Here is a 57,671-nt window from a genome sequence, read left to right on the forward strand (position 1 = left end):
CCTGCGCCAACGCGCTGAAGCCGACGCGGTGGCCGTGTTCGCCCGAAACCTCAAAGACCTGCTACTGGCCGCGCCGGCCGGCGCCCGCACCACCCTGGGTCTGGACCCCGGCTTCCGCACCGGTGTGAAAGTGGCCGTGGTGGACGGCACCGGCAAAGTCCTCGACACCTGCGCCGTCTATCCGCATCAGCCTCAGCGGCAATGGGATTCGGCCAAGGCGACGCTGGCCGCACTGGTGCTGCGGCACGGCGTCGAATTGATCGCCGTCGGCAACGGAACCGCTTCACGCGAGACCGACGCGCTGGCGAACGAGCTGATCGCCGATATCCGCGCCGCCGGCAGCGCGCCCAGGGTCCCGGTGAAGGCGATGGTCAGCGAGGCGGGAGCGTCGGTCTACTCGGCATCGGCCTACGCCGCGCACGAGCTACCGGAACTGGACGTGACACTGCGCGGCGCGGTGTCCATCGCGCGGCGCCTGCAGGACCCGCTGGCCGAACTGGTGAAGATCGAGCCCAAGTCGATCGGGGTCGGGCAGTACCAACACGACGTCACCCCCGGCATCCTGGCCCGAAGCCTGGACGCGGTGGTCGAGGACGCGGTGAACGGCGTGGGCGTCGACCTGAACACCGCATCCGTGCCGCTGCTGGCGCGCGTGTCCGGTATCTCCGAATCCCTGGCCGAGGCCATCGTGGCCCACCGCGACCAAACCGGTCCGTTCCCCAACCGCCGGGCACTGCTGGCCGTTCCGCGATTGGGCCCCAAGGCTTTCGAGCAATGTGCGGGCTTCCTGCGCATCCGCGGCGGCGACGACCCACTGGACGCCTCCGGCGTCCACCCCGAGGCGTACCCGGTTGTCCGGCGCATCCTGGACCGCTCCGGGATGGCCCTGGCCGAGATCATCGGCGACGAGCGGGCGTTGCGCAAACTTCGCCCGGCCGATTTCGCCGACGACCGCTTCGGCATCCCGACCGTGACCGACATCATCGCCGAACTGGAGAAACCCGGCCGTGATCCTCGTCCGGCGTTCAGCTCTGCGAAATTTGCGGCCGGCGTCGAGAAGATCGCCGACCTCAAGCCTGGAATGGTCCTGGAAGGCGTGGTGACCAACGTGGCCGCATTCGGTGCTTTCGTCGACGTCGGAGTCCACCAGGATGGCCTCGTCCACGTATCGGCGATGGCCGAACGCTACGTCTCCGACCCGCACGAGGTCGTCCGCTCCGGCCAGGTGGTCCGGGTGAAGGTGATGGAGGTCGACGTCGAACGCCAGCGGATCGGATTGAGCCTGCGCCTCAACGACGATCCGCAGCGGGACCGGCGCGCCGATCGCCCACCCGCTCGCGGCGACCGTGACCCCGCGCGTCAGCGCCGCGGTTCGCAGCAGACGGGCAGCCCGCGGCGCCGCGATGCGCAGCCGGGAGGCGGGTCGAATTCGATGGCCCGGGCGTTGCGCGACGCCGGCTTCGGGTAGGACTACTCAATTGGCGCCGCCCGATTTTGGGCATGCTGGTCCAATGCCTCTCGCCGCTTTCATGCCCACCGGGCTGTCCGACGCCGCCACCCGCCAACGCGACCGAGCCGTCGACGTCGCGCGACTGACCGCTCTGATCGTCGTCATGTTCGGGCACTGCGCGCTGCTGCTGGCCACGATCGACTCCGACGGGGTGCACATCGGGAACCTGCTCGGCGCGCTGCCGGCGATCGCCCCGGTCACCTGGGTGGTCCAGGTCATGCCGCTGTTCTTCCTGGCCGGCGGAGCTGCCGGCGCCTACGGTTGGCACGCCGGCACCGCGTGGGGCTCGTGGCTGTTCACCCGTGCGCAGCGACTGTGTCGACCGGTGTTCTGGTATCTCGCGGCGTGGACGGCCGCACTGGTGGTGGCCCGCCTGGCGCTCGGCGCGGAATCGGCAGACGACCTGGGCCGCGAGTCCGTGGCGCTGCTGTGGTTTCTCGGCGTCTACCTGGTAACCCTGGCTTTCGTGCCGGCGCTGACCCGGCTGCGCTCGGGACGCGCGCTCGGCCTGGTCGTGCTCGGTCTGCTGGCCGCGGCGACCGTGGTCGACGGGATCCGATTCGCGGTCGGCACCGCGGAATCCGGTGTCGCGAACTTCCTGATCGTCTGGCTCATCCCGGTGGCGATCGGCGTCGGGTATGCGCGCGGGCTGATCGGGGTGGGCGCCGCGGTGGGCACGGCGGTCTGCGCGCTGAGCGCGCAGACCGCGCTCGCCGTCGCCGGCAGCTACGAGGTGTCCTTGGTGGTGACCGGCGCCGAGCGGATGTCCAACGTGTCCCCGCCGACGTTGCTGCTCGCGTTGCACTGCACCTGGGTGTCGTGCGCGTTCGTGACAGCCGCGGGGGCGGTACGGCGCTGGGCCGCTCGGCCCCGGGTCTGGCGTGCGGTCGCGGTGGGCAACGGGGGAGCGATGACGCTCTACCTGTGGCACATCCCGGCCATCGCCGTCGCCGCGTTCACTCTGAACGCCTTCGGCCTGGACGCCTACGATGTGCACGCGCCGGGGTTCTGGGCGCTGTTGGCGCTGCGTGCGGTGGTGTTCGCCGCAATCATGGCCGTGACGTTCCGGTTGCTCTCGCCGCTCGAACACCGCCGGCTGCCCTGGTGGGACGCGCCGGTTCACGCCACCGGCGCGCGTTCGGCGCTGGCCGGGGCGCTGATCTGCATCGCCGGTGTGGCGCTGGTGCTGCTCGCCAAGAACGGTCTGGCCGGCACCGACGGGTGGACGGCATTCGGATTTTTCGCAGCGGCGGTGCTGGCTGCCCGGCTAAGTGCCGGAGCCCGGACGGGCGGTTAGCCGCGGGCCATCACCGAGTCCGGCGCGGCCCAATCGGTCGACACCGTGCGATGCTCAATCAACCAGGCGTCGCCGTCGGGCACCAGGATGTCGCGGTAGCGCCCGACGTGGTCGAGGCCGACGTGGGTGACCACGGTGAAGTACGACGACACCCGGGCGCGGTGAGCAGCCAACTCCGTGAACATCACGTTGGTCAGGATGTGCCGGACGATCGGCTTGACGTTCGCCGTGCCGGCATCGGCCACGCTGCCGGCGACGTTGCCCAGAAACGCCTCGATCGCGTCCCGTCCGTGCAGGGCTTCCATGCCGCGGATCTCGAGGACGCCGTCGGCGCGGAAGGTCTGCGCGAGCGCCGCGACGCGGCCCGCGTCACCCGACCAGTTGTACCGCGCCAGCGTGTCCCGAATCTGTTCGCGCGCAACGAGTTCCCACATCTCCATGGCAGACCCTCCTCAGCCGAAGGGGTGGTTTTCGCGTACCCCTCGGTACATCCCCCAGCGGACCACCCACGGCATCACCACGCGGTGGACCGCCCAGGGCGGGAAGCGTAACGCGTGGCCGGTGGGGAAGAAGACCTCCAGCCCGTCGGGCTGGACACCGACCAACGAACCCCAGCGGCGGGTCGGAGCGCGAAAGGCGCGCAGCCGGCGACCGGCGAATGTAGCGCGAATGTTGCTCGCCACCAAAGCATCTCCGCGATTACGAGCGGAGCTGCGCAACGGGTCGGTGGCGGCGACGTCGCCCACGGCGAACACGTCGCGATGGCCGGGCACCCGCAATTCAGGCGTGACGCGGACGTACCCGTGTTCGTCGAGGAGTTCGGGCGGCAGCCAGTCGGTGTTGGGTCGCACCCGCCCGATCGCCCAGAGCACGGCTTCGGCGACGGCCGGGCTCTGCCCGGTGCTCCACCGAACCGGGTCGCTGGTGATCTCCTCGCCGGTGAAGCTGTCGGCGACCACGGCCCGATGCCCGGGGTGCAGGCCGATCCCCAGCTGATCCATTCGGGCACGGACACGCCGCCAGATGCGCGGGTGATATTCGCCCAGCGGGCGCTCACCGGGGAAGTACAGGTCGATCTGTTTGCCCGGCCAGGCGGTGGCCAGGTTGACGGCGCTGCTCACCGCCGCCGCTCCACCGCCGACGACGATCACCGATTTCGCGGCACCGAGTCGTTCGTGGTCGGCGTAGAGCCGGGCGCCGATCTCGCCGGGCGACTGCAGCGCGGTGTGGCGCCAGAACCCGTTGCTGACTCCGGTCGAAATCACCAGGGCGTCATAGGGTTCGGTGATCGTGGCGCCCTCGCGCTCCCGGGCCAGCACGACGCGGCCGGCCAGATCGAGGCCAGTCAGCTCGGCCTGCACCGTTCGCACCCCGTCCAGGCGACGGAACCGGTCGAACGGAATCCAGTAGTCGCGGGCCCAGTCGTCGGGTCGGGCGAGGCGGACGCCGAGTTCCTGACCGCTGACCAACCCGGGTTTCACCGAGATGCCGACGACATCCGCGTGCGGGGCCAGCCGAATCGCGGTCAACAGACCCACGTCACCGAGTCCCGCGACGACGACGCGCTTGCGGCTCACGGTCACGAGGGCAGCCGCCGTGGCGGGCACGGCACGAAGCGAGGTACCCGGTCGATGATCTGCTGGTAGTCGGGGCGGCGTTGCAGGCTGCGCGTCTCCATCATCGGGATGCTGGCGCCGAGGAACATGGCCAGAATGGCCAGCGCCCCGGCGAACAGCCACCAGGCGTCGGCCGGCGAGGCCGCCACCCCGAACAGCGCGAGGGCGAACCAGAACCCGAACTCCCCGAAGTAATTCGGATGCCGCGACCAACTCCACAGGCCGGAGTCCATCGCCTCACCCGGGCGGCGGTTGGCGACGAAGCGGTGCATCTGGACGTCGGCGACCAACTCGATGGTCACCGCCGCCAGCCCTACCACGAAGGCGGCGACGGCAAGCCAGGTGATGCCCGCGCCCGGATGGGTCACACAGACGTAGACCGGCAGCGTCGCGACGAAGACCTGCACGGTCGGGATGAGGTGGATCGCGACCAGATCGACGACGAACTCCCACCTGCCGGCGCGTTCCCGAAACATCGGGTAACGCCAGTCCTCGTGGTGCAGCCCGGGAAACGCGTAGACCCAGTTGCCGGTCAAGCGCACCGCCCACACCGTGACCAGAACCGCGACCAGCCAGCAGCGCAACTGGTCCACGCCGGGACCAGCCTGGCTCCACCAGTAGAAAGTCAGCAATGGCGGTATGACGCTCCAGTAGGCGTCGTAGAAGCTGGAATTGCGGTAGGCCCTGCTGAAGGTGAATACGACCAGCGTGGCCAGCACGTCGGCGACGAAGGTGTCCAGCCACAGCCGGCCGGTGCTCGGTCCCCAGATCAGCCACGCCGCCGCCACCGCCAGGGCAATCAGGTAGGCGACGGTGACGATCGCAAGTGATCGCGCCTTGCTCTCGGTCATTGCGCCTGATTCAACTGCGCCACTGCGCTTTTCGTAGAGCGGAGTTCATCCGGGCCTCCTTGCACACGCGGTCTCCGGTTGCTCCGGTTGGCAGAACTGTAACACGTTCTATTAGTCTGCCGGCGGGTGTCAGGGCACCGGTGATTCGTGCGTGACGGCCTGGTAGCCACGCGCACCGGCCCGGTCCACCGCGGCCTTGACCACGCCGAAGATCAACCCCTGCAGGCCGGCGCCGATCAGCGCGGCACGGGTGGAGTTGCTGAGGTCCTTGGGGTCCGGCGGGGCCTGGTCGTCGTCGCTGAACCGCTTCCACACCTGGCCGAAAACCGCGCCGGCCAACAGACCGCCCGCGACGCTGGTCGCAATCGACAGCGGCATGTACAGAGCTTTGGACTTGGCGCTCATTGCGAGGTCCTCCGATATCGTGGTTTGGCCGACTACGTTTGCTGATACCCCGCTACCCCGGGGTCGAATCCGCCCGGGTCACCCGGTGCGAACGGGCGCGGGTCGCGATTCGGCGATCAACCGTTCGCCGAGGTCATAGTCGTCGTCGCGGTTGTAGGTGAGCACGCCCACGGTCGCGCCGTCGGTTTCGTACCAGACGGTGAACCCATCCGGATGGTCGATCAGCCGGCTACTCTCGAACCCGTCGCCCCACGCGTGATACTTCAGGGTGGCGTCGCCGATGGTGGTCCAAAACCCCGGAATCCCATCCCATTTCGGCTGCCGCCCGGCGGCCGCTGCTCCCGCGATGGCGCCCTGGTCGGTCGCGTCCTGCCAGTGCTCGACGGCCAGGTGCCGGCCGGCGACGGCGTGCCGCGCCAGCGCGACGTCACCCGCGGCGTAGATGCCGCGCACTGAGGTGGCCATGTCGGAGCCCACCACGATGCGCGAGTCGTCGACGCGCAGGCCGGCGTCGGCGGCCAGCGCACTCTGCGGTGTGACGCCGGTAGCGGCCAGGACCAGATCGCAGTCGATGGTAACCCCGTTGTCCAGTCGCACACCGGCCGCGGTGATCTCGGTGACGCCGACCCCGCCGGCGTGGCGGACACCCATCTCGGTGACCAGATCCCGCAATCGGGCGGCGGCCTCGGCGCCCAGCCGCTGTTCCTGCGGAAGTGGTTCTGGCGCAACCAAAGTCACCGCGACGTCGCGCTGTGCCAGCGATGCCGCAGCCTCACAGCCGATGAAACCCGAACCGATCACCACCGCGGAGGCAGCGGAACGTGCAGCGCTGCGCAACGTGGTCGCATCGGCCAGGGAACGCAACAGCAGAGCCCGATGGCCGCCGGGGATCGGCGGCGGTTGCGGCGCAGCGCCGCATGCCAACACCAGGGTGTCGAAAGGGTGCCGGCGATCCCCGACATACACTGCCCGCTCGGCCAGGTCGAGTCGTTCGACAGGGGAGTCGAGGTTCAACTCGATCGTGCGATCGTCGAACCACTGCGCGGGATGCAGCGCCACATCGTCGGTCTCGCCGCGCAGGTATTCCTTGCTCAGCGGCGGCCGCTGGTAGGGCACGTCCCCGTCGGCGGTAAAAATCTGCACCCGCGAATCAGGGTCGTGTTCGCGGAAGGAAGCGGCCGCGGCGACCGCCGCTGGGCCACTGCCGACGACGACGAGTCCGGGTTCGGTCACCTTCGAGTGGTACCCGGCCTGACCGGACTCAACCACGGCCTCAGTCGGCGTGGGTCTGCTGCAGCAGCACCACCGCGCGGCCTTCGACCAGGATCTTGCCCTGCGGCGACAGCGTCTCCGGGTCGGCGGGCCGGCCGGTTGCTGCCGTGGTGTCGAGCACGGGCAGCCAGCCCGGCCCGAATTCGTCACTGGGAAGGATGAACTCGATCGGCTCGTGATGGGCATTGAAGCACAGCAGGAATGAGTCGTCGGTGATGCGCTGCCCGCGCGAATCGGTGCCTGGGATGCCCAGGCCGTTCAGGTATACCGCTACCGACTTGCCGAAGCCCGAGTCCCAGTCTTCGTCGCTCATCTCCGAACCGTCCGGGCGGAACCACGAAATATCCGGTATGCCTTCGGAGCCGCGGTGGCGGACCGGTGCGCCGGTGAAGAAGCGGCGCCTGCGGAAAACCGGATGATCGGCCCGGATCGCCGCCACGGTGCGGGAGAACTCGACGAGGTCGGTATCGGCGTTGTCCCAGTCGATCCAGGTCAGCTCGGAATCCTGACAGAAGCCGTTGTTGTTGCCGTGCTGGGTGCGGCCCAGTTCGTCGCCGTGGCAGATCATCGGAACACCTTGCGACAGAATGGTTGTCGCCAGGAAATTGCGCTGTTGCCGAGCGCGCAGCGCGTTGATTTCCGGGTCGTCGGTGGGGCCTTCGACACCACAGTTCCAGGACCGGTTGTGCGACTCGCCGTCGTTGTTGTCTTCCTTGTTCGCTTCGTTGTGTTTCTCGTTGTAGGACACCAGGTCCCGCAACGTGAAGCCGTCGTGCGCGGTGACGAAGTTGATCGAGGCCACCGGGCGGCGCGCGGTGTGCTCGTAGAGGTCGGCGGAACCGGTGATGCGCGAGGCGAACTCGGACAAGATGGCGTCCTCGCCGCGCCAGAAGTCGCGGATGGTGTCGCGGTACTTGCCGTTCCACTCCGTCCACTGCGGGGGGAAGTTGCCCACCTGGTATCCACCCGGCCCGACGTCCCACGGCTCGGCGATCAGCTTGACCTGGCTGACAATCGGATCCTGCTGCACCAGTTCGAAAAACGCCGACAGCCGGTCCACGTCGTAGAACTCGCGCGCCAGGGTGGAAGCCAGGTCGAAGCGGAAGCCGTCGACGTGCATCTCGGTCACCCAGTACCGCAGCGAGTCCATGATCAATTGCAGGGTGTGCGGATGGCCGACGTTGAGGCTGTTACCGGTTCCGGTGTAGTCCATGTAGTAGCGCTTGTCGTCGTCGACCAGGCGGTAGTAGGCGGCGTTGTCGATGCCGCGCATCGACAACGTGGGACCCATGTGATTGCCTTCGGCGGTGTGGTTGTAGACCACGTCCAGGATCACCTCGATGCCGGCCTCGTGCAGCGTGCGCACCATGGCCTTGAATTCCTGGACCTGGCTGCCGGGCGTCTCGGCCAGGGCGTACTTGGAGTCGGGGGCGAAGAACCCGATTGTGTTGTAGCCCCAGTAGTTCGAGAGTCCCTTGTCGATGAGCGTGGAGTCGTTGGCGAAGTGGTGCACCGGCATCAACTCGATGGCGGTGATGCCGAGGTTGGTCAGGTGCTCGACGATCGCCGGGTGGGCGATCGCGGAATAGGTGCCGCGGCTGCGTTCCGGGATGGCGGGGTGGGTTTGGGTCAGACCTTTGACATGGGCTTCGTAGATGATGCTGTCGGCGTATTCGTGGCCCGGCGGGCGGTCCACGCCCCAGTCGAAGTACGGATTGATCACCACCGACTTGGGCATGTCGGCGGCCGAATCCTCGTCGTTGCGGCTGTCGGGGTCGCCGAAGTTGTAGCTGAACAGCGGCTGACCCCACTGGAAAGCGCCGTCGATGGCCTTCGAATACGGGTCCAGCAGCAGCTTATTCGGGTTGCAGCGCTGGCCGGCGGCGGGATCGTAGGGGCCGTGCACCCGATAGCCGTAGCGCTGGCCGGGTTGGATGCTGGGCAGGAAGCCGTGCCAGACGAAACCGTCGACCTCCGGCAGGACGATCCGGGTCTCGGCTCCGCTGTCGTCGAACAGGCACAACTCGACCCGCTCGGCGACTTCGCTGAACACCGCGAAGTTGGTCCCGGAGCCGTCGTAGCTGGCGCCCAGCGGATAAGCCTTGCCCGGCCAGACCTCGGGGCGTTCCCCGTCGCCGGTGGTGCCCTGCGAACTGCCGTTGGTGACCACCGTGCCTCCTCGTCGTCCGTGCCCGAACCGAACCGTGCCCAAGCGTATATATCCAGCGCGGGGGCAGGCTAAGCATGAGATGGCTCTCAGCGCCGCGGGAACGGGTCGTGAAGTATCGCGACCGGCCGGTCCGTATCGCGCCGAATGGTGGATTGCGACACGGTCACAGACGCGTACCTTTTGACTGCTCAACGGTCACAAGCGTCTCATTGCTCACTATCGTCACATCAACCCAATGCGGACGTCAATCGGCGTCCGGTCCCCGGAGAGGTGTGACATGTCGGCGATTCCTCGCTTCGTCTCGGTATCGCTGGCGGCGGCGGCCGCTGTTGGGCTCATCCTGCCCATCGGCCTTGCGCCGGCCGCGAACGCATTGCCGTGCAGTGCGCCCGAAGCCAACGTTCCGCCTCCGGCCAATGCGGTGGTCACCAACCCCGGTGGCAAGGTACTCGGCCCGCTGAACAAGCGGCCCCGCGGCGCGAACGATCGTGCGCCGCTGCCCAGGGTCGGGCCGTTGCAGCGGATGCTGCAGCCGGGTCAGCGGTACTCCGCGCCGATCCAACAGCAGGCACGCGTGCCCGGTGCCAACCCCGGGCCACCGGCCCCCACGCCGCCGGCCGCGGGCCAGCAGCCCCAGGCCGCGCAAATGGCGCCGGAGGCCGCCGTACCCCCGCCGAACCCGGCCCCGGAACCGGCCGCCGCCCCACCGGGGGCGCCGGATGCGATGGGGGCGCTCGGCGGTTCCAACACCTCGCTGGTCGAATGGGTGACCGGCCCCGACGGCCCGAACAAGACCCTGCAGCGCTTCGGCATCTCCGGGACTGACCTTGGGATCCTTTGGGACAACGGCGATCCCGCCAACCATCAAGTCCTGATGGCCTTCGGCGACACGTTCGGCTACTGCGCTGTCCATGGTGACCAGTGGCGGTACAACGTGCTGTTCCGCAGCAACGACCACGACCTGTCCCATGGGATGCATGTGGCCGAAGGCGACCCGTCCAACCGGTATGCAGGATCGCCGACCCAGCAGCCGGGCTTCTCCCGGCAGGTCATCAACAGCATCAAGTACGCGAAGGAAGAGACCGGAATCATCCCGACCGCCGCCATCTCCGTCGGGAAAACCCAGTACATCAACTTCATGTCGATCAAGGACTGGGGCCGCGACGGGGAATGGTGGACGAACTACTCCGGGGTCGCGATGTCCACCGACAACGGCCAGACCTGGTCGGTGTATCCGGGCACCATTCGCGCCAACGGGCCTGACGCCGCGCGGGTCCCGTACGTGGAGGGCAATGAGAACTTCCAGATGGGCGCGTACGTCAAGGGCAACGACGGCTACCTCTACTCGTTCGGGACCCCGAACGGTCGCGGTGGCGCGGCACACCTGTCGCGGGTACAGCCGCGCTTCATCCCGGACCTGACCAAATACGAGTACTGGAACGGAGATTCGAACTCCTGGGTGCCGAACAAGCCGTCGGCGGCCACCCCGGTCATCCCGGGTCCGGTGGCCGAGATGTCGGCTCAGTACAACACCTATCTCAAGCAGTACCTGGTGATGTACACCAACGGCGCCAACGACGTGGTGGCCCGGACCGCACCGACGCCGCAAGGGCCCTACAGCCCGGAGCATCTGCTGGTCTCGAGCTTCCAGATGCCCGGCGGCATCTACGCGCCGATGATGCATCCCTGGACCACGGGCAAGGACGTGTATTTCAACCTGTCGCTGTGGTCGGCATACGACGTCATGTTGATGCACACCACGCTGGGCTGAGTAGCGCAAAACGGCGCCGTCAGGCGTCGAAGGGCCGGTTCGTCCAGTCCCGGCCCGCCCGGCGCGACGAGCGGAACCAGCCGCCCGCGGCGCCGGTGCCGCCGTCGGTCGGAATCGTGTGGCCGGTGACGAACGCCGACAGGTCCGACGCCAGAAACAGGATGACTCGCGCCTGATCCTCCGGCACGCCCATCCGCCCCAGCGGCACCCACTTCGGCCACTGCGTCTGCTCCTCGGCGGACAGCCACTGCGAGTAGGGCACCTGCAGCGACTCGGTGACATCGGGACCGATTGCGTTGACCCGCACGCCGTCCCGGCCTACCTGGACCGCCAGGCTGCGGGTGAAATGGACGACGGCGGCCTTGAAGGCGGCGTAGACCGGATCCTCGGGGTAGCCGCGCAACCCTTCCACCGACGAGACGTTGACGATCGCGCCTGATTGCTGCTCGATCATCGCCGGCAGGAAGGCGCGGGTGACCAGGAAGACGTGCTGCAGGTTCACCCGGTACAACTCATCCCAACACCGCGGGTCGGTGCCGGCGAACGGGCCGGGATGACGCACCCAGTGACCCACGTTGTTCACCAGCACGTCCACCCGGCCGAAGCGGTCCAGTACGGCGGCCGCCAGCGCGGCGACCTGTGCGTCCTCCCGGACATCGGTGACGACGGGCAGTGCCGTTCCGCCTCCCGATTCGATCTCCTCGGCCGTCCGCTGGGCGCGCTCGGCGTCGATGTCGGCGATCACCACTCGAGCACCGTGCTGCGCGAACAGCCGCGACGTTGCCGCACCGATACCGTCGCCTCCGCCGGTGACCACGCACACCAAATCGGGGAGCAGCATGCCGAGGGAATCCATCAGGGGGCGTAACCGGAGTCGTCGGCCTGGCGCAGTGCGCTGACGTAGTCCCAGCGCTCGCGGGTGGTCTCGTCCGCACCGTTGGGGGCAGGCGTGGCGGCGAGCATCCCGCGCAGTTCCTCGACTGTGTTGAATTCCTTGCGCCGCATCCAGTCTCGTAGGCCCTCGAGGAGCACGGCGGCGTACTCGGGGCCGTGGCGCAGCAGCGCCGACGCGCTCATCACCACATCCGCGCCGGCCAGCAGGTACTTGATCAGTTCCGTGGCACTCTCAACGCCGGTCGTCGCGGCCAGCGAAGCCCGGATTCGGCCGCGCAGCAACGTGATCCACGTCAACGGCAATCGCATTTCCGCGGCCGTGGACAGTGACACGCCACGCTGCACGGTGAGGGTCTCGGGGTCGATGTCGGCCTGTAGGAACCGATTGAACAGGACGAGCCCGTCCGCGCCGGCTTCGTCGAGACGCCGCGCCATCTCACCGGTCGCGCTGAAGTAGGGACTGAGTTTCACCGCGACGGGTACGGTCACCGCGTCTTTGACCCGCGCCAGGATGTCGAGGTGACGCTGTTCGACGTCACGGCCGCTGATCAGCGGATCCCCGGGCAGGTAGTAGACGTTCAATTCGATTGCGGCAGCACCGCATTCCTGCATGGACCGTGCGTAGTAGGTCCATCCGCCGGGCGTGCTGCCGTTGAGGCTACCGATCACGGGCACCGAGACGGCACCGGCCGCCCGTTCGAGCATGCTCAAGTAGCGGCGCGGGCCGTGGTCCTCATCGGCGACCTGCGGGAAATACGACAAGGACTCGGCGAAGCTCTCGGTGCCCGCCTCGGCCAGACGTGCATTGCGTTCGGCCTCGCGGCGCAGTTGCTCTTCGAACAGCGAATAGAGCACGACCGCACCGACCCCGGCATCCGCAAGTCGCCGGACGCCTTCGACGGTCCGGGACAACGGGGACGCGGCCGCGACCAGGGGGTTGGGCAGTGCGAGCCCCAGATAGCGAGTCGACAGGTCCATCAGTGTTCCTTGCGGGCGTCGGCACGGAAGTGTTCGGGACCGCGAGAAGCCATCTCCTGGTAGACATTCCAGCGTTGGGCGTTGGCTTGTTCGGCCAGTCCGAGGAGCCGGTCGTACTCGGCCGGGTTGGCGTTGGCCAGCGCACGGAAACGCAGTTCCCCGTTGCGGTAGTCGGCCAGGGGAATACGCGGCTGATGCGAGTCGAGCAGGAACGGGTTCTCTCCGGCCGCCCGCAGCATCGGGTCGTAGCGGATCAGCGGCCAGTGCCCGCTCGCCACGGCACGGTACTGCTGATCCATCCCGTGCCGCATCTCGATGCCGTGGGCGATGCACTGGCTGTAGGCGATGATCAGGGAGGGGCCGTCGTAGGCCTCCGCCTCGCGGAACGCCTGTAGCGTCTGTTGCGGGTCGGCGCCCATGGCGACCTTGGCGACGTAGACGTTGCCGTAGGCGATCGCCTGCAGCGCAAGGTCTTTCAACGGGACGGTCTTGCCCCCGGCGGCGAACTTGGCCACCGCACCCAGCGGGGTCGCTTTCGACATCTGGCCGCCGGTGTTGGAGTAGACCTCGGTGTCGAGCACCAGCACGTTGACGTTGCGCCCGCTGGCCAGCACGTGGTCGAGCCCGCCGAACCCGATGTCGTAGGCCCAGCCGTCGCCGCCGACGATCCACACGCTGCGCCGCACCAGGTGGTCCAGCACGCTGCGCAGATCACCCACGTCGTCGCCGGCGGGTTCGAGATCGTCGAGGCGGCGCCGCAGTTCGGCCACCCGCGCGCGCTGTGCGCGCAGTTCGGACTCCCGCAGCTGCGGCGCCGTCAGGATGGCGTCGACCAGTTCGGCACCCAGGACGTCGCGCAGCCCGCTCAACCGCCGCCGGGCCAGCTGCACGTGGGCGTCGTCGGCCAACCGGAAGCCGAGGCCGAACTCGGCGTTGTCCTCGAACAGCGAGTTGGACCACGCCGGGCCACGCCCCTCGGCGTCGGCCGTCCACGGCGTGGTGGGCAGGTTGCCCCCGTAGATGGACGAACAGCCGGTCGCGTTGGCGACCATCAGCCGGTCGCCGAAGAGCTGCGAGAGCAGCTTGAGGTACGGGGTCTCACCGCAGCCCGCGCAGGCGCCGGAGAACTCGAAAAGTGGCTGCAGGAACTGGGTTCCGCGCACGGTGCCGAAGTCCACCCGGGATCGGTCGTTGTTCGGCAGCGTCTCGAAGAACTCGATATTGTTCCGGGCGCCGTCGACCCGCGGCTCCCTGGGGCCGAGATTGATGGCTTTGGTGCCCGTGCTGCCCGGTATGACCACCGGGCATGCCTCGACGCACAGGCCGCAGCCGGTGCAGTCCTCGACGTACACCTGCAGCGAGTACCTGGTGTCGGGCAGTCCGACCGCGTTGAGCGGGGCGGAGTCGAAATTCTCCGGTGCGCCGGCGAGCAGGGCCTGGTCGTAGAACTTCGACCGAATCACGCTGTGCGGGCAGACGAAACCGCAGTTGCCGCACTGGATGCAACTGCCCGCATCCCACACCGCCACCAACTCGGAGATGTTGCGCTTCTCGTATGCGGTGGTGCCACTGGGATAGCTGCCGTCCACCGGAAGTGCGCTGACCGGCAGGGCGTTTCCGCGTCCGGCCATCATCTCCGCGGTGACGGTGCGGACGAACTCCGGGGCGCCGTCGGGCACCGTCGGCGGCGGCATCCGGGTCGAGGTGACCAGGGCAGGCACCTCCACCCGGTACAACCCGTCCAGGGCGCGGTCCACCGCCGCCATTTCCTTCTGCAGCACGTCGCCGCCTCGGCTGGCATACATCTTCTGCACCGAGTTCTTGATCCGGGCGATCGCCTGCTCGCGCGGCAGCACCTTCGATATCGCGAAGAAGCAGGTCTGCAGGACGATGTTGATTCGCCCGGCGAGTCCGGCCTCACGGGCGATCCGGCCGGCGTCCACGGTGTACAGGGTGATCCGCTTGTCCAGGATCTGTTCCTGAACCGGCCGGGGCAGCGCGTCCCAGACCTTGTCCACCGGGTGCCGGCAGTTCAGCAGCAACACCGCACCCGGCGCCGCCCGACCCAGCACGTCGACCTTGTCCAGGAAGCGAAACTGATGGCAGCCAACGAAATTAGCGCCCGACACCAAATACGGAGCCCGGATGGGGTTAGGCCCGAAGCGCAGATGCGACTCGGTCTGCGAACCCGATTTCTTGGAGTCGTAGACGAAGTAACCCTGCGCGTGCAGGCCGGCTTCCGAGCCGAGGATCTTGATGGTGTTCTTGTTGGCGCTGACCGTGCCATCCGAACCCAGCCCGAAGAAGATCGCCCGGACCGTGTCGGGCGATTCGACGTCGAAGGATGGGTCGTAGGCCACGCTGGTGCCGGAGACGTCGTCGTCGATGCCGACGGTGAATCGCCGCCGCGGTTGCGGGCGAGCCAGTTCGGCGAACACGCCGGCAACCATCGCGGGGGTGAACTCCTTGGAGGACAGTCCGTAGCGTCCGCCCGTGACGCGGGGCATGACGGTCCGTTGCCCGTCGGCGTGGGCGCCGGCCAGCGCCGCCACCACGTCCAGATACAGCGGCTCGCCGACGGATCCGGGTTCCTTGGTGCGGTCCAGCACGCCGATCGTGCGCACGGTGGCGGGCAGTGCGCCGAGAAAGGCCTCGGTGGGAAAGGGGCGGTACAGCCGGATCTGCAGCACCCCGACCCGCTCGCCACGCGCGGCCAGAGCCGCAACGGTCTGCACCGCGGTCTGGGCGCCCGAACCCATCAACACCAGCACCCGCTGCGCCTGCGGATCCCCGTGATACTCGACGATGTGCATGCTTCTGCCGGTGCGTTCGCCCAGCCGGGTCATCAGCTCCTCGAGCACCTCCGGAACGCGGGCGTAGAACGGGTTCACCGTTTCCCGCGCCTGGAAGTAGACGTCGGGGTTCTGCGCGGTGCCGCGGATGAACGGGTGCTCGGGGGACAGCGCACGTCCGCGATGCGCCCAGACCAACTCCTGAGGCACCAGGTCGCGCAGGTCGTCATCGGACAGCGTCTCGATCGTGTTGAGTTCGTGCGAAGTCCGGAATCCGTCGAAGAAATGCACGAACGGTACCCGGGTGGTCAGCGTGGCCGCCTGCGCGACCAGCGCCAGATCGTGCGCCTCCTGCACCGAGGCGGCGGCCAGCAGCGCGAATCCGGTCTGCCGCACCGCCATCACGTCGGAGTGATCACCGAAGATCGACAACCCTTGTGCAGCAACCGATCTCGCTGCAACGTGGATGACCGCCGAAGTGAGTTCGCCGGCGATCTTGTACATGTTCGGCAGCATCAGCAGCAGGCCCTGCGACGAGGTGAAGGTCGTGGTCAACGCCCCGCTCTGCAACGCGCCATGCAGGGCGCCGGCCGCACCGCCCTCGCTTTGCATCTCGACGACTGCGGGGACGGTACCCCACACGTTCGGCCTTGCCGCACTGGACCATTCGTCGGCCAACTCGGCCATCGGCGACGACGGTGTGATGGGGTAGATGCAGCAGATCTCGTTGAGTCGGTAGGCGACTGAGACGGCGGCCTCGTTGCCGTCCAGGGTGGCTCGAGTCATCGTGGCTCCGGGAACATCTCGATGGCGTGCACGGGGCACTGGTCGAAGCACACCGCGCAACCCGTGCACTTGTCATAGTCGAACTTGTACCGGTGCCCCATACCGAGTTTGATCACCGCATTCTCCGGGCACGCGCCCAGGCAGCCGTCGCATTCGAAGCAGTTCCCGCACGACAGGCACCGGTTGGCTTCGTAGGTGGCCTGTTCGGCGGTCAGGCCGCCGACGACCTCGCGGAAATTCTCGACGCGTGCCGCCGGCTCGAGTTCGGGCTGCCGGCGCCGTGCGGCGTCCCCGAAATACCACAGGTGCAGAGCGTCGAACGTCGCCGTGGGGTGTTTCGCGGGGCGCAGGCCCGAGTCGCCGCGCAGCCAGGCATCGATGTTGCGGGCCGCCCTCTTCCCATGTCCGACACCGACTGTGACGGTGCGCTCACCGGGCACCATGTCGCCGCCGGCGAAAACCCCCGGACAGCCGGTCATCATCGACTCGGTGACGCGCACGCTGCCGTCGCCGTCGAACTGCACTCCCGGCAGCGTCCGCATGAAGGCCGACTCCGTTACCTGGCCCAGCGCCATGATCAGGGTGTCGGCGGCCAGCGTCTCGAAGCGCCCGGTCGGCCGCGGATATCCCGACTCGTCGAGTTCCATTACCTCGACCCGCAATTCGGGTCCGTCGAACGCGTTGACGGTCCGCAGCCAGTTGATCCGCACGCCTTCGCGTTCGGCATCCTCGGCTTCCTGCTCGTGGGCGGGCATCTGCACACGGGTGCGGCGGTAGACGATGACGGCATCCTGCGCGCCCAGCCGGCGGGCCACCCGCGCGGCGTCCATCGCGGTGTTGCCGCCGCCGTAGACGGCCACATGCTTTCCGATCGCCGGACTTTCGCCGGAGGCGACGTCGCGCAGGAACGACACCGCGTCCACCATCGTGGCGGCGTCCCGCACCGGGATGTCGACTCGCTTGGCCAGATGCGCACCGACCGCGACGAACACCGCGTCGAAGTCGCCCTCGTCCCGTTCGGCGGCGAGGTCCTCGACCCGATGACCGCAGGTGAATACGACACCCATGGCCGCGATCCGGTCCAGCTCGGCATCCAGGACCTCCCGGGGCAGCCGGTAGCTGGGAATGCCGTACCGCATCATCCCGCCGGGCGCGGCCCCGGCGTCGCGGACCTCGACCTGGTGGCCGAGGCGTGCCAGATGATAGGCAGCGGACAGCCCGCTGGGCCCGGCGCCCACGACCAGCACCCGCTTGCCGGTGGGGGCGGGAGCCTCGAACCGCCAGCCGCGTTCGCATGCCAGGTCGCCGAGGAACCGTTCCACCGAGTGGATCGATACGGAGCTGTCTAGATGGCCACGGTTGCAGACGTTTTCGCAGGGGTGGTAGCACACGCGGCCGTGGATTGCCGCCAGTGGATTGTCCGCGACGAGCTGACGCCACGCTTGTTCGTGCCGGCCCGCCGCGGCATGGGCGAGCCAGGCCTGGATGTTCTCCCCGGCGGGGCAGCCGGCGTTGCAGGGCGGCAGCAGATCGACGTAGACGGGCCGGCGTTCGCGCACCGGTCCCGCCCGGGCCCGGTCGTGCGACAGGTCCGGAAGTGCGGTGAGGTCAGAGAACGACGGCACGACCGCGCCCGGGCCGGCCTCGCTGCTGGCGTGCTCGTCACCCGCCATCTGCCCAGCATAGATTCCGGACATCTCAGTCGTCCGACGCAGCGGGGGATTTGGTGCGGCTCGCCGCGCCTATCGACGAGGTGAGCAGTAGGGCCGCGAACAAGCCTCCGGCGATACCGGAGATCAGCAGCGGCAGCCGGCCGGCCGGCCCCCACAGCAGACCGGCCCACAGACCTGCCGACAGCACCGCGAAGCCGGTCGCGCCCTGGAATATGCCTTGCGCGCTGGACTGCAGGGCGGCGGGAACGAGCCCTGAGATCCACGCCTTTCCGACGCCGTCGGTGCATGCGGCGAACAAGCCGTAGAGCCCCACGATGAGCCAACCCGCAACTTTGTCGGTGGTGAGCCCGAGGCTGAGATAACCGACAGCGAAAAAGGCCATGCCGATGCCGAACACGGTGGGCCTCGGGATGCGGTCGGCGAGAGCTCCGGCCGGGTAACTGCCCACCGCGTAGACCAGGTTGTATCCCACGTAGGCCAGGATCACTTCGGCAACGGAGAACCCGATTTCGTTGAGGTGCAACAGGATCAGCGCATCGGGGAAGTTGACCGCGGCGAAGGCCGTCAGCAGAGCGATCGTTCGCCAGTATCGGCCCGGCAGCTTGCCCAGGGCGGTGCGCACCGGCTGGCGGGCCGCGCGCTGCACCGGTCGGGCCCGTTCGCGCACCCACAGCACCAGGGCCGCGCTCAGCACGGCCGGAACGATCGCGATATAGAGCAACGGCGGAATCCGATGGTCGAGCAGCTCGTATCCGGCCAGCCCGAGTAGCGGGCCGACCACCGCGCCGAGAGTGTCCATCGCGCGGTGGAATCCGAACACCCGGCCGCGGCTGGCCTCGTCGACTCCATCGACGAGCAGGGCATCGCGAGGCGCTCCGCGAACACCCTTTCCGATTCGATCCACCACCCGGCCGCTCAACACCCCGGGCCACGCGCCGGCAACCGCAACGATCACCTTGCCGAGCGCGGCCATCCCGTAGCCGGTCATGATCAACGGGCGCCGGGCAAAGCGGTCCCCGAGCGGCCCAGCCGTCAGTTTGGTCAGCGACGCCGCCCCCTCAGCCGCGCCTTCGACGGCTCCCACCACGGCCGGCGAGGCACCGAGTACCGCGGTGAGATAGATCGGCAACAGCGGGTACAGCAGTTCGCTGGCGGCATCCTGGAGGAACGAAACCGCGGAAAGCACCCGGACATTGCGGGTCAGCCAACCTTGTGCCGCACGAACTTCCATGGATCAGCCGGGGAATCGGACGACGGTCCCGGGCATCAGGTGAACGACCTTGCCATGGCATTGCACGTCGACTCCGGGGGCGTCGCGCGGATCCACACTGATCATCACGCCCTTCCCGCTGACCCGCAGGTGCAGGTGCAGACCGCGATAGTGGATCGGGACAGCCAGCACGCCAAGCGTTTCCGGCCAATGCGGATCGAGAATGATCCGGTCGGCCCGGGTCTCCATGCCGGTGAAGCAACGCTGCATGAGGTCGACCGATCCGGCCATGGCCGCAAGGTGTATGCCTTCGGAGGTGGTGCCGTCCTGGATGTCGGACACGTCGGACTTGAGCGCCTGCTGGAAGAACTCCATGGCCCGATCGCGGTTGGCCCGGGCCAGCACCCAGGTGTGCACCACACCGCTGAGCGTCGACCCGTGCGAGGTGCGGGCCAGGTAGTAATCCACCATTTCCGGAACGGTGTCCACGTCGAAGCGGTAACCGAGCCGGTCGAGCAGTTCGCCCAACTCCGTTGCCGACATCAGGTAGAGCAGCATCAGGGCGTCGGCCTGCTTGGACGCCTTGTACCGGTTCACATCGTCGTTCTCCGCCTCGAGGATGCGGTCGAGACGTTGGATGTTGCCGTACTGGCGCCGCAACCGGTCCCAGTCCAGTTCCTCCAGCTCGCCGTACCCCTCGAACTGGCTGATGACGCCGTCGTGGAACGGCACGTACATCCGCCGGCTCACGTCTTCCCAGCGGGCCAGTTCGTCGGTGCTTAGCCGCAGCGTTTCCAGCAGATCGATTCGGTTCGGCAGCGGCAGCAGTTTGAGCGCGTCGAAGGCGCGCAGGATCACCCAGACCGCCATCACGTTGGTGTACGCGTTGTTGTCGATGCCGTCGTACGGCGCGTCGGGATAGCCGGAGTGGAACTCGTCGGGGCCGATGACACCGCGGATGCTGTAGCGGCCGCGGTCCTCGTCGTAGGTGGCCCGGCTCACCCAGAAGCGCGCAATCTCGGCCAGCAACTCCGCGCCGTAGTCGATCAGGTAGGCCAGGTCGCCGGTGACCTGATAGAACTTCCACGCGCTGTAGGCGACGGCGATGCCGATGTGGTGGGCCCGCGCGCTGGAGTCGGGATTCCACCGTCCGCTGCGCGGATTCAGGTGCAGCCGTTGACTTTCCTCGCGTCCGTCGCTGCCGGATTGCCAGGGGAACATCGCGCCGGCGTAGCCGGCCTCCTGGGCGGCGTGACGCGCCTCAGGCAGGCGCCGGTAACGGTAGCCGAGCAGCGAGCGGGTCACCATGGGCAGCCGCAGGTTCAGCACCGGGAAGATGAACAGCTCGTCCCAGAAGATATGCCCGCGATACGCCTCGCCGTGCAGTCCGCGCGCCGGCACGCCGACATCCAGGTCGGAACTGTTGGGCGACACCGTCTGCAGCAGATGCAACATGTGCAGTCGCAGGATGCGCAGTTCGTCGGCGAAGTCTTCGAAGTCGATGGACAGCCGTTCCCACAGATGCACCCACTCGGTCAGGTGCCCGTCCCGCAGCTCGGCGAACCGGCCGAGCCGGCCCAGCAAGCGCTCGGCGTCCACCGCGGGTTCGGAGGTCGCAACATCGCGCCCGGTGTAGAGCGTTACGACCTTCTCGACCGTCAACGTTTCACCGATCGCCAGCTCGACGGCGATATCGTGACCGACCTCGGCGGCCCGCTCGAAGTGGTGATAGCTGGCCGGGACGGGAATCTCGTCACGCCAGACGATGTTGCGCGCCGCCATGGCGACGGGAATGCGCGACTGGGTTGTCCGCATCGACAGCAGCACGGAGTTGTCTGAGATCTCCCGCTTCTCCAACAGCTCGAGATGATGGTTGGCCAAATCCCGGTACCGCTCGACCAGCGAGTTGGTGACGTTCCCGTCCAGCGTCGAGCGGACCTCGATCGTCCCTGACCAGTCCTCGGCGAGGACCGTCGTGTGCAGGGCGGCGACGTGCGGCAGGTGCATCGCGACGAATCGTTGCTGCGTCAGGGAAGTGGTGCGTCCGGCGTCATCGCGGAACCGCACGGCCCTGGTCAGCACCGCACCGCGCAGATCGAGGGACTGCCGGAACGACAGCACCTCGACGTCGTCGATGTCGAACCAGCTGCCGTCGTCGATGCGGAAGGTCAGGGCCAGCCAGTTGGGTATGTTGACCAGGCTTTCGTTGTCGATTTCGGTGCCCGATACGTTGTCGACCAGACGGTTGTAGATCCCGGCCGCGTACGTGCCCGGGTAGTGCACCTGATCGGCTTTCGATTCGGGCGCGGCGCCGCGGGTGGCGAAGTAGCCATTTCCCACCGTGCACAAGGACTCACGCAGCTTCTCACTCTGCGGGTCGTATCCTTCGAAGGTGAAATCCCAAGCCGTGGACGATGTTTGGTGGTTATAGGCAAGCCAATTCGACCCTCGCTGAAGGAATTCGCGCACCTCGTCCGGGCTGGTCAGGCTGAATCGGGCGGCCGTTCTGCGGTCGCCGTCCTCGCTGTGCCGCACCACGATGCCGATGCCGCTGAATTGGACTGCGTCGAAGGCGTCTTCGTCGGTGAGGTCGTCGCCGATGTAGATCGGAAGTCGGGAGTGGCCGCGGTCGATGCGGTCGGCGATCCAGGCCAGCGTGGTGCCTTTGTCGCAGTCGACGTCGGGTCGCAGCTCAACGAGCATGCGTCCGTTGGTCACTCGCAGGCCGGCCCGGCTTGCGAGCTTGTGTGTGGTGGAGACGATCTGGCCGATGTGCTCTGGTGCGACCTCGCGGTAGTGAACGGCGACGGCGAAACGCTTGTGCTCGACCCGTACCCCCGGAATTTCGGCAAGGCTGTCGCGCAACTCGGCAGCCGCCTGCTGCAGAACCGGGACAACGGCTGCGGCGGAATCGTTTTGGTGGTAGCTGCCATCTGGTGCCATCAGTTCGAACCCGTGGCTGCCCGCATACCAGAGCCCGGGTACGCCGACGCGGTCGCGGATATCCGCCAGGTCGCGACCGCTCAATATCGCCACCGGGCACACCTCGGCCGCCTGGGCCAGCACCTCGGCTGCGCCGTCGACCAGGGTGGCCGCCTCGGGATCGGCGACGATGGGGGACAGCGTTCCGTCGTAATCGAGGAACAGCGCCAACTCTCGAGCGCTGGCGATGCCGATCAACTGACCGTAGGAATTCAGCGCATTCGGGATTTCCGACATGCGCTTGTCGCCATAGCGCACCGCGATGTCGGCCACGCCGGCCACCACGACGTCGGCGCCGCTTTGCCGCAGCCGGTCGGCGCCGCCGTCGCGGTCGACACCGACGACGAGGCAGAATCCGCCGTCGCGGCCCGCGGTCACGGCAGCGTTGGTGTATCCGACGACCACCGCACGTTGTGGACGCACCCCGAGCCGGTGGCTGGCGTCCACACTGACAGCCGAGTCCCCGGCCTCCGCCTCGCCGTCGATGCAGACGTCGAATATGTCATCGATCCCGGCGGCTTTCAGCACCTGGCGACCGTGTCTGCCCGACCTGCACGCCGCCGTGGCGACGTTGGCGCGCTGCAATTTTCGCGCCAATGCCAGCGTGGGACCTAACAGCGGCGCGCAGGACGCAGCGTCGGCGCCGACGGTGTCGGTGAGCAACCCGTCGAGGTCGAAGATCACCGCGTCGTGGTGCCGCGGGTCGATGGTGGTCGGCAGCTTCATGCCAGGCTCCTGCTCAAAGCGGCGTGCTGGGCTTGGGGGCGAGGGAACGGGTTGCTGGTCATTGGGATGGCGCGACCTGTTGCTCCAGTTGCAGGATCTGGCGCGTGGTCTTGATCACCGTGTCGGGATTGAGGCTCATGGAGTCGATTCCGATCCGGACCAGGAACTCGGCCATGTCCGGGTAGTCCGACGGCGCCTGCCCACACAGTCCCGAGTGGATTCCGTTGCGGCGGCAGCCATCCACCGCCAGGCGGATCATCTCCTTGACGCCCTCGTCGCGTTCGTCGTAGTCGAATGCGACTACCTCGCTGTCCCGGTCGACGCCCAGGGTGAGCTGGGTCAGGTCGTTGGAGCCGATGGAGAAGCCGTCGAAGCGCTTGGCGAATTCGTCGATCAGAATCACGTTGTTCGGGATTTCGCACATCGCGTAGATCTTCAGCCCGTTCTCGCCGCGCCGCAGACCGAGGTCGGCCATCGTCTGCAGAACCAGGTCGGCCTCGGCCACCCGGCGCACGAACGGCAGCATCAGGATGACGTTCGTCAGGCCCATTTCCTCGCGCACGCGTCGCATCGCGCGGCACTCCAGTGCGAAGCCCTCGGCATAGGCGGGGTGCGCGTAGCGCGAGGCGCCACGGAACCCGAGCATCGGGTTGCTCTCCGCAGGCTCGAAGGGCGGCCCGCCGAGCAGGCTGGCGTACTCGTTGGTCTTGAAGTCCGACATCCGGACCACCACCGGCTTGGGCCAGAACGCGGCGGCGATGGTGCCGATCCCTTCGGAGAGCCGCTCCACGAAAAAGCTTGTGCCGTCCGCATATCCCTGGGTCAACCGGGCGATCGTGCGGCGAGCCTCGGGATCCTCCACCTTCTCGGGGTGCACCAGCGCCAGCGGGTGGACCCGGATGTACTCGCTGATGATGAATTCCATCCGGGCCAGCCCCACGCCGTCGTTCGGCAGGAACGATGTCTTGAAGGCCAGGTCCGGGTTTCCGAGGTTGAGCATCACCTGCGTGCGGGGCCGCGTCAGGTCACCCACCTCGCTGCGATCCACCCGGAATTTCACCTCGCCGCGGTACACGCGGCCGGTGTCACCCTCGGCGCACGACACCGTGACCAGCTCGCCGTCGGGCACGCAGGTGGTCGCGTCGCCGGTGCCGACCACCGCGGGGATGCCCAGTTCGCGGGCGATGATCGACGCGTGGCAGGTGCGGCCGCCGCGGTTGGTGACGATGGCCGCGGCCGTCTTCATGACCGGCTCCCAGTCCGGCGTGGTGGTGTCGGCCACCAGTACTTCGCCGGGGCGGAAATCGGACAGGTGGGTGAGGTCCTTGATCCGTCGCACCGCGCCCGAGGCGATCCGTTCCCCGACCGACCGCCCTTCGGCAAGTACCTCACCCCGGCCCTCGATCACATAGGTTTCCAGCCCGGTGTCGCTGCGCTGCGAGGCCACCGTTTCGGGGCGGGCCTGGACGATGTAGAGCTGGCCATCCAGACCGTCCTTGGCCCACTCCATGTCCATCGGGCGGCCGTAGTGCTGTTCGATCGCGCACGCGTAACCGGCGAGTTCGAGCACATCCTCGTCGGTGATGCAGAAACGCGCGCGATCGGCCTTGGGCGTCGGGATGTTGCGAGTGGTGTACTTCGTCTCTCCCTCAACGAAAATCATCTTCACCGCCTTGTCGCCGATGAGGCGGCGCAGCACGGCCCGGTGACCCGCGAGATACGTGGGTTTGTGCACGTAGAACTCGTCGGGATCCACCGCGCCCTGCACCACGTTCTCGCCGAGACCGTAGGCGCCCGTCACGAATATGGCGTCGCGGAAGCCCGACTCGGTGTCCAGGGAGAACATCACACCGGAGGCGGCGAGGTCGGAGCGCACCATCTTCATCACGGCGATCGACAGCGAGACCTTGAAGTGGTCGAAGCCCTGGTCGATGCGGTAATGAATGGCGCGATCGGTGAACAGGCTGGCAAAACAGCGCCGGCAGGTGTCGAGTAGGCTCTCCGCGCCCTTGATGTTGAGGTATGAATCCTGTTGCCCGGCAAAGCTGGCCGTTGGCAGGTCCTCGGCGGTCGCCGAGCTTCGCACTGCCAGGCTGACGTCCTCGCCGTACTCCTGCTGCAGCGTGCGGTAGGCGTCCAGGATGTCGGCGGCCAGGTCGTCGGGCAGTCCGGCGCCGTAGACGATCTCCCTGGCGCGCTTACCCTTACGCGCCAGAGCCACGACGTCGTCGGGGTCGAGGTCGTCGAGTTCGGCGTGCAGCCGATCCCAGGCGCCGGCTTGGTCCAACATGTGCCGGTACGCCTGGGCGGTGATGGCAAATCCGTGCGGGACGCGAACACCCTGCGCGGACAGCTTCTGGACCATCTCACCCAGCGAGGCGTTCTTGCCTCCCACGATCGGCACGTCGTCGATACCGATGTCGTCGAAGAAGCGGACGTACTCGGACTTGTTCATGACCTGTCCTCTCAGGGCGTCAAGCAGCCGGCAGTATCGAGCGTGATCCACACATCATGTAACGATCGGCCGTGGCGCAACAGCGTGGTCTCGCATCCCGCGATCATCGGTCGAGTCCGGTGTGTGCACTCCATGCACGTTGCCAACCTTTCATTGCGGGGTATCCCAAGCCAGGGCCGAAGGTCACTCGAATTGGTGACGCACATCCGTCCCACGGGCGCCTCGCTCGTGTCCCTGCGCAGCGACCCGGACCGTATTCGGCCGGTCGACCAGTGGCCGAAGAACCTTTCGTCGCATCTGACGTGCGGCGGCTGGTGAAACTTCCCGGTTGCCGACATTGCCCTACCGACCTGCTGGTGATCATGGGCGCCAACCCGGCCGCGTCGCAGGGCTCGGTGCTGGCCGCGCCGGACGTGATGAGAATGATCGGCGCAATTCTCAAGCGCGACAGAGTAATTGTGATCGATCCGGTGCGGACGCAGACCGCCGCGCACGCGAACTCACCGGCACCGGTGGCGCACCAGGCCCGGGGCCCCAAAGAGGTTCTCGGCCAAGTGCCGGTGCCGTGCATGGTCGAAGAGATCGCCACACGGGCGGAGGGGCAGCTCAGGGCGCTGATCACCATCGTCGGCAACCCGGTGCGTGTCCTCACCTGGACGTAACAAGGTCCATGATGCGCTGCCGATGCTGGAAGCCATGATCTCCGTTGACAATTGGTCAACGAAACCACCCGCACGCAGATGTGATCCTGTCCGGGCTGTCACCCTTGGAACAACCTCATCACGACGACCCGGTGCTGCAGTTCGCGACGGCTTCTTCGACTACCTGGCGTTTACCTGCGGCCTCGACGGGCCGGCGATTCGCCGGCACTATTCGGCCGCTGCGATCAGGCCGGGCGGGGTGTCGATGCCGCGCGACTGGCGTCAAGCGCCTTTGCTGAGAACCTGATCCGCGGTCGCCCGCATCTGATCGGAGAGTCGGAGCAGATCATGCTCACCCACCCCGTTCGGCAGGGTGTAGGCCACTTGACGTAATTCGACGGCGTAATCGCGCAACTGCTGGCGTAGCCTCGCCTCAACGTTCAACATGACGGCTTCCTATCGGCTGGGACTCGGCTCGGGCGCCACTGTCATCGACCGGGCCGTCTCAATTTTTGCCGTCCGTTGACCCGTTGGCGATGCGGGCGGGGGCGTTTTAACCAGACTTTGACGGTCCATTTACCGTGCGCGTCATTTAGCGCCATCGCAAGGCGAAGTGCGGGCTACTACCCGGACTCGTCCAGGTCGGTCAGCTCATCCGGCTCGGGCGCGAGGAACACCGTTTCCTGCTGCTCCCGCCAATCGGCGACGTCGGCTTCCAGCGGTACTTCGCCGGCGAAATCCTGAGGCGTCTCCTCGTCTTCGGGCTCATCGGCGGCCAATCGCTGCTGTTCGGCAGCGTCGCCGACGGGAACGTCGTCGGGAAATGCAGTGTCATCGTCGGGCATGGGCGGCAATTTACCCGATGCACCTCCGCTGCTTCCGAGCCGTAGCGATCCGGGGTTGCGGCGGCTGCCCGCAGGCTACTATGCCGCCATGCCGCTCGACGATGGTTCGACGTTTGCCGGATACACCATCATCCGGCGGCTGGGATCCGGCGGTATGGGCGAGGTGTACCTGGCGCAACACCCCAGACTGCCGCGCCAGGACGCACTCAAAGTGGTCAAGGCCGAGGTGTCCGCCGACGACGAGTACCGGGAACGGTTTCATCGCGAGGCCGACACCGCCGCCGCGCTGTGGCATCCGCACATCGTGGCGGTACACGACCGTGGCGAGACCGACGGCCAGCTCTGGATCGACATGGACTACATCGACGGGACCGATGCCGGCGCTCTGCTCGAAGAGCGTTATCCCAACGGCATGCCCGGCCCCGAGGTCGTCGAGATCATCACCGGGGTGGCCGAGGCTCTGGATTACGCGCACGAACACCGGATGTTGCATCGCGACGTCAAGCCCGCCAACATGCTGATCGCCAAGCCCGATTCACCAGATCGGCGAGTCCTGTTGGCAGACTTCGGGATTGCCGGCCTGGTAGGTGAATCGACCGGGTTGACCGCCACCAACATGACGGTGGGCACCGTGGCCTACGCCGCCCCCGAGCAACTGATGGGCAAGGACCTCGACGGCCGCGCCGACCAGTACGCCCTGGCCGCGTCCGCGTACCAGCTGTTGACCGGTGAACCGCCGTTTCAGCACTCGAACCCCGCGGTGGTGATCAGCCAGCACCTCACCGCGGCGCCGCCGCCGATCGGCGACCGGCGTCCTTCGCTGGCCAACCTCGATCCGGTTTTCGCCAAGGCCCTCGCCAAAGATCCCAAGGATCGCTACCTGCGCTGCGTCGACTTCGCGCGGGCGCTGAGCCACCACTTGGGCGGCACCGGCGACACCGACGACACCAGCCTTTCGCTGGCCGCGGCATCGGCCCCGGGCCGCTCGTTGCTGCGGCCCGCGGTGCTCGTGCCCGCGCTGCTGGCCGTCGCGCTCGTCGTCGCGATCGTGGTCGCGGTGCAGGAACTCGTGCGCGCCGACGACGAGGAGCGCGCCAAGAAGGCGCCGGCAACGACCGCGACCACCCCGGCTTCGGCGACGACGCCGCCCTCCCAGGCCGCCGGGCCCACACCGGAGATACCGATCGTCGCGATCGGCGCGGCGTGCTATCCGCTGGGCAGCCTCGGCGCCACCAAGACGGGAGCCACCGCCTACTGCTCGACACTGGCGGGCACCGATAACAACATCTGGTCGCTGACCGAGAGCACGGTCGCCAGTCCGACCGTCACCGCCGCCCCGGAACCGGGCGAGTCGACGTTGCCCAGCGAGCAGGAGTCACCGGTGCTGGTCTGTGTGCAGCAGACGGGCCAGACGCGGCGGCAGTGCCTCGAGGAAATCCGCCGCGGCGTCGCGCCGCCGCCTCGCTGACCCCGCCGAACTAGGCCCGCCGGACCGGTGGTGGAGACCAGCCGCCGGTGAGCACCTCGGGTCGGGGCGCGTACAGCCGCATCGTCACGCCCAGCGGCCCCAACGGCGCGGGCAGCCAGTTGGCTTCGCGTTCCGGACCCGGGTGGTCGTGCTGGATGAGGATCTCCAGCGATCCGTCCGGGTCGTACCGCAGCGCGTCGCGGTCCCCGATCGCGAATCGGTCGAGTTCGTTGGCGACTTGAAACCCCTCCGCGTCGTACATCGTGATGGACCAGAACGCGTCGACCGGCGGTAATCTGTCCGCCTCGAAGCGCAGCACGTACGACCGGTCACCGGTCACCGCGGCACCGTCGGCATCCGCCGTGAGCAGCGGGTACACCGCATCCTCGGCCGGGTTGGCGCCCAGACCGACCAGCGACACGACGGCGCGGCGCAAGTAGTCGTTGCCGTAGACCCCGATACCCGCGCCCATCGTCATCCAGCCGTCGACGTTGGGCGCCAGGGTCGGGATGGACGCCACCAGTTCGGCTAACGCGTCCTGGCGGCCTTGCTCGATCTCGACCACCTGATCGGCGGTGAAGCGGCCGGCGTCGAACGCCTCGCCCGGCACGATCCCCAGGTTGGCCAGGCGGGCCAGAATGGAGAAGTCGGTCGCATGGGGCGGGTTGACGCACAACAGATCGGCCGCATACGACAGGTAGTCGAGGGCCGGCATCCCGTTGACGATTTTCAGCGGTTCGGTTGTCACGTCGTGGCCCGGATTGGCGACGAACTCCGGCTTGGCGCCCAGTTCGGTGACCGAGAAGCCGTCCTGCACGCGGTGGACGGCCGGATAGTCCGCCGGTCCGTTGGTCTGGGTCCTGCCGATGATCCAGACGTACGGCGTCGGCGCTCTGACGACGTGCGATCCCTCGGGCAGTTCGCCGGGTGGACCGGGGCCCACGATCACCAGATCCAGGGGGCCGGTTCCGGTGGTCCGTTTGCCCGGATTGGCGAAGACGTCGGTCCACATGTCGAGCATCGGCAACATGTAGTAGCGGTCGTCGGTGTCCGGGGCCGTCAGCCGAACCGGACCTGCGCGCAGGTCCAGCCAGGCGACCGAATACAGGGTGTCGAAGTTCGGCCGCACCACCGATCGAAAGTCGGCCGAGGGGAACGAACGCAGATGGGAGAATTCATTGGGCGGGCCGAACCCGGGTTTCGCGCCGGGCGCGGAGTGCAGCGACTGCAGGCGCGTGACGTCCATCGTCACCAGTGGATAGAAGTAGACGAAGGCTTCTTTGCTGAGCGTGCGCAGGTCGTTGGACAGCGTTGTCATGGTTCTCCCTGACCCGGTTGCGGAAGTGCAAAGAACCATAAGCACGCCGACCCGGAATTTCGCCGGTAACACGTATTTGACTTCTTGCTTCTTCAATCGACCGTCATGCCGATACAGTTGGGTGCGATGATCCAGACAGCCGCCCCGCCTGTGCTCACCGTGCGGTATGACGGAGCCGAACGCACCTTCGCCGCGGGCCACGACGTAGTCATTGGGCGTGATCTGCGGGCCGATGTCCGCGTCGCACACCCCCTCATCTCCCGCGTGCACCTGTTGCTGCGGTTCGACCAGGGTCGATGGGTTGCCATCGACAATGGCAGCCTGAACGGGTTGTACGTGAACAACCGCCGCGTGCACGAGGTCGACATCCACGACGGGCAGCGCATCAACATCGGCAACCCCGATGGCCCGGCCCTGGACTTCGAGGTCGGCCGCCGCGAGCAGGGATCGGTGGGTCGTCCACCCCCGACGACGGCCATGTCGATACCCGCTCGGCCCAGTGGTCCGATCCCGACGCAGAGCCCGCCGCAGCCGGGTGGGAACTGGGGCGGTGGCCCCCAGCAGCCGTCGACGACGCGGATGCCCGCGGCGCCGGGACGCCCGCCCGGACCGCCGTCGGGGCCGCAGCCGCGTTACCCGTCCGGCCCGCAACCCGTGCATCCGCAGGGCGGCCCGCCGCCGTCGCCGCAGATCTACCGGTCGTCCCCGGGGCAACAACAGCCGCCGCCGGTCATCGGCCCCACCGCGCAGGCGGGCAGCCGGACCTCGATGATGAAGATCCTGCGCCCGGGCCGCGGCGCGGACGTTCCGCCCGGTGCGGTGACGATCGGTCGCGCCGACGACAACGACATCGTCATTCCCGAGGTCCTGGCATCCCGGCACCACGCCACCCTGATCCCCGGCCCCAACGGCACCGAGATCCGCGACAACCGCAGCATCAACGGCACCTTCGTCAACGGCACCCGCGTCGAATCGGCGATCCTGCGGGACGGTGACGTGGTCACCATCGGCAACATCGACCTGGTCTTCGCCAACGGCGCGCTGTCCCGGCGCGAGGAAAGTCTGCTGGAAACCCGCACCGGCGGTCTGGACGTGCGCGGGGTCACGTGGACCATCGAGGGCAACAAGACGCTGCTGGACAACATCTCGCTGACCGCCCGCCCGGGGATGCTCACCGCGGTGATCGGTCCGTCCGGTGCGGGCAAGTCGACGTTCGCCAAGCTGGTGGCCGGCTACACCCATCCCACCAGCGGCACGGTGAGTTTCGAGGGGCACAACGTGCACGCCGAATACGCCTCGCTGCGCAGCAGGATCGGCATGGTGCCGCAGGACGACGTGGTGCACGGCCAGCTGACCGTGCGCCAAGCCCTGATGTATGCGGCCGAGCTCCGGCTGCCGCCGGACACCACCAAACAGGACCGCGAACAGGTGGTGGCCCGGGTCCTCGAGGAACTCGAGATGACCAAGCACCTCGAGACGAGGGTGGACAAGCTCTCGGGTGGTCAGCGCAAGCGCGCCTCGGTGGCGCTGGAGCTGCTCACCGGCCCGTCGTTGCTGATTCTGGACGAACCGACCTCCGGCCTGGACCCCGCGCTGGACCGGCAGGTGATGACCATGCTGCGGCAGTTGGCCGACGCCGGCCGCGTGGTGTTGGTGGTCACCCACTCGCTGACCTATCTGGACGTGTGCGACCAGGTGCTGCTGCTGGCTCCCGGTGGCAAGACCGCCTTCTGTGGGCCGCCGAGTCAGATCGGTCCGGCCATGGGAACCACCAACTGGGCCGACATCTTCAGCTCCGTCGCCGACGACCCGGACGGCGCCAAGGCGCGCTACCTCGCGCAGACCGGGCCGCCCCCGCCCGCCCCGCCCACCGAGAAACCCGCCGAGCTGGGCGAGGCGGCGCACACCAGCCTGGTTCGGCAGTTCTCGACCATCGCCCGACGGCAGATGCGGTTGATCATCTCCGACCGCGGCTACTTCATTTTCCTGGCGATCCTGCCGTTCATCATGGGTGCGCTGTCCATGTCGGTGCCTGGGGAGGTCGGCTTCAACGCCCCGCCGCTGACCAGCGATGCGCCCACCGAGCCGGCCCAGATCCTGGTGCTGCTCAATGTCGGCGCCGTCTTCATGGGTACCGCCCTGACGATCCGTGACCTGATCGGGGAGCGGGCGATCTTCCTGCGAGAACAGGCGGTGGGCCTGTCGACCACGGCATACCTGCTGGCCAAGGTGTGTGTCTACACCATCCTGGCGCTCATCCAGTCCGCGATCGTGACGGTGATCGCGCTACTCGGTAAGCCCGGCCCGAAGACCGGTGCGGTGGTGCTGGGCAGCCCCGCGCTGGAGCTGTACGTGGACATCGCGGCCACGACCGTCGCCTCGGCGATGCTGGGGTTGGTGTTGTCGGCGGTGGCCAAGTCGAACGAACAGATCATGCCGCTGCTGGTGGTGGCGGTCATGTCGCAGCTGGTGTTCTCCGGCGGCATGATCCCGGTGACCAATCGGCTGGGACTGGACCAGATGTCGTGGGTCACCCCGGCCAGATGGGGTTTCGCGGCCTCCGCCTCCACGATCGACCTCACCACGTTGTGTCCGGTACCGCAGGTCCCCAAGGACGCGCACTGGAAACACACGGCGTCAGCCTGGACGTTCGACATGGCGATGCTGGTGGTGCTCAGCATCTTCTACACGGGCTTCGTGCGCTGGAAGATCCGGCTGAAGAGCGGCTGACCGGCTGGTTCGCCAGCCGTTCGCCAGCCGTCAGCCGTCAGCCGTCGGTGCGCCACGTGCTCGGTGTCATCGGCAGCCGGGGGGCGTCGTCGAGGCCCTGCTCGGTCCGGATCAGTCCCGCGGCCTTCGCGGCGCCCGGCTTGAGGGCGGTGTCGGTGAAACCCATGGCTCCCGCGCCTGCGCTGGAGGCGGTGGCGGACTCCGCGGCCGGTTCGGGATCCAGGTATTCGTAGCCGCGCCCGAGCATCGTGGCGATGGCTCGTCGGCGCCGCGGCGCGGGAGTCGGCTCCTGAGGGGTGGCCGTGGCGTCCGGGGCTTCGGCGCTGTCGGGTTGCGGCGCCTTCTTGCGGGCCCCGGTCGTGGCCTGCCGCTTGGCAGTCGAACTCAGGTTGCCCACCAGGTAGCCGTAATCCTGCATGCCCAGACCGAGACCCGTCCCGGTCGGGGAGGGCGGCGCGGTGGACGGCGGCACGGGCGCCGCCGGCGCCGGCGCCGACGTGCTCACCTCGGCTGCGGGTGATGCGGGAGCCGGTGTCGACGTCGGCACGGTCGGTGCCAGCGCGACGACGGGCGGCGGAGGCGGGGGAGCGCCGGGCAGCGCGGGTGGCGGCAGCGCCGCCAGTGCGGCCAGCCCCTTCAGCCCGATCGGCGCCAGCACCACCCCGGCGGCCAGCGGGATCAACGGCGTTGTCAGCAGCGGCACCAGGACCGTGATCAGCACCAGCGTCTGCTCCAGCAGCGTCTTGAGCAGTGCGATGGTGTCGGTGACAACCGTGCCGATGATCTCCACGGTGACGAACAGGATGGTGAAGCCGATGGTCGTGGGGTTTCCCGACGCGATGGCCGCGGTGAGGTCCAGCCCGACGTAGAACATCATCTGGGACAGGAAGGCGATATAGCTGCCGATGTCCATCGGGTAGCCCAGCGCGAACGCCACGTTGAACGGGCTGAAGTAGGTCAGCGGGTTGCCGAGAATGACCAGGTACGGGTCGAATCCGGAGAACATCGCCTGAAAGAAGGGCAGATTCGACAGCGCGTCGATGAGCGGCTGGATGTATTTGTCGTAGAAGTCGAGGTAACCGATGTTCTGCAGCCACTGCATGAACTCGTTCTGCTGGTCAGGCGGTAGCTGCAGTGAACTCGCCAAGGCCGTCGCATCGTCGTTGGCCTTGACGATCTCCGGCGGCAGTGTGGTGCCCGGCGCGGCCAGCAGTGCCGCGGTCGAAATCGCCTGGTATACCGCCATAACGGTGCCGGCCTGAATCCACATGCGCAGGTAGTCGGCCTCGTTGAGGGCGATCGGGATGGTGTTGACGCCGAAGAAGTTGGTGGCCAGCAAGACCGCGTGGGCGGCGTGGTTGGCGGCCAGTTCGGCCAGCGTCGGCATCGCCGCCAGGGCAGTCGTATATGCGGCCGCCGCGGTTTGCTGCTGAGTCGCCATCGCGGCGCTGTCGGTGCCGGCCTGGACAAGCCAGCCCAGGTAGGGAAGGTGGCCCGCGACGTAGGCCAGACTGCTCGGACCCTGCCAGGCCGTCGCCTGGACCTGCGCCAACAGCGCGGTCAGTTCGTTGGCGGTCTCGGCATAGGCGACACTCAGCGACTGCCAGGCCTCGGCGGAGGCGAGCAGCGGACCGGGTCCCGGGCCGCTGCTCAGCAGCGCCGAATGCACCTCCGGCGGCGAGGCCATCCAGATCGGGGCGCTCATCGCACGCCCCGCTATCGGTTGCGGCGGGTCGGCGGCTGTATCGGGACCGGCGCCGAGGCCGGTTCAGGTTCGTCTGGGCTGCTGAAGTGAACGTGCGACGTCATGGCTGGTCAGCTCTCTCGGGGTACACCGCCCCGGGTTGGCAGGTCGCGATGACGTGAGTCTCCTGGCTCTCGGATCGCCGCTCGCCTCGACTTCCAGCCATTGGCCGTGTCTGTTGAGGGTCGCTCCCCGATTACAGTGGCGGGACCGCGCCGGCCTTGCACCGGCTTCCTGCACCGTCGTCGCTCTTACGCGCACCATTGTCGCACGTCGCGGACGGCTACCGGGACTACTCCGCGATCACCGGCCCCACATGGTGTTGGCCGGCATCGGCCATTGCGGTGCCACAGTCGGTGGCTTGGGGCGGAAGAACAGGGCCCCGGCGACGGCGCGGTTGCGCAGCGCCGCCGCCCGCCAGGTGTTCACCGGGTGCGAGGCCAGCATGTTGGCCAGCCATACGAAGAACCCGGCCTCAGAGCCGGCCCGGTCGGCCATTCCGTCGAAATCCACCCAGCGCAGCAGGTATTTGCCCGCACTCAGCACGCCGATGGCACGGCGGGCGCCTTCCGGCCGGAGTGCGAACCCGTAGTTGTCGGCGGTGTATTCCATCGAGCGCGACAGTGCCTGACCCAAAAACGGGATCTTCATGGCCAGCTGACTCAGCTGCCGCCAGTAGGACGCGTGCCCGGCCGCGATGTGCCCGACTTCGTGACCGATGACGAACGCTAGTGCCTCGGGATCACGGGCCTGACCGCCGATCTCGAACAGGTCGCTGTAGACCACGACGTAGCGGCGGAAGCCGTGACCGCTGGCGAAGGCATTGATCCGGCCGTTGCCCAGCACGACGTAGGCGTCGGGCACCTCGGTCAGGCCGAACCGCTGGGCCGCCTCGACCACCAGCCAGTACCCCTCGGGGAATTGCGTGGGCGACATCTTGACGCCGTTGGCCCGCTGCTGCCCGTAGTTCAGTCCGCGGCCCAGGAACAGCAGGATCGGGGTGGCCAATAGCGAAAGCCACAGCACACTGACGGTTCCGGACAGCACCACCGCGATCGCGACCAGATAGAGCACGATGCTGGACACGATGACCAGAGCGAGCAGACCGATCTCCCACGGATGGCGGGCGGGCCGGTCCCAGTGCCCGTGCGGATGCTGGTGGGTCGGCGACTCCAAAATTGCCATGACGGTGGTGGACTCCCTGTCGTCGTAGATTCCCGGTCGGGGGCGGGCCACAACAGGCTCTTGGGCGGTCCTTGGGAGATTCTCCAGAAATCCTTGGAGTGCAGGTCGGCTCTCGAGTGGGCGGCACGTGAGCCGCGCCACAGCGCACTTCTATCATCTGGATATGACCGCCGGTGCCCTGGATATCACGCGATCGCCGGCGTTCACCCCCGATGAGGTTGCCCGATACTACGCGGCCGGCTGGTGGTCGGACGCGACCCTGTCGGACGCGGTACGCGCCAACGCCGCGCGGTCACCGGATCGGGTGGCGTACCTGAACCATCCCGACGACCATCCCGACTGCACACTGACCTGGCATGAGTTCGATTCAGCGGCAAGCGCTTTGGCGCGGCAGCTGGCCGGATGTGAGGTGGCGCCCCACGATCGGGTGGCAGTGTGGCACGGTGACTCGGCCGCGGTGCACGTGCTGTTCGTGGCGATCGAGCGTTGCGGCGCGGTAGCGGTCGGTATCGGTGCGCGCGCCGGGGCCCGCGAGGTTGCCCAACTGCTGGCAACGACGCAGCCGAAAATGCTGATCAGCGACCCGGCGCGGAGTGCTGCGGCAGCAGATGTCTGCGCGGGCTCGCCGATGACGGCTGCGGCGTTGCGTCCCGACCTGCGACTGGAGGCCGACCCGGCAACGGGCCCACTGGAATTCGGCCCGCAGCTGGGTGCCGACGACGTGTTCCTGATCAACTCCACGTCCGGGACCACCGGGTTGCCCAAATGCGTCGTGCACAGCCAGAACCGTTGGCACTACTTCCATCACAAGGCCGTCGCCAACGGGCTGCTGAGGTCCGAAGACGTGTTTCTGCCGGTGATACCGATGCCCTTCGGGTTCGGCATCTGGACCAGCCACACCACCCCGATCTACCTGGGCGCCACCGCGGTGCTGTTGGCACGGTTCACCCCCCGCGCGGCGTGCGAGGCGATAGCACGGCACCGGGCATCCGTATTGTGCTGTGTCAGTACACAATTGACGATGATCATGGCCGATCCGGCCAGCCGGGAAAACGACCTGAGTTCGCTGCGGGTCGTCTTCACCGGTGGAGAGGCGCTGCCGTACCGGCCGGCCGCGGAATTCGAACAACTCACCGGTGCGCAAATCCTGCAGTTCTACGGCTCCAACGAAACCGGGTTGCTCAGCGGGACAACGTTGGACGACCCGCTGCAGCAGCGGCTCCGCACCGGCGGCCGGATCGTGCCGGAGATGTCGGTGCGCCTGTTCGACGGCGACCGGGACGTGACGGACAGCGGGCGCGGCCAACCAGCGTGCCGCGGCCCGGCGACCAGCCTCGGCTATCTCGGGGGCACCGACCACGACAAACTCTTCACCCCCGACGGGTGGATGCGGATGGGTGACATCTGCGAGATAGACGCCGACGGTTACCTGACGGTCACCGGCCGCACTTCCGACTTCATCCTGCGGGGCGGCAAGAACATCAGCGCCGCCCAGGTGGAAGACGTCGCGATGACGCATCCCGCGCTCGCATTGGCGGCGGCCGTCGCCATGCCCGACCCGGTATTCGGCGAAAAAGTCTGCCTGTATGCCGAACTCGTCGATTCCCGCACGCTAGAGCTGGCGGACCTCACCGAACACCTGCTCGCTCTGGGAGTTTCGAAGGAATTGCTGCCCGAGCGTCTCATCGTGCTGGACGAACTGCCGCGCTCGTCCGGTGGCAAGATCGCCAAAGGTCAACTCCGCGAGGATATCCGGGCCAGAATGGAGGCAGGCGATGAACGCTCCTGACGCACGGCCAGGGGGTCTGCAGGTGTGGTCGCCGTCGGTGGTGCCACCCATCGGTGTCGACCTGACCGACGAACAAGCCTTGGCGGTGGCTTTCCGGCACCTTGCCTCGATCGGATTCGCCGAGAACATGGCCGGGCACATCACCTGGCAACTCGACGGACAAACGGACATGCTGGTCAACCCGTGGGGCCTGTGGTGGGCCGAACTGACTGCCTCGGACATCTGCGTGGTCGATTCCGGCGCGCGTGTCATTCGCGGCCGCTGGGATGTCACCCCGGCCATCCACATCCACACCGAACTGCACCGGGTGCGCGAGGACGCGCGGGTGGTCATCCACAATCACCCGTACTACGTGTGCGTGCTGGCCGCCCTCGGCAGGCTGCCCGAGCTGGTGCACCAAACGGGGGCGCTGTTCCTGGACGACCTGTGCCTGGTGGACAGCTACGACGGTGAAGTCGACAGCCCAACGCGCGCAGCCGATCTCGCCGCACATATCGGCAGCGCTAACCTCACCATCCTGGCCAATCACGGTGTCATCGCCACCGGGACCACCCTGCCCGAAGCCGTCTACCGGGCTGCCTGCATCGAGCGGGTGTGCCGGCTCGCCTACGACGTGCTGCTGACCGGGCAAGCCCCATCGCAGATGAGGTGGTCGGACATGGTGGGTATGCAGGCCTCGCTGATCGAACGCGCGGCCGACGTGTACTGGGCCGGGGCGGCGCGAATGACCATCAAAACCGACCCCGATGTGCTCACCTAGCCCGCCGCCGGGTGCAAGGAGACCGCCGACATGAAATCGATCGACGAGCTGGCCGCCGACCTCAGTTTCACCACGGCCAAGACCGGTGCCGATCGCTCCGTCACCTTCTTGCCCGATCCGCCTCGGGCGCACCGCCGTTACACGGTGATCTCGGTGGACGACCACATCGTCGAACCTCCGGACACGTTCACCGGGCGGTTGCCGCGCAAGTTCGCCGACCGCGCACCGAAGGTCGTCGACACCGCTGATGGGGGACAGACCTGGGTCTATGACGGCCACGTGCTGCCCAATGTCGGCTTCAACGCCGTGGTGGGGCGCCCGGTCGCAGAGTATGGCTTCGAGCCCGTCCGCTTCGACGAGATGCGGCGCGGCGCGTGGGATATCCAAGCACGCATCGCGGACATGGACCTCAACGGGATCTACGCGTCGCTGAACTTCCCGTCGTTCCTGCCGGGCTTCGCCGGCCAGCGCCTGCAACAGGTGACCGCGGACCGCGACCTCGCGTTGGCGTCGGTGCGGGCGTGGAACGACTGGCATCTACAGGCGTGGGCGGGGCCGTATCCCGAACGGATCATCCCCTGTCAGCTGCCGTGGCTGCTGGACCCCGAACTCGGCGCGGCGATGATCCGGGAGAACGCCGAACGCGGTTTCCGCGCCGTCACTTTCAGCGAGAACCCGGCGATGCTCGGCTTCCCGAGCATCCACTCGGGCCACTGGGACCCGATGATGGCGGCGTGCGCCGAGACCGGCACGGTGGTCAACCTGCACATCGGCTCGTCCGGCTCGTCGCCGTCCACCACCGCGGATGCCCCGCCGGACGTGCCCGGCGTGCTGTTCTTCGCCTACGCCATCTCAGCGGCGGTGGATTGGCTGTACTCAGGTTTGCCCAGCAGGTTCCCGGATCTCAAGATCTGTCTGTCCGAGGGTGGAATCGGTTGGGTCGCCGGACTTTTGGACCGGCTCGACCATATGCTCAGCTACCACCAGATGTACGGGACGTGGCAGGCGCTCGGTGAAAAGCTCACGCCCGCAGAGGTATTCACCCGTAATTTCTGGTTCTGCGCGGTGGAGGACAAGTCGTCCTTCGTGCAATACCAGCGAATCGGCGCGGACAACATCATGCTCGAGGCGGACTATCCGCACTGCGACTCGACCTGGCCGCACACCCAGCAGACGATCCACGAAGAGATCGGCGGTCTACCCGGCGACGTGGTCCGCAAAATCACCTGGGAGAACGCCTCCCGGTTGTATCAGCACCCGGTGCCGGTCGACATCCAGCGCGACCCGGACGCCTTCTGATCGGTCTACTCGAACGCGGCGTTCGAGCTGTACACCCCGAGCAGGTCGCGGGCCGAGACGATCCCCAGCAGCTTGCCGTCGCGCTCCACCAGGATGTGCCGGATGTAGTGCTCCATCATCTGGGTGGCGACTTCGTCGACGGTGGCGTCGGCGTCGCACCAGACCAGCTTCGCGCTGGCTACGTCGGCGGCACGGACTGCGTTGGGGTCCTTGCCGCCGGCGACGACACGCAGCACGTCACGCTCACTGAGCAACGCGGACGGCCAGGCGTCGGCGCCGACCACGATCGCACCCAGGTTGTCGGCGGCCATCGCGGCGGCCGCGTCGGCCACCGTGGCATCGGACGCCACCCGGGCGACGGGGTCGCCGATGACCGAGGAGACGGGAAGGGACCCGGCCGAAGAGAAGGTAGTCATGCCACCATGCTCATCGCGGCCCGTGGCCGGCTCTAGTGACTTCAGTCCTCAATGCGACGGCCGAAGTGACCGAGATCAGGTGACCCATTCGGGTTGCGCGTCGGTGTCGACGGCGGAGAAATCCTTGTGGCCCAGTCCGGCCACGCAGCCGCCGTCGACGACGAATTCCGATCCGGTGGAGTAGCTGGACTCGTCACTGGCCAGGTACACGACCAGGTTGGACACTTCCTCGGGTTCGGCGGCCCGGCCCAGGGCGGTCTGGAAGATGTCCTCGGGCACCCACTCGGTCATCGGCGTCTTGATGAGTCCGGGGTGGATGGAATTCACCCGGATGCCGTTGGGACCCAGCTCCAGCGCGGCCGACTTGGTGAGGCCGCGGACGGCGAATTTGGTTGCGGTGTAACCGTGGCAGGCGATGGTGCCGGCGATGCCTTCGATGGAGGAGATGTTGATGATGGACCCGCGGCCCGCTTCCTTCATCGGTTTGACGACCGCACGGATGCCCAGGAAGACGCCGGTCAGGTTGATGTCCAGGATGCGCTGCCACTCCGAGAGCGCGTAGTCCTCGAAGGTGCCGATGTTGATGATCCCCGCGTTGTTCACCAGGATGTCGAGCCGGCCGAACTCCTGCAGGGTGGACGCGACCGCGGCGTCCCACTGCTCGGGTTGGGTGACGTCGAGGTGCAGGTAGCGGGCGGCGTCGCCGACTTCGGCGGCGACCGCTTTACCTTCGTCATCGAGAATGTCGCCGAAGACCACCCTGGCTCCCTCGGCGACCAGTTTGCGGACGTGGGCCGCGCCCATCCCGCGGGCGCCGCCACTGATCAGGGCGACCTTGTCGGTCAGACGGTTCGGCATCGACTCTCCTATCGGGGACGGCGGCGATCCTGGCACGGCCACCGAAGCTGCTCACCGGGCCACGAGCACATCCACCATACATTTCGCGACTGGTGTATGGCGGTCAGGACCCGGGTTGCGTTTTGGACGCCGGGGTATGTGTTCTGGGGCGAATGCGCTAGGCAGTTCGTAGGGCCCCACTGATCGGAGGGAAACGACGCATCCGCGCCGACTGCGCGTGGGTGGACGATTCCACTCTGTGCGGCAACAATTTTGGCAGGAGGTTGGATGGGAGACAACGGCTCACCCGAGGGCGCCGAAGCCGAACCGATCACTGATCTGCGATCGGCGCTGCGTCGGCTGCGGCGACATCCCGGCCAGTTGATCGAGACCGACCATCCCGTCGACCCGATCGGCGAAATCGCCGGCGTCTACCGGCGCATCGGTGCCGGCGGCACGGTGGAGCGGCCCACTCGGATCGGGCCGGCGATGATCTTCAACAACGTCACCGGCTTCCCGGGCGCCCGGGTCCTGGTCGGTCTGATGGCCAGCCGCAAACGGGTCGGGATCCTGCTCGAGTCCGCTCCCGACCGACTCACCCAGCGGATGGCGGCAGCCTACGAAAACGCAGTCCCGCCAGCGGAATTCACCGGTCAGCAGCCTCCCTGTCAAGAAGTCGTGCACCGGGCCGACGATCCCGGCTTCGACCTGCGCACGCTGCTGCCCGCGCCCACCAACACCGACCAGGATGCGGGTCCCTACTTCTGCCTGGGTCTGGTGTTGGGCAGCGATCCTGAGCTGGGCACCGACGTCACCATTCACCGGTTGTGCGTGCAGGGGCGCGACGAGATGACCATCTTCTTCGCGCCCGGACGGCACATCGACGCCTTCCGGCGCCGCGCCGAGGCCGCGGGACGCGCGTTCGAAATCACCGTGAACATGGGTTTGGATCCTGCGATTCCCATCGGTGCCACGTTCGAAGCCCCCACCACGCCACTGGGTTACGACGAACTGGCCATCGCCGGCGGCTTGCGCGGCCGGCCCGTCGAGCTGGTCCGCGGCGTCACGGTCGAACAGCAAGCGATCGCCGCCGCCGAGGTGGTCATCGAGGGCTACATCATTCCCGGGGAACGTCAGGCCGAGGACCAGAACACCCACACCGGCCACGCCATGCCCGAGTTCCCCGGCTACGACGGACCGGCAAACCAGGCGCTGCCGGTCATCAAGGTGACCGCGATTACGACGCGCAGGGACCCGATCCTGCAAACCCTCGTCGGCCCCGGCGAGGAACACGTCAGCCTCGCCGGCATCCCCACCGAGGCCAGCATCTACCACGCTCTGCACGACGCGATGCCCGGATTCGTCAGCGAGGTTTACTCACACAGTGCGGGAGGCGGAAAATTCCTCGCAATTCTGAAGTGCAACAAGAAAAATGCGTTCGACGATGGCCGGGCGCGACAGGCGGCCCTGCTGGCATTCGGGGTCTACTCGGAGCTCAAGAACGTCATCCTGGTCGACGCCGACGTCGACATCTACGACAGCGACGACGTGCTGTGGGCGATGCAGACCCGGATGCAGGGCAATCGCGACATCATCGTCATCCCGGGTGTCGCCGGCCATGTACTGGATCCCAGCCAGCAACCCAGCTACGACCCGACCCTGCCGGCCAAGGGAACCACCGCGAAGACCATTTTCGACGCCAGCGTTCCGTTCGACCTGCGTGAGCAATTCGAGCGGGCCCATTTCCGCGACGTCGACCCGCGCCCGTACGCCCCCGAGCTGAACCTGGAGTACCCGTGATCAATCTGACCGGCCAACCCGACCGGCTCGTCGTCGGCATCACCGGCGCCACCGGCATCGTGTACGGCGCCCGCGCGCTCGACATCCTGCGCAGCGTGGGAATCGAGACGCACCTGATCGTCACCCGCGCCGCCGGCCTCACCCGCGAATACGAAACGGACCTCACTCGCCAGGACCTGGAGGCGCGGGCCGACCACGTCTACAACGTCACCGACGTCGGCGCCCCGCTGGCCTCGGGCTCCTTTCTGACCCGGGGAATGCTCATCGCGCCGGCATCGATGCGCAGCGTCGGGGAAATCGCCGGCGGCGTCAGCTCGTCGCTGTTGTCGCGGGCGGCCGACGTCGTCCTCAAAGAGCGCCGACCGTTGGTGCTCATGGTTCGTGAGGCGCCGCTCAACCTCATCCATCTGCGCAACATGGCCACCATCACCGAAGCCGGCGGCACCATCTTTCCGCCGGTGCCCGCGTTCTACTTTCGGCCGACCACCATCGAGGACATCGTCGACCATTCCGTCGGGCGGGCGCTGGACCAGTTCGGCATCCACACCGACGTGTTTCCCCGGTGGGACGAGGACCTGCGGCACAGCGTCGTTCGTCGCAGCGAAGACTAACCCCCGAAGCCGCGCCGGATTGATGGCATCCTGGCCGGGTGGGAGTGTTGTTCCGGTTGATCGAGGTGCTGCTGCTGCTCTTGCCGCTGGCCGGTCTGATCGTCGCGGGGGTCAAGGCGGTGTCGTCGCTGGGTCGCCGGGCGCAGCAGCAGACCGAGAACGCGGCGGCGTCCGAGGTGCGCGAAGTCCCGCCGGTGAATCAGGCGGCGCGGTGGCAGGCCATCCGGCGTGCCATCGACGCGCACGAGCAGACCGACGCCCGCTGGCTGCAGTACGAACTCGACGCGGCCAAACTGCTCGACTTCCCGCTGATGACCGACCTGCGCGATCCGCTGACCGCCGGATTTCACAAGGCCAAACTGCGCGCCGACCTGCACAAGCCGCTGCGGGCCGAGGACCTGGTCGACGACCGTGACGCCGCCGCTACGTATCTGGAAGCGGTGCAGGACTACGTCAGCGCCTTCGACGCCGCCGAAGCCGAGGCGATGCGCCGGCAGCGCAGTGACTTCTCCACCGAGGAGAGGCAACGGTTGGTGCGAGCGCAAAATCTGCTGCGCATCGCCGCGGACTCGGCTGCCACGGCCCAGGAGCGTAAGCACGCCTACGGGTTGGCCCGCACCGAACTCGACGGACTGGTCGTGTTGCCCGACGTCACCCGCGACGGTATCGAGCGTGGCATCGCCGGCGAGATCGACCCCTAGGACTGGTCGGTTTTCAGTCGCACCATGCGCGTGGTGGTGCTCTCGTCGAGGTCGACGAGTTCGCTGCGCGAGCGCAGGAAGTCGCTGAAAGACTTGAAGCCCAGAGACTTCTCGCTGAACGACGGGTTCATCCGCTTCATCTGCGCTTTGACTTCGGAATTGTGCAGCCAGTCGGCGTCGTCCTTTTCCTGCCCGATCCGCAGCGCCCGCTCGAGCAACCCGGTGGCGGCGGCCTGCGGGTCCGGTGGTGGCTGCTCGTCGTCGGTCTCGGCCTGGCTGGCGTGCCGGCCGCGTTTGCGGGTGGGGGCCGCGGTGGTCGAGATCCCGGGCAAGGCGTCGTAGGTGACGAACTCGTCGCAGGCGGCGGCGAGTGAGCCGCTGCTGGCCCCGGCCACCCCGATTCCGACGACGTATCGACCCAGCCGTTTGCAGCGTTGCGCCAGCGCGATGTAGTCCGAATCGCCGCCGACGATCACCACGTGGGTGAGGTCGGGTAGCCGGAACATGTCCTCCACGGCGTCAACGGCCAATCGGATGTCGGCGCCGTTCTTTCCGTAAGAGGCCGCCGGGAACAGCTGCACCAGGTCGACCGCGCGCCCGACCAGCTGACCGTGGTAGTTGGCGTTCACCTCCGCCGACCAGTCGGCGTACGCCCGGGTGAGCACCAGCGTGCCGAACGAGGAGGCGAAGTCGATGATGGCGCCGAGGTCGACTTCGGCCGAGCGCAGCCTCTCCTTGTCCAGCCCCTTGGCCTTGTCCCGGTGGAACGTGTTGCGGCCGTGAACCTGGTCGTAGCGCGAGATGACGATGTTGTCGAAGTCGAAGTAGACGGCTACGCGCGTCGCGCTGGAATCGGTCATCGGGTCATCGTCTGCTATCGGCGGCTCGACTACCAGTGCGCGGCTGCACCCGGTAGGCGGTGCCGCGCTCGTCGCGCACCCAGAGGGTGTCGCCGTCGCCGATCGCGGTCCCCTCGGCGATCAGTTGCCGCTTGAGCACCTTGTGGGTGGCGGTGCTGGGCAGCTCGGCGGCAATGCGCACGTAGCGGGGGCGTGCTTTAGGGGACAGGTCGGGCTGTTCGTTGAGGAAAGCTTCGAACGATTCCGGCTCGAGGGCGCGGTCCTGGTGCAGTACCACCGCGGCCATCACCGCATCGCCCACCCGCTCATCCGGCACCGCATACACCGCTACTCGGCTTATTGCATTGTGGCGCAACAGAATCCGTTCGATCGGTGCGGCCGCCAGGTTCTCGCCGTCCACCCGCATCCAGTCGGCGGTGCGGCCGGCCAGATAGATCCAGCCCTCGGCGTCCTGGTAGGCGAGATCTCCGGACCAGTACATGCCGTGGCGCAGCCGTTCGGCGTTTGCTTCGGGGTCGTTGTAGTAGCCGCTGAACAGCCCCGAACCGGTCGGGTTGACCAACTCGCCGATGGCCTCGTCGGCGTTGATCAGGGCGCCGTGCTCGTCGAAGCGGGCGACCGGGCACTGGGTGAGGGTCTCGCTGTTGTAGACCGCCGCGCCGCCCATGCCCTTGCCGATGGAGCCCGGCGGGGTGCCGGGTTCACGCACCACGATCACGGCGTTCTCGGTGGAGCCGAAACCGTCCTCGACCCGGGCGCCGAAGCGACGCGCGAACTGTTCGATGTCCTTTTCGTTCGCTTCGTTGCCGAACGCCACCCGCAGCGGGTTGTCGGCGTCGTCCTCGCGTTCCGGGGTGGCCAGGATGTAGGCGAGTGGTTTGCCGACGTAGTTCATGTACGTGGCGTTGTAGTGCCGAACGTCGCGCAGGAAGTTGGTCGCCGAGAACTTCGCCGGCACGATCGCCGCGCCGGAGACCACGGCGGGTGCCCAGCCGGCGACCACCGCGTTGGAGTGGAACAGCGGCATCGACACGTAGCAGGTGTCCTGCTCGGTCAGGGCGAAACGCTGGGTCAGGTTGACCCCGGCGAATACCGGCATCAGATGCGAGACCTGCACGGCTTTCGGGTTCCCACTGGTTCCGGAGGTGAAGATCATCATGAACGGGTCGGTCATCTCGACCTGACGATGCGGGACCAGGGTGCCGGCCTCGGCGACCAACTGCTTCCACTGCGGAGTCGAGGTGTCCAGGACCAGCGTGCCGGCCAGGTCGAGGCCGTCGAGCAGGGGCCGGTGCTCGGCGTCGGTCACCACGATCTGGCAGTCCGACCGGCGGATGTCGGCGGCCAGCGCCGCACCCCGCCGGGTGGTGTTCAGCCCGCACAGAACGTAGCCGCCCAGCCCGGCCGCGGCCATCTGGGTCAGCATGTCGGGTGTGTTGCCCAGCAGCGTCCCGATGTGCATCGGCCGGTTCGGGTCGGCGGCGGCCAGCAGCGCGGCCGCCTGGGCTGCCGACTCGGTCAGGTATTCGGCCCAAGTCCATTGCAGGTCACCGTATTTCACCGCGGTCGCGGAATCGGCCGTGCGCCGGTGCAGCAGGGTTTGAATGGTATCGGTCATGGCGTGGCCTTCGTTCCTCCGATGCCCGGTGGGGCGCATCGACCGCGGTATTCGATGCAGCAGCAACATTGCGTTTGTCAGGTTATGACAAGCGTCCCCGAGTGGCGCACAGGGGAGCAGGACACGGCTCGACGGTGTACTGGTCGTAGACGTACGTGGCTTCACCAGGGAGCTGGTGGGGCACACCTATGCTTGCGCCAATGGCGACGTGCGCGATCATCGGGGGCGGTCCGGCAGGGATGGTGCTGGGGCTGTTATTGGCCCGCGCCGGGGTTGACGTAACGCTGTTGGAGAAGCACGGCGACTTCCTGCGCGACTTTCGCGGCGACACCGTCCACTGCTCGACCATGCGACTCCTCGACGAACTCGGTCTGTGGGAGCGCTTTTCGGGCTTGCCGTTCACCGAAGTACGCAAAGCGGCCTTCGAGTCGAACGGTCGCGCGGTCACCTACATCGACTTCGAACGGCTACGCCACCAACCACATCCGTTCATTGCGATGGTGCCGCAGTGGGATCTGCTCAATCTGCTCGCCGCGGCCGCCGGCGCCGAACCCACCTTCACCCTGCGGATGAACACCGAGGTCACCGGGCTGGTCCGAGACGGTGAGCGGGTCCGCGGGGTCCGCTACCGGAGCGCCGACGGACCCGGCGAGCTGCGCGCCGACCTCACCGTCGCCTGCGATGGCCGCTGGTCGGTCGCGCGGCAGGCGGCCGGGCTGCGGGCCCACGACTACCCCGTCAAATTCGATGTGTGGTGGTTCAGGCTGCCGCGCCACGACGACACCGAATTCTCGTTTCTGCCACGCAGCGCCCCGGGCAAGGCGCTCGGTGTGATTCCGCGCGAGGGCTATTACCAGATCGCCTACATCGGCGCCAAAGGCTCCGATGCGCAGCTGCGGGCGCGGGGCATCGAGGCCTTCCGCCGCGAGGTCGCCGCGCTGGTGCCCGAAGCCGCGGACTCGGTCGGTGCACTGGCATCGATGGATGAGGTGAAACACCTCGACGTGCGGGTGAATCGCTTGCGCCGCTGGCACTGTGACGGCTTGTTGTGTATCGGCGACGCCGCGCACGCGATGTCGCCGCTGGGCGGGGTGGGCATCAACCTCGCGGTGCAGGATGCCGTCGCCGCCGCGAGAATACTGGCCCGACCGCTGCTGGAACACCGACTGAGCGGCCGTGACCTGGCGGCGGTCCGGCGCCGACGCGTATTTCCCACCGCGGTAACGCAATTCGTGCAGCGGATCCTGCACCGGGGGCTGCTCGGTCCGCTGTTGCGCGGCCGGGACCCGGCCCCGCCGGCCACGCTCTTCCGAGTGATCGACCGGTTGCCGTGGCTTTCAGTGGTGCCGGCCTACTTCATCGGGGTTGGGGTGCTACCCGAGCATGCCCCGGCTTTCGCCCGCCGTCCCTGAACCCGCCGCGGATCGCCATCCCGGGCGCTGCCCGACCCCGGAGGCTCGGTCGCAACCGCTCTACTAATGTAGAGTAAGCCCGTGCGACCAGCCAGCCTCCTGACCGATGGATAAGCGCCGCAAGCCCAACCCGGCCGAGCGCCGTCGCGAGCTATGCGACACGGCGATTCAGTTGTTGGCCGACGACGGCGCCAAGGGTTTGAGCCATCTCAAGGTCGACCGCAAAGCCGGCGTTCCGGACGGGACGACGTCCTTCTACTTCCGAACCCGTTCGGCGCTGCTGCTGGCCGCGGCGGAACGGCTGGCCGAGTTGGACCTGGCAAACCTTCAATCGGTTGCCGACGATCCCGCCGGCAGCAGGGCGGATGGCTCACCGTCGCTGCTGTCGCAGGTGGTGATCCGCAGCGGTTGCGAACCCGAGCTGTCCCGGACCCGCGCCAGGTACGAGCTGACGATGCAGGCGGCCCGCGATCCGCAGCTGGCCGCCACCCTCGCGCACGGCACCGACGCGTTTACCAAGCTGCACCGCGAAATCCTGGTTCAGCTCATGCCGCACGGCGCGCAATTGGAGCCCGGCGTCGTCGAGGATCTGAGCAATGTGACGCTGACGTTCATCAACGGGCTGCTGTTGCGCTTTGCCCACGGCGACCGAATCGTCGACAGTGCAGAGCAACTCGACGGGATCCTGGCCGCCATCGCCCGGGGCATTCTGAAAAGTCCGGACAAGGGCCGACTCACCGGTGTCGGCGCCCCGCGCCCCGCCGCCCGCAGCAGGGCCAAAGAGCGTGGCTGAGCGGGCGGGTTCCAAGCGCCGCCGTGTCATCCGGGCCTTGTCACGGCAAGAGTCGTATGGTTCTCTACGAGTATAGAGATACAGGCGTCGGTGACCTTGCCAGTAGCCACGGGGTCGTCGGTGAAAGAAACAATCGATTAAGCGGAGCGTACAAATTGTGCAAGCTGTTTCGAGCGGCTTGAGTGTTGGAAACGACGGTGGCAGAGGAGTTTTCGTGACGACGAGTACTGACGTCGACCTAGCCGGCGTCCGGCTCAGTCCCACCTCGACTGTGCGCGGCTGGGAGTCCATGCCCGCTCTGGTGCCGTGATGGGAGACCGAGTAGCGGGAAAGGTCGCGTTCATCACCGGCGCCGCGCGCGGGCAGGGCCGCAGTCACGCCGTGCGGTTCGCGCAGGAGGGTGCCGACATCATCGCGATCGACATCTGCGGCCCGATCGACAACCTGACCTACGAGCCGTCGACGCCGGCCGATCTCGCCGAAACCGCCGAACTCGTCGGGGCCCTGGATCGTTACGTCGTGACCGCGCAGGTCGACGTCCGCGACTACGACGCGCTGAAGTCCGTTGTCGACGACGGTGTTGCCCGACTGGGCCGCCTCGACATCGTGGTGGCCAACGCGGGCATCGGCACCGTGGGCAACAAGCTGCACAAGATCGGCGAGAAGACCTGGCAGGACATGATCGACGTCAATATGTCCGGGGTCTGGAAAACGGTGAAATCCGCTGTGCCGCATCTGATCTCGGGTGGCCGTGGCGGTTCGGTCGTGCTGACCAGCTCGGTGGGCGGGCTCAAGGCACTCGCGCACACCGGCCATTACGTTGCCGCCAAACACGGTGTGGTGGGACTGATGCGCAGCTTCGCCGTCGAATTGGGACAGCACATGATCCGGGTGAACGCGGTGATGCCGACCCAGGTCAGCACCCCGATGGTGATGAACGACCGCACCTATCGCCTGTTCCGTCCCGACCTGCCAAATCCCGGGCCCGACGACCTCGCCCCGGCTTCGCAGCTGATGCATACGTTGCCGGTGCCCTGGGTGGACGCCGTCGACATCAGCAATGCCGTCCTATTCCTCGCCTCTGACGAATCTCGTTATGTCACCGGCGTTTCGCTTCCCGTCGACGCGGGCAGCTTGCTCAAGTAGAGGAGAGTCACATGCCCGAGTACGACTACGAAGAGATGAAGAAGGAAGCAGAGCAGTACATCAAGTTCGAAAAAGACGTCAAGAACCGGATCGCCTACATCACCTTCGACCGTCCCGAAGCGCAGAACTCCACCACGCTGGGGATGCGGCAGCACTATGCCGATCTGATCCACAAGTGCAACGTCGACGACGAGGTGAAGGTCGTGGTGATCCGCGGCGAGGGTGAGGATTTCGGCAGCGGCGGTGATCTGCCCGAACAGCGCGGAATGCTGGAGAACCCCGGCATGCCACTGCTGCACGAGGTGGCGATCAACGACGACGACGTCAAGTACCCGCCGGGCGGCTCCTACCGCTACCTGTCCACCGTCACCGACTTCTACGCCAAGGCCCGGGCCGGAAACCGGCCACTGCAGGAACTGCGCAAGATCAGCATCATCGAGGCCAAGGGGTACTGCTACGGATGGCACTTTTACCAAGCAGGTGACGCCGACCTGGTGGTCTCCTCCGACGACGCGCTGTTCGGCCATCCGGCGTTCCGGTACGTGGGCTGGGGTCCGCGGCTGTGGTGGTGGGCCGAGACCATGGGGTTGCGCAAGTTCTCCGAAATGCTTTTCACCGGACGGCCGTTCAGTGCGAAGGAGATGTACGACTGCGGCTTCATCAACAGTGTGGTACCCCGGGACAAGCTGGAAGCCGAGACGCAGAAATACGCCCTGGCCTGTTCCCGCTCCCGCCCGACCGACACCGTCGCAGTGCAGAAGACCTTCCTCGAGCTGTACAAGCAGCACAAGGGCGAGTACTTCGGCAGCCTGCTCACCGGCATGGTCGAGGGCATGCTGCCGATGATCGCCAACGACGCCGAGGAGGTCGACCTGACCGCGGGCACCTTCGAGAAGGGCCTCAACAACGTGGTCAAGGACAACGACCTGAACTTCCCGCCGGAATGGCGGCTCAGCCGGTCGGGACGCAGCAAGCCTTGAACGCGCTGGCGGCGAGAGCATGTCGGCACTGACGGTGGCCCGTCCATGACGGCGCCGCTGGACCGCACCGCAGCGTTGGTGACCGGCGCCAGCAGTGGTATCGGCGCGGCGGTGGCCAAAGCCCTTGCCGCCCAAGGGGCTGCGGTAGCGCTGCTGGCGCGGCGCGCCGACCGGCTGGCGGCGGTGCGAGCCGAGATCGAGTCCGCCGGCGGTACCGCGATATCGGTGCCCGCCGACGTTACCGACGCCGAGCAGGTGGCTGCAGCGGTCGATCAGGTCGTCGGCGAGTTCGGCCGCCTCGACATCGTGGTGAACAATGCCGGACTGATGCAATCGGGACCTGCGGCCACGGCGCCGCTGCGCGACTGGGAGGACATGGTGTCGGTCAACGTCGCCGGTGTCCTCTACGTCACCCGCGCCGCCCTTCCGCATCTTGTTGCGGCGGCGGCTGATTCGCCGCGCGGAGTCGCCGACCTGGTCAACATCAGTTCGACGGCCGGTTGGGTCGCGCGGCCGGGCACAGCGGTCTACTCGCTGACCAAGTTCGGGGTCAACGCATTCAGCGAGGGGCTGCGTCAGGAGATGATCGCCAGCCGGGTGCGCGTCGGGGTGGTAGGGCCGGGGACCGTCGACACCGAGATCTTCACCCATCTGGCCGCACCGTCCCGCGAGGCATTCGAGCGACAAACCGCCGGGATGATCAAGCTGGCTCCGGAGGACATCGCCGATGCCGTGCAGTACATGGTGACTCGCGATCGGCGGATGGCGGTCAACCAGATGCTGGTGCGCGCCGCCGAGCAGACCTGGTGACAGGCGAGGGGGTACCGGCGGTTGTCGGTGACGCGTCTGGACGCGCGTTTCCGGTGGATCCCGACGGATTGCGCGCCGGCGGGGCGCAGCTGCTGACGGACCTGTTGCGTTCTGCCGAGACGTTGCCGGCGGACAACTGGGTCGTTGACCTCACCGGTTTCGAGGAGGTGGCGGCCGGCAGCACCGGCCGCAAGGTTGCGCTCACCGTTCGATACGCCAAGCTCGACGATGCTCTGCATACCGAGTTGTTCGTCAAGTTCTCCCGTGACCTCGACAACCCGGTCCGCGACAATGCCAGGACGCAGATGGAGCCGGAGGTGCGGTTCGCCGAACTGTCCCGCGCCCCGGGCTTTCCCATCGCGGTGCCCCGCGCACTCTTCGCCGACTACCACCGGCGGACGGGTGCCGGGATACTGATCACCGAGCGGATCATGTTCGGCAGCAACGGGATTGAACGCCACTATCCGAAGTGTTTGGACTACCGGATGCCGCGTCCGGAGGAACACTACCGGGCGTTGCTGACCGCGCTGGGCCGGCTGGCCGGCGCGCACCGGGCGGGCCTCCTGCCGCAGCATTCGACCGAGCACTTTCCGCTCGATGTGCGAGCGGCGACGGTGGGCGAGCGGCGCGTCCTGACCGCGGAACAGCTGGATCGAAAGCTTTGCCGGCTCACCGAGTTCATCGGAACCTGGCCGGGTCTGCTGCCAGTGGCGGATCCGGACTTTCTGGACCGGCTGCGCCGCGACGTGCCACGCGTTGCGCTGCACGAGGACCTCATTCTGCGCCAATTGGCCCGCGACACCGACTATGTCGCGCTGTGCCACTGGAACGCCAATGTGGACAACGCCTGGTTCTGGCGAGAGAGCGACGGCGTGCTGCGGTGTGGATTACTCGACTGGGGCTGTGTGAGCCAGATGAACCTGGGCATGGCGATCTGGGGGGCCATGTCGGGGGCCGAAACCGATTTGTGGAGCGACCATCTCGACGCGCTGCTGGAATTGTTCACCGACCAAGTCCGCCACAGCGGCGGACCGGCCCTGGACCCGGACCGGCTGCGCCGGCACACGTTGCGCTATGCCGCAGTGATGGGTGTCGCGTGGTTGCTCGACGTACCGGCGTTGCTCGGCAAACGATTCGGTACCGATGTGCCGCCGGATCGTTTCGACCCCCGCATCAGTGAGCACGAGGATGTGCGCGCACCGCTGCAAATGCTGGTGAACCTGCTGAACCTGTGGCAACGGCATCGCATCGGTGACTTGCTCGACGAGGCTATTGCCGAAGTACGCTGACTCCGGCATTGAGGAGGTTCGTCGATGACGATGCCGGGGCAGTCGGCACATACCCAACCCGCCGGGTTGCACCAGCCGGGGCGGCGACCAACCTGGACCCGGGTTGCCAGGTATCCGGTGCTTGCCCTGACGGTGCTCGTGCTGGGCTACCTGATCTTCCAGGTGTTCACTGCAAACGTGCACTCCGGGTCGCGCATCCAGCAGGCCGGCGGCACCCGGGTCACCCTCACCGCCCGCACCGTCGACGCTGCGCGGCCGACCGCCCAAGTGCTGACTCAGGCGCAACAGGTGATCCGGGCCCGGGCCAACAGAATCGGTATCCCGGACATACAGGTGGCCGTCAACGGCGACAACATCGTGGTCACTGTGCCCAGTGACCGCGCGGGCGACATCGACGCGCTGGTCCAGACGGCCCGGCTGGACCTGCGTCCGGTCATCAGCTCGGTGCCGGAACAGCCGGCCCCGTCCGTTGCGCCGGGGGCACCGCCGGCGCCCGCAGGTGGGGCAACGCCCCCCGAGTCAACCGAATCGGCGGTGCCGTCCGACCCGCGCCAGGACCTCGCCCAGCGCATCGCCCAGGAGAAGAAGTGGCGGCAGAGCGACAGCTCCTACCTCCAGATGGTTGCTCTACAGTTTCAGGCCACCCGGTGCGGCGGCCCCGACGTGCTGGCCGGCAACGACGACCCGCAGCTGCCACTCATCACCTGCGCCACCGACGCCAAGGCCGCGTACCTGCTCGGGCCGTCGATCATCGACGGTGCGGGCATCCAAGACGCCGACGCTGTCCAGGGTGGCAGCGGTTACCTCGTCAACCTGCAGTTCAACTCCAAGGCGACGGCCGTGTGGGCCGACTACACGGCCGCTCACGTCGGCACCCAGATCGCATTCACATTGGATACCCGAGTGCTCAGCGCTCCGGTGCTCAACGAGGCGATACCCGGCGGTCGTACGCAGTTGAGCGGCGGTGACCCGCCTTTCACTCAGGCAACCGCTCGCCGGCTCGCCACTGCCTTGACATCTGGATCGCTGCCGGTGGTGTTCGAGTCCTCGGCTCGCGAAACCGTTGCGCCACAACCCGGTTACCGTCACCCGATCGTCGGGTTGCCTCCCATCGCGCAGACCGCGCCCGCGCTCGTCGTGCTGCTGCTGTTGCTTGGTGCGCTGGTTTATCTGTACTGGCCGCGATCGGCTGCGCGCCCTTGACTGTTCGCACACTGGTTGCCGCCGGTGGCCGCACAACGACACGGTCAACGAATCGCAACGAAGAGTCACGATTCGGGCACCGGGCTGGATTCCCGGTGCACCGGATGCGACCGTGGTCGGCGTGAGTCTTGATGTCGGCGAACGATGCCACGCGTCGCGTGGGCATTGGGCGGACCGGCCGCCGCGCCGCTGCGCCCGCGGTCACTGGTTGTTGCCCGGCCACATGACCGTCGACACCGTGGCCTGCTCCTGTGGCGCCCACGTGCGCTGGGAGTGCGAGTGCGGCGCCGCCACCTACGGGCCGGCGCTGATCGAATCCTGCAGCGTGGCTCGCTAAAAGCCGCTGACCCGGCGAGGTTGCTGCGCTGCCGCGCCGGCGAAGGTGTCGAGCATCCCGGCCGCCGCGCGGTGCCAGGTGAACATCTCGGCGCGATGCCGCGCGCAGCCGCGACGAAGCTGTTCGGGCCGGCTGATCACGTCGGTGACCGCCGCTGCGATGGCCGCCGGATCGTTGTCGGCCACCGCACCGCTGTCGCCGGTCACGATCTCCGACAGTGCCGAGGTGCTCGACACCACGGCCGGCGTGCCGCACGCCAGCGATTCCAGCGCGGCCAGGCCGAACGTTTCATGCGGCCCGGGCGCCAGCGTGACGTCGGCCGATGCCAGCAGCGCGGCGACGGTACGCCGCTCGGCGACGAAACCGGTGAACTCGACCGGGAGCCCGGCGGCCTGACGCTGCAGCCTGGCCTGCAGCGGGCCCGCGCCGACGACGACCAGTCGGGCGTCCACACCGGCGTCACGCAGCGCGCCGAGGGCGTCGATGCTGCGGTCGACCCGCTTCTCCACCGACAACCGGCCGCAATGCACCAGCAGCAGCTGCTCGGGTGTGGCGAAGCGCTGACGCAGCACCGCACATCGGTGCCGCGGATGGAACGTGCCGAGGTCGACGCCCAGCGGGACGGTCACGACATTGGCCGCGCCGATGCGGTCGAACTCTTCCCGCGCGAAATCCGTTGTGCACACCACGGTGTCGTAGTCCGCTGCGGTGCGCCGATTCGCGAAGTCGGCGACCAGCCGCGCGGTTCGGCGCGGAAGCACCTGTCCGGCAAGGCGATCCAGACGTTCATGCGAGATCATCACGGTGGTGGCTCCGTGTGCGCGGCCCCATTGGCCGAGCGAGCGCAGGGTGAGCCGGTCGGAAACCTCCAGCGCGTCCGGGCGCAGTGCGGCCAGCAGCGCGCGAACCGGGCCGGGCATGATTGCCCGGTAGCCGCCTGTGAGCGGAAGCAGCTTGGCGGGCAACATGATTCGCACAACACCGGTATCCAGCTGGCTGCGCTGCGGGTACGGGCCCGGGACGATCAGGAAGACCTCATGGCCCCCGGCGCAGTACTCGGCGCCGAGTCGGTCGACCGCCGTGCGCAGCCCACCGGACCGGGGTCCGTAGAAGTTGGCGACCTGAACCACCCGCATACCGTGAGGAAAACCGTTGCGCATGTGCGGTCAACGAGCGCGCGCCGTCCGTCGCCTGAATACTGTGTGAACTCCGGCTCGGTGTCAGCTGGGCTTCTTCAGGTGGGGGTCTAGCAGCTGGTGCCAGGCCCTGGACATGTTGTTGAACTCGTCCTCGCAGTTGCCGGCCCGGTCCTCCGGCAGATCCCCGGAAGTCACAATGCCGGCGTTGGCCGTCGGATCCGATCCGTAGATCCAGCACTCCCAGTTGTACATCCGGGTGATGTCCATCGGATGTCCGTCCCAGAACGGCAATTCGTTGGCATCGCCGGCTTCTCTGGCACTCAGCTTCCAGTCCTGCGCGGTGTTCATCGCGATGCGCACACCGTTGGGGTAGGGCAGGTTGTCCGCGCCGGGGGCCAACAGTTCGAAGGCGGACAGCTGATCGGCCACGTCCTCCTCGCGCCCGGTGAAAGCCAGGTCGTAGATCGCCAGGGTGGCGTGACCGAGTTCGTGGTAGAAGGCGGAGATCTTTGCGTCGACGGCAGCCTGTACCGCATCCGGGTTGCCGGCATTGGCGAAGCGCTGCTCACTGTGCGCGATGTCCTCGTAGCACAGCAGCACTTCGTTGGTGTTGGGATCCCAGAAGTCGTTGTCGCCGCACGCCTTCCCCACCACCGCCACGTCGTGCGGCAGGTTCAAGGTGTCGTTGACGTGCTGGGAGACCGATTCCAGCACCTTGGCGTCCGCCATCAGCTTGCGGCCGGCTTGAGCATCCGGCGTTTCGGCCTCTTCGTAGCGGAACGTCATGGTGGCCCTCGTGGCCCCCGTGGCCCCGGTGGCAGCCGGGACCGGTTCCCCGGACCGGGGCGACTGCGACGTCGTGGCGGGCCGATTCGGTACCGACGTCTGGTCGGACTGGTGGCTCTTGGAGCCGCCGCAGCCGACGGCCGCCAGCAACGAAATACCGATGGCGACAACGACAACCGGCCTGCGCATTGATCCAGCCCCCTTACGATGACGCCCGCGCGTCAGGTGAGCGCGTCAGCGCCGACGTTGCGGAGCTCGGCACCCGTCAGAACGTTACGACAACCAAGTGCCGGAAATCGGGGATTCGCCCTGATAAGCACCGCGGGCGACCGGTGTCGGTTAAAAACTGTCTATCCCGGGATGAGAATGGTTGAATTAGCCGACTCCGCCGGGGTTCGTCTCGGCGTCGATCGAGAAGGTGATACCTCGTTGAACTGCTATGAGCCGCGGCCGGAACCCCGACCCGCGGCGCGGCCGGGGTTCACGCGTTGATCAGCCGGTTCATCTACCGTTTCGCGTTGCTGATCGTCGGGGTGTGGGCTCTGCTCGCCGTCGCGGGGAACGCCCTCACCCCGCCGCTGGAGCGGGTCGTGGCCGACGAGGACGAACCGTTCGTGCCGTCGGGTACCAGCACCGCGCTCGCGGTGCAGCGCTCGGCCGCGGCGTTCTCCCAAGTGCCCACCGACAACATCGCCTACCTGGTCCTGGCGCGAAATGCGATCATCGACGGCCATGACCGGGAGTTCTACAACCACCTGATCACGGCCCTGCGCGCGGACTCCGCGCATGTGCTCGAGCTGACCGACTGGTTGCGGGTGCCTGCCACCGCCGACGCCGCCACCAGCGACGATCAGCACGTAGTGCTGGCGCGGATGCGCCTGGCGGGCATGGTGGGCACCACCGAAGCGGTCGATTCGATCAACGCGGCCCGCGGCATCGTCGCACAGCTGCATCCGCCCGAGGGCCTGCGCGTCTACATCACCGGCGCCGGTGCCACCGTCATGGACGAGTTCGAGGCGATCGACCGCCAGACCCAGGTGATCTTGGCGATGACGTTCGCGGTACTGCTCATCCTGCTGCTGATCGTCTACCGTTCGCTGATCACCGCTATGGTCCCGCTGGTTTCGGTCTTCGTGGCGCTGTCCTTGTGCAAACCGGTGGTGACCGACCTGGCGTCCAAGGAACTGATCAGCATCTCGCTGTTCTCGCTGTCCGTCAGCGTCGCGGTGGCGGTCGGCGCCGGCACCAGCTTCGCGATGTTTCTGATCGGGCGCTACCACGAACGGCTGAGGCAAGGTTTCGCACCTGCCGCCGCGCTGGCCGACGCCTACCGCGGCGTGGCGCCGACGATCGTCGGTTCGGCGCTCATCGTCGTCGCACCGTTGGGGGCGCTGGCCTGGCTGAGCCTGGCTCGGATCAGCATGTTCGCGTCCACCGGAATTCTGTGTGCGATCGGCGTTCTCGCGACCGCCCTGTCGGCGTTGACGTTGACGCCGGCTCTGGTCGCGCTCGCCAGCCGCGCCGGTCTGGTCAGACCGCCGCAACGCAAAGGTCTGCGGCGCCGCTGGCGCCGGGTCGGCACCCAGGTGGCGCGCTGGCCGGCGCCCATTCTGGTGTCCAGCGGCATCCTGATCCTGATTCTGATGATCGCGTTGCCCGGCGTCCCGATCGGTTGGGACGAAACCAGGACGACATCGGCGAAATCGGAGTCCCGGCGCGGCTACGACGTCGTCGACCGGCACTTCCCGCCCAATCAACTGTTTCCT

44 protein-coding genes, 1 pseudogene and 1 riboswitch (2 of these 46 running past the window's edge) are annotated in these 57,671 nt (G+C 67.4%); of the genes and pseudogenes, 21 read left to right on the plus strand and 24 right to left on the minus strand.

Annotated elements, in window-relative coordinates:
• On the plus strand, positions 1 to 1,468 hold the 3' portion of the coding sequence (locus tag MKCMC460_RS14565) for a Tex family protein (protein ID WP_236974944.1). 899 nt of this gene lie to the left of the window's left edge; the window shows 1,468 of its 2,367 coding nt (coding positions 900-2,367); the start codon falls outside the window, past its left edge; it ends in the stop codon at positions 1,466 to 1,468.
• A gap of 43 nt (positions 1,469 to 1,511) precedes the next feature.
• The gene (locus tag MKCMC460_RS14570; RefSeq protein ID WP_236974942.1) at positions 1,512 to 2,807 is read left to right on the plus strand and encodes an acyltransferase family protein; all 1,296 of its coding nucleotides are present in this window, start codon (positions 1,512 to 1,514) and stop codon (positions 2,805 to 2,807) included.
• On the opposite strand, the gene MKCMC460_RS14575 is transcribed toward MKCMC460_RS14570, so the two are convergent.
• From MKCMC460_RS14575 to glgX, 6 genes are all read right to left on the minus strand, one after another.
• On the minus strand, positions 2,804 to 3,247 hold the full coding sequence (locus MKCMC460_RS14575) for a nuclear transport factor 2 family protein (RefSeq protein ID WP_236974940.1): 444 nt from the start codon (positions 3,245 to 3,247) through the stop codon (positions 2,804 to 2,806). The two genes, MKCMC460_RS14570 and MKCMC460_RS14575, sit on opposite strands and share 4 nt — an antisense overlap.
• A gap of 12 nt (positions 3,248 to 3,259) precedes the next feature.
• Positions 3,260 to 4,384 carry an FAD-dependent oxidoreductase gene (locus tag MKCMC460_RS14580; protein WP_236974932.1) on the minus strand — a complete coding sequence of 375 codons (1,125 nt, stop codon included), beginning with the start codon at positions 4,382 to 4,384 and terminating at the stop codon, positions 3,260 to 3,262.
• Positions 4,385 to 4,386: 2 nt separating this feature from the next.
• Positions 4,387 to 5,274 (minus strand): DUF1295 domain-containing protein, encoded by an 888-nt coding sequence (locus tag MKCMC460_RS14585; RefSeq protein WP_236974930.1) that lies wholly within the window; start codon positions 5,272 to 5,274, stop codon positions 4,387 to 4,389.
• Between the two features lie 129 nt (positions 5,275 to 5,403).
• A complete protein-coding gene (locus MKCMC460_RS14590; RefSeq protein ID WP_236974928.1) occupies positions 5,404 to 5,679 on the minus strand; it encodes a DUF4235 domain-containing protein in 276 nt (91 codons plus the stop codon).
• 78 nt (positions 5,680 to 5,757) lie between these two features.
• Entirely contained in the window at positions 5,758 to 6,912 is a 1,155-nt protein-coding gene (locus MKCMC460_RS14595; protein ID WP_236974926.1) for an NAD(P)/FAD-dependent oxidoreductase, read from the minus strand.
• A 40-nt stretch (positions 6,913 to 6,952) separates the two neighbouring features.
• Positions 6,953 to 9,121 (minus strand): glycogen debranching protein GlgX, encoded by a 2,169-nt coding sequence (gene glgX, locus MKCMC460_RS14600; RefSeq protein WP_236974924.1) that lies wholly within the window; start codon positions 9,119 to 9,121, stop codon positions 6,953 to 6,955.
• Between the two features lie 235 nt (positions 9,122 to 9,356).
• Between glgX and MKCMC460_RS14605 the strand changes: the two genes are divergently transcribed.
• Complete coding sequence (locus MKCMC460_RS14605) at positions 9,357 to 10,892, plus strand: DUF4185 domain-containing protein (RefSeq protein WP_309297848.1); 1,536 nt, start codon at positions 9,357 to 9,359, stop codon at positions 10,890 to 10,892.
• Between the two features lie 19 nt (positions 10,893 to 10,911).
• Here MKCMC460_RS14605 and MKCMC460_RS14610 read toward each other — a convergent pair whose 3' ends face one another.
• From MKCMC460_RS14610 to ppsA, 7 genes are read right to left on the minus strand one after another with little or no spacing between them, the layout of a single operon-like run.
• On the minus strand, positions 10,912 to 11,733 hold the full coding sequence (locus MKCMC460_RS14610; protein ID WP_236974916.1) for an SDR family NAD(P)-dependent oxidoreductase: 822 nt from the start codon (positions 11,731 to 11,733) through the stop codon (positions 10,912 to 10,914).
• A 14-nt stretch (positions 11,734 to 11,747) separates the two neighbouring features.
• Entirely contained in the window at positions 11,748 to 12,764 is a 1,017-nt protein-coding gene (locus tag MKCMC460_RS14615) for a dihydroorotate dehydrogenase-like protein (RefSeq protein ID WP_236974914.1), read from the minus strand.
• Entirely contained in the window at positions 12,764 to 16,342 is a 3,579-nt protein-coding gene (gene nifJ / locus MKCMC460_RS14620; RefSeq protein WP_236974912.1) for a pyruvate:ferredoxin (flavodoxin) oxidoreductase, read from the minus strand. The genes MKCMC460_RS14615 and nifJ overlap by 1 nt, the downstream gene beginning before the upstream one ends.
• The gene (locus MKCMC460_RS14625; RefSeq protein ID WP_238304455.1) at positions 16,339 to 18,015 is read right to left on the minus strand and encodes an NAD(P)-binding protein; all 1,677 of its coding nucleotides are present in this window, start codon (positions 18,013 to 18,015) and stop codon (positions 16,339 to 16,341) included. The genes nifJ and MKCMC460_RS14625 overlap by 4 nt, the downstream gene beginning before the upstream one ends.
• Before the next feature lie 25 nt (positions 18,016 to 18,040).
• Positions 18,041 to 19,246 carry an MFS transporter gene (locus MKCMC460_RS14630; protein ID WP_238304457.1) on the minus strand — a complete coding sequence of 402 codons (1,206 nt, stop codon included), beginning with the start codon at positions 19,244 to 19,246 and terminating at the stop codon, positions 18,041 to 18,043.
• 3 nt (positions 19,247 to 19,249) lie between these two features.
• Positions 19,250 to 22,933 (minus strand): trehalose-phosphatase, encoded by a 3,684-nt coding sequence (gene otsB, locus MKCMC460_RS14635; RefSeq protein WP_236974908.1) that lies wholly within the window; start codon positions 22,931 to 22,933, stop codon positions 19,250 to 19,252.
• A gap of 58 nt (positions 22,934 to 22,991) precedes the next feature.
• Positions 22,992 to 25,388, minus strand: coding sequence for a phosphoenolpyruvate synthase (gene ppsA / locus MKCMC460_RS14640; protein ID WP_238304459.1), 2,397 nt, complete (start codon positions 25,386 to 25,388; stop codon positions 22,992 to 22,994).
• 264 nt (positions 25,389 to 25,652) lie between these two features.
• Here ppsA and MKCMC460_RS14645 point away from each other — a divergent pair.
• Positions 25,653 to 26,261: pseudogene (locus tag MKCMC460_RS14645) on the plus strand (hypothetical protein); the annotation flags it as partial.
• Between the two features lie 50 nt (positions 26,262 to 26,311).
• On the opposite strand, the gene MKCMC460_RS14650 reads toward MKCMC460_RS14645, so the two are convergent.
• Complete coding sequence (locus tag MKCMC460_RS14650; protein WP_236983743.1) at positions 26,312 to 26,476, minus strand: hypothetical protein; 165 nt, start codon at positions 26,474 to 26,476, stop codon at positions 26,312 to 26,314.
• A 176-nt stretch (positions 26,477 to 26,652) separates the two neighbouring features.
• Positions 26,653 to 26,874, minus strand: a complete 222-nt coding sequence (locus MKCMC460_RS14655) for a hypothetical protein (protein ID WP_236983741.1) — start codon at positions 26,872 to 26,874, stop codon at positions 26,653 to 26,655.
• Between the two features lie 88 nt (positions 26,875 to 26,962).
• Here MKCMC460_RS14655 and MKCMC460_RS14660 point away from each other — a divergent pair, with 88 nt between their 5' ends.
• Entirely contained in the window at positions 26,963 to 28,342 is a 1,380-nt protein-coding gene (locus MKCMC460_RS14660) for a serine/threonine-protein kinase (protein ID WP_236983739.1), read from the plus strand.
• Between the two features lie 10 nt (positions 28,343 to 28,352).
• Here the strand turns inward: MKCMC460_RS14660 and MKCMC460_RS14665 are convergent, their stop codons facing one another.
• Positions 28,353 to 29,660 (minus strand): DUF1254 domain-containing protein, encoded by a 1,308-nt coding sequence (locus MKCMC460_RS14665; RefSeq protein WP_236983737.1) that lies wholly within the window; start codon positions 29,658 to 29,660, stop codon positions 28,353 to 28,355.
• A 126-nt stretch (positions 29,661 to 29,786) separates the two neighbouring features.
• On the opposite strand from MKCMC460_RS14665, the gene MKCMC460_RS14670 reads away from it, so the two are divergent.
• Positions 29,787 to 32,390, plus strand: a complete 2,604-nt coding sequence (locus MKCMC460_RS14670) for an FHA domain-containing protein (protein WP_236983735.1) — start codon at positions 29,787 to 29,789, stop codon at positions 32,388 to 32,390.
• Positions 32,391 to 32,427: 37 nt separating this feature from the next.
• Here MKCMC460_RS14670 and MKCMC460_RS14675 read toward each other — a convergent pair whose 3' ends face one another.
• On the minus strand, positions 32,428 to 34,095 hold the full coding sequence (locus MKCMC460_RS14675) for a PPE domain-containing protein (RefSeq protein WP_238304461.1): 1,668 nt from the start codon (positions 34,093 to 34,095) through the stop codon (positions 32,428 to 32,430).
• Positions 34,096 to 34,255: 160 nt separating this feature from the next.
• Positions 34,256 to 34,370: riboswitch (cobalamin riboswitch) on the minus strand.
• 67 nt (positions 34,371 to 34,437) lie between these two features.
• Positions 34,438 to 35,319, minus strand: a complete 882-nt coding sequence (locus MKCMC460_RS14680) for a M48 family metallopeptidase (RefSeq protein ID WP_236983732.1) — start codon at positions 35,317 to 35,319, stop codon at positions 34,438 to 34,440.
• A 163-nt stretch (positions 35,320 to 35,482) separates the two neighbouring features.
• Between MKCMC460_RS14680 and MKCMC460_RS14685 the strand changes: the two genes are divergently transcribed.
• The 3 genes from MKCMC460_RS14685 to MKCMC460_RS14695 are packed head-to-tail and all read left to right on the plus strand — an operon-like array spanning position 35,483 to position 39,167.
• The gene (locus MKCMC460_RS14685) at positions 35,483 to 37,108 is read left to right on the plus strand and encodes a class I adenylate-forming enzyme family protein (protein ID WP_236983731.1); all 1,626 of its coding nucleotides are present in this window, start codon (positions 35,483 to 35,485) and stop codon (positions 37,106 to 37,108) included.
• Positions 37,095 to 37,868, plus strand: a complete 774-nt coding sequence (locus tag MKCMC460_RS14690) for a class II aldolase/adducin family protein (protein WP_236983730.1) — start codon at positions 37,095 to 37,097, stop codon at positions 37,866 to 37,868. Before MKCMC460_RS14685 ends, MKCMC460_RS14690 begins: the two co-directional genes overlap by 14 nt.
• A gap of 30 nt (positions 37,869 to 37,898) precedes the next feature.
• Positions 37,899 to 39,167, plus strand: a complete 1,269-nt coding sequence (locus MKCMC460_RS14695; protein ID WP_238304462.1) for an amidohydrolase family protein — start codon at positions 37,899 to 37,901, stop codon at positions 39,165 to 39,167.
• Positions 39,168 to 39,172: 5 nt separating this feature from the next.
• Here MKCMC460_RS14695 and MKCMC460_RS14700 read toward each other — a convergent pair whose 3' ends face one another.
• Together MKCMC460_RS14700 and MKCMC460_RS14705 are read right to left on the minus strand one after the other, a co-directional pair.
• Positions 39,173 to 39,583 carry a CBS domain-containing protein gene (locus tag MKCMC460_RS14700; protein ID WP_236983729.1) on the minus strand — a complete coding sequence of 137 codons (411 nt, stop codon included), beginning with the start codon at positions 39,581 to 39,583 and terminating at the stop codon, positions 39,173 to 39,175.
• Positions 39,584 to 39,658: 75 nt separating this feature from the next.
• Positions 39,659 to 40,441 (minus strand): SDR family oxidoreductase, encoded by a 783-nt coding sequence (locus tag MKCMC460_RS14705; RefSeq protein WP_236983727.1) that lies wholly within the window; start codon positions 40,439 to 40,441, stop codon positions 39,659 to 39,661.
• 267 nt (positions 40,442 to 40,708) lie between these two features.
• Between MKCMC460_RS14705 and MKCMC460_RS14710 the strand changes: the two genes are divergently transcribed.
• Genes MKCMC460_RS14710 through MKCMC460_RS14720 form a run of 3 tightly spaced genes read left to right on the plus strand, consistent with a single transcriptional unit; the run spans position 40,709 to position 43,532 of the window.
• Entirely contained in the window at positions 40,709 to 42,220 is a 1,512-nt protein-coding gene (locus MKCMC460_RS14710) for a UbiD family decarboxylase (RefSeq protein WP_238304463.1), read from the plus strand.
• Positions 42,217 to 42,831, plus strand: a complete 615-nt coding sequence (locus MKCMC460_RS14715) for a UbiX family flavin prenyltransferase (RefSeq protein ID WP_238304465.1) — start codon at positions 42,217 to 42,219, stop codon at positions 42,829 to 42,831. The genes MKCMC460_RS14710 and MKCMC460_RS14715 overlap by 4 nt, the downstream gene beginning before the upstream one ends.
• A 38-nt stretch (positions 42,832 to 42,869) precedes the next feature.
• A complete protein-coding gene (locus MKCMC460_RS14720) occupies positions 42,870 to 43,532 on the plus strand; it encodes a hypothetical protein (RefSeq protein ID WP_236983723.1) in 663 nt (220 codons plus the stop codon).
• Here MKCMC460_RS14720 and MKCMC460_RS14725 read toward each other — a convergent pair.
• The gene (locus MKCMC460_RS14725) at positions 43,529 to 44,392 is read right to left on the minus strand and encodes an NYN domain-containing protein (RefSeq protein WP_238304467.1); all 864 of its coding nucleotides are present in this window, start codon (positions 44,390 to 44,392) and stop codon (positions 43,529 to 43,531) included. The two genes, MKCMC460_RS14720 and MKCMC460_RS14725, sit on opposite strands and share 4 nt — an antisense overlap.
• Positions 44,393 to 44,396: 4 nt before the next feature.
• Positions 44,397 to 46,010, minus strand: coding sequence for a fatty-acid--CoA ligase FadD1 (gene fadD1, locus MKCMC460_RS14730; RefSeq protein ID WP_238304470.1), 1,614 nt, complete (start codon positions 46,008 to 46,010; stop codon positions 44,397 to 44,399).
• A gap of 200 nt (positions 46,011 to 46,210) precedes the next feature.
• Between fadD1 and MKCMC460_RS14735 the strand changes: the two genes are divergently transcribed.
• From MKCMC460_RS14735 to MKCMC460_RS14770, 8 genes are all read left to right on the plus strand, one after another.
• Positions 46,211 to 47,422 carry an FAD-dependent oxidoreductase gene (locus MKCMC460_RS14735; protein WP_238304472.1) on the plus strand — a complete coding sequence of 404 codons (1,212 nt, stop codon included), beginning with the start codon at positions 46,211 to 46,213 and terminating at the stop codon, positions 47,420 to 47,422.
• Positions 47,423 to 47,528: 106 nt separating this feature from the next.
• Positions 47,529 to 48,215, plus strand: coding sequence for a TetR/AcrR family transcriptional regulator (locus tag MKCMC460_RS14740; protein WP_236983721.1), 687 nt, complete (start codon positions 47,529 to 47,531; stop codon positions 48,213 to 48,215).
• A gap of 309 nt (positions 48,216 to 48,524) precedes the next feature.
• Positions 48,525 to 49,361, plus strand: coding sequence for a mycofactocin-coupled SDR family oxidoreductase (locus tag MKCMC460_RS14745; RefSeq protein WP_236983719.1), 837 nt, complete (start codon positions 48,525 to 48,527; stop codon positions 49,359 to 49,361).
• Between the two features lie 11 nt (positions 49,362 to 49,372).
• Positions 49,373 to 50,341: an enoyl-CoA hydratase/isomerase family protein gene (locus MKCMC460_RS14750; protein WP_236983717.1), complete on the plus strand. Its 969-nt coding sequence runs from the start codon at positions 49,373 to 49,375 to the stop codon at positions 50,339 to 50,341.
• A 45-nt stretch (positions 50,342 to 50,386) separates the two neighbouring features.
• Positions 50,387 to 51,151 (plus strand): SDR family NAD(P)-dependent oxidoreductase, encoded by a 765-nt coding sequence (locus MKCMC460_RS14755; RefSeq protein WP_236983715.1) that lies wholly within the window; start codon positions 50,387 to 50,389, stop codon positions 51,149 to 51,151.
• Entirely contained in the window at positions 51,148 to 52,440 is a 1,293-nt protein-coding gene (locus MKCMC460_RS14760) for a hypothetical protein (RefSeq protein WP_238304474.1), read from the plus strand. The genes MKCMC460_RS14755 and MKCMC460_RS14760 overlap by 4 nt, the downstream gene beginning before the upstream one ends.
• 24 nt (positions 52,441 to 52,464) lie before the next feature.
• Positions 52,465 to 53,643, plus strand: a complete 1,179-nt coding sequence (locus MKCMC460_RS14765; protein ID WP_236983711.1) for a hypothetical protein — start codon at positions 52,465 to 52,467, stop codon at positions 53,641 to 53,643.
• Positions 53,644 to 53,764: 121 nt separating this feature from the next.
• Positions 53,765 to 53,980 carry a hypothetical protein gene (locus tag MKCMC460_RS14770; RefSeq protein WP_236983709.1) on the plus strand — a complete coding sequence of 72 codons (216 nt, stop codon included), beginning with the start codon at positions 53,765 to 53,767 and terminating at the stop codon, positions 53,978 to 53,980.
• Here MKCMC460_RS14770 and MKCMC460_RS14775 read toward each other — a convergent pair.
• Both MKCMC460_RS14775 and MKCMC460_RS14780 read right to left on the minus strand, forming a co-directional pair.
• On the minus strand, positions 53,977 to 55,116 hold the full coding sequence (locus MKCMC460_RS14775) for a glycosyltransferase (RefSeq protein WP_236983708.1): 1,140 nt from the start codon (positions 55,114 to 55,116) through the stop codon (positions 53,977 to 53,979). The genes MKCMC460_RS14770 and MKCMC460_RS14775 overlap by 4 nt on opposite strands.
• Before the next feature lie 84 nt (positions 55,117 to 55,200).
• Positions 55,201 to 55,905, minus strand: a complete 705-nt coding sequence (locus MKCMC460_RS14780) for a DUF4344 domain-containing metallopeptidase (protein WP_370653175.1) — start codon at positions 55,903 to 55,905, stop codon at positions 55,201 to 55,203.
• 488 nt (positions 55,906 to 56,393) lie between these two features.
• Here MKCMC460_RS14780 and MKCMC460_RS14785 point away from each other — a divergent pair, with 488 nt between their 5' ends.
• Positions 56,394 to 57,671 carry the start of an RND family transporter gene (locus tag MKCMC460_RS14785; protein WP_238304478.1) on the plus strand. 1,551 nt of this gene lie beyond the right edge of the window, so 1,278 of the gene's 2,829 nt are visible here — the first part of the coding sequence; it begins with the start codon at positions 56,394 to 56,396; the stop codon falls past the right edge of the window.

The sequence above is a fragment of the Mycobacterium sp. 20KCMC460 genome, from assembly GCF_022179425.1.
GTDB lineage: Bacteria > Actinomycetota > Actinomycetes > Mycobacteriales > Mycobacteriaceae > Mycobacterium > Mycobacterium kiyosense.

Coding starts and splice junctions, on each gene's coding strand:
- MKCMC460_RS14570 (WP_236974942.1), top strand. CDS start 1,512: ATGCCTCTCGCCGCTTTCATGCCCACCGGGCTGTCCGACGCCGCCACC.
- MKCMC460_RS14575 (WP_236974940.1), bottom strand. CDS start 3,247: ATGGAGATGTGGGAACTCGTTGCGCGCGAACAGATTCGGGACACGCTG.
- MKCMC460_RS14585 (WP_236974930.1), bottom strand. CDS start 5,274: ATGACCGAGAGCAAGGCGCGATCACTTGCGATCGTCACCGTCGCCTAC.
- MKCMC460_RS14590 (WP_236974928.1), bottom strand. CDS start 5,679: ATGAGCGCCAAGTCCAAAGCTCTGTACATGCCGCTGTCGATTGCGACC.
- MKCMC460_RS14605 (WP_309297848.1), top strand. CDS start 9,357: ATGCGGACGTCAATCGGCGTCCGGTCCCCGGAGAGGTGTGACATGTCG.
- MKCMC460_RS14610 (WP_236974916.1), bottom strand. CDS start 11,733: ATGCTGCTCCCCGATTTGGTGTGCGTGGTCACCGGCGGAGGCGACGGT.
- MKCMC460_RS14615 (WP_236974914.1), bottom strand. CDS start 12,764: ATGGACCTGTCGACTCGCTATCTGGGGCTCGCACTGCCCAACCCCCTG.
- nifJ (WP_236974912.1), bottom strand. CDS start 16,342: ATGACTCGAGCCACCCTGGACGGCAACGAGGCCGCCGTCTCAGTCGCC.
- MKCMC460_RS14625 (WP_238304455.1), bottom strand. CDS start 18,015: ATGGCGGGTGACGAGCACGCCAGCAGCGAGGCCGGCCCGGGCGCGGTC.
- MKCMC460_RS14630 (WP_238304457.1), bottom strand. CDS start 19,246: ATGGAAGTTCGTGCGGCACAAGGTTGGCTGACCCGCAATGTCCGGGTG.
- otsB (WP_236974908.1), bottom strand. CDS start 22,933: ATGAAGCTGCCGACCACCATCGACCCGCGGCACCACGACGCGGTGATC.
- ppsA (WP_238304459.1), bottom strand. CDS start 25,388: ATGAACAAGTCCGAGTACGTCCGCTTCTTCGACGACATCGGTATCGAC.
- MKCMC460_RS14650 (WP_236983743.1), bottom strand. CDS start 26,476: ATGTTGAACGTTGAGGCGAGGCTACGCCAGCAGTTGCGCGATTACGCC.
- MKCMC460_RS14655 (WP_236983741.1), bottom strand. CDS start 26,874: ATGCCCGACGATGACACTGCATTTCCCGACGACGTTCCCGTCGGCGAC.
- MKCMC460_RS14660 (WP_236983739.1), top strand. CDS start 26,963: ATGCCGCTCGACGATGGTTCGACGTTTGCCGGATACACCATCATCCGG.
- MKCMC460_RS14665 (WP_236983737.1), bottom strand. CDS start 29,660: ATGACAACGCTGTCCAACGACCTGCGCACGCTCAGCAAAGAAGCCTTC.
- MKCMC460_RS14670 (WP_236983735.1), top strand. CDS start 29,787: ATGATCCAGACAGCCGCCCCGCCTGTGCTCACCGTGCGGTATGACGGA.
- MKCMC460_RS14675 (WP_238304461.1), bottom strand. CDS start 34,095: ATGAGCGCCCCGATCTGGATGGCCTCGCCGCCGGAGGTGCATTCGGCG.
- MKCMC460_RS14680 (WP_236983732.1), bottom strand. CDS start 35,319: ATGGCAATTTTGGAGTCGCCGACCCACCAGCATCCGCACGGGCACTGG.
- MKCMC460_RS14685 (WP_236983731.1), top strand. CDS start 35,483: ATGACCGCCGGTGCCCTGGATATCACGCGATCGCCGGCGTTCACCCCC.
- MKCMC460_RS14690 (WP_236983730.1), top strand. CDS start 37,095: ATGAACGCTCCTGACGCACGGCCAGGGGGTCTGCAGGTGTGGTCGCCG.
- MKCMC460_RS14695 (WP_238304462.1), top strand. CDS start 37,899: ATGAAATCGATCGACGAGCTGGCCGCCGACCTCAGTTTCACCACGGCC.
- MKCMC460_RS14700 (WP_236983729.1), bottom strand. CDS start 39,583: ATGACTACCTTCTCTTCGGCCGGGTCCCTTCCCGTCTCCTCGGTCATC.
- MKCMC460_RS14705 (WP_236983727.1), bottom strand. CDS start 40,441: ATGCCGAACCGTCTGACCGACAAGGTCGCCCTGATCAGTGGCGGCGCC.
- MKCMC460_RS14710 (WP_238304463.1), top strand. CDS start 40,709: ATGGGAGACAACGGCTCACCCGAGGGCGCCGAAGCCGAACCGATCACT.
- MKCMC460_RS14725 (WP_238304467.1), bottom strand. CDS start 44,392: ATGACCGATTCCAGCGCGACGCGCGTAGCCGTCTACTTCGACTTCGAC.
- fadD1 (WP_238304470.1), bottom strand. CDS start 46,010: ATGACCGATACCATTCAAACCCTGCTGCACCGGCGCACGGCCGATTCC.
- MKCMC460_RS14735 (WP_238304472.1), top strand. CDS start 46,211: ATGGCGACGTGCGCGATCATCGGGGGCGGTCCGGCAGGGATGGTGCTG.
- MKCMC460_RS14740 (WP_236983721.1), top strand. CDS start 47,529: ATGGATAAGCGCCGCAAGCCCAACCCGGCCGAGCGCCGTCGCGAGCTA.
- MKCMC460_RS14745 (WP_236983719.1), top strand. CDS start 48,525: ATGGGAGACCGAGTAGCGGGAAAGGTCGCGTTCATCACCGGCGCCGCG.
- MKCMC460_RS14750 (WP_236983717.1), top strand. CDS start 49,373: ATGCCCGAGTACGACTACGAAGAGATGAAGAAGGAAGCAGAGCAGTAC.
- MKCMC460_RS14755 (WP_236983715.1), top strand. CDS start 50,387: ATGACGGCGCCGCTGGACCGCACCGCAGCGTTGGTGACCGGCGCCAGC.
- MKCMC460_RS14765 (WP_236983711.1), top strand. CDS start 52,465: ATGACGATGCCGGGGCAGTCGGCACATACCCAACCCGCCGGGTTGCAC.
- MKCMC460_RS14775 (WP_236983708.1), bottom strand. CDS start 55,116: ATGCGGGTGGTTCAGGTCGCCAACTTCTACGGACCCCGGTCCGGTGGG.
- MKCMC460_RS14780 (WP_370653175.1), bottom strand. CDS start 55,905: ATGACGTTCCGCTACGAAGAGGCCGAAACGCCGGATGCTCAAGCCGGC.